Origin of the sequence: Pseudomonas sp. BW16M2 (assembly GCF_014268865.1) — a bacterium.
Lineage (GTDB): Bacteria > Pseudomonadota > Gammaproteobacteria > Pseudomonadales > Pseudomonadaceae > Aquipseudomonas > Aquipseudomonas peradeniyensis.
In genome coordinates this window covers 1-55369 of sequence record NZ_JABWRI010000036.1, presented here as the reverse complement: position 1 = coordinate 55369, position 55369 = coordinate 1, and the positions used below count along the sequence as shown (strand labels likewise).

Sequence of the window (55369 nt, the reverse complement as noted above, 5' to 3'; positions counted from 1 at the left end):
CAGCGCCTGACGCTGCGTCAGCCTTGCCAGGGGGTACGTGCTTACCTGGCGGTGCCGGGCGGGTTCGTGGGCGAGTCGGTGCTGGGGAGTTGTTCCACCGTGGTACGGGAAGAACTAGGTGGAGTAGACGGCCAGGGCCGGGCATTGGTTAAAGGGGAGGTACTGCATGCTGCCGGGGCCATCGCGGGGCAAATCGGGGCGCCGAACCGCCGCTCCCACGTGCCCGAAGCGCTGCGGCCGGTGTATGCCGAGAAACCGGTATTGGACCTGGTGATGGGCGCGCAGATCGGTGACTTCGGCGGCACCAGCCTGTTCGAGGCGTTCAACCGTGACTGGACGCTGGACAGCCGGGCCGATCGCATGGGTATTCGCCTGCTCGGGCCGCAACTGGTCTACCAGGGCGCGCCGATGATCTCCGAGGGAATTCCGCTCGGCGCCGTGCAGGTTCCGCCGGATGGGCAGCCGATCGTGTTGCTCAATGACCGGCAGACCATCGGTGGGTATCCAAGGCTGGGGGCGTTGACGTCGTTGGCGCTGGCGCAGCTGGCGCAGTGCATGCCGGGGACTGCGGTGCGGTTTCGGGCCGTGGTGCAGGATCTGGCATGGACCGAGCTGAAAGCTTATAGCGAGCGCTGGCGGTAATCGCTGAGTTGACAGCGGCAAGGATTACTTGCAGGTAACTGGCAGTTTTGTCAGTTGTCGCTCCCCGGGCCTCTTGTCAGCATTTCCCAATACCACTCAGGTGTGATCGGAACGGGAGGCAGCCGATGGCTGCGCGATGCAAGATTGAGCTGTTAGCTGTCGACAGGTCCCGCTCGATAATGGCTGGCCAGCCAGCAGCTAGGCAGCCTGCATACAGTGCGTACGGCTACTGCGCAGATGCCGGGGAGGCAGCTTTTCTTGCGTTCAATGGAGAGCATTGGGACGCAGATGCCGAGGGTTACCTGCTGGGTAACGGGTACCGTTTGTACAGCCCTTCCTTGTTGCGTTTTTTATCTGCGGATGAGATGAGTCCATTCGGCAAGGGGGGGACCAATGCTTATGCCTATTGTGGTGGGGATCCGATAAATAACGTCGACCCCTCCGGCCGAGGGATTTTGCCAGTGGAGTGGGCTCATGCAATCAATTCAAAGGCGCAAAGAACCCTTTTCGATTCGGGGACATTAACTCCGTTCAGGAATCTGGGTATGGCTGAAACTGTCGATCCGTACCGACTGAAGGGGGACTTCAAGCGAGGTAATGTAGGGCCGGTAGTCAAGCAGGTGGGCATTGGGAATTTTGACTCTTTGATCGATGGCCATCCTGGTCAGGCGCGAAATGTTCTGATCGCCTTGGCCGAAAACGCACTTGCTTTGTTGAAGAATCCCAATATGGCTATCGTGTCGCAGCAAGAGGTTCGTGGTATTGCCGCTTTGGATGCAAAGGTCTTTGTTTGGCTAGCTTCTGGTCAAAACTATGACGCTGGCCAATATCCAACACTTCCACCATTGGCGGCAAATGCAGTTAACGCTCAGGGTTCCGTTGGAACAGTCAAGAGAATCTTAGAGCGAAGAGTGAAGTCTCTTAGGCAGGGTGAATCTATCGCCGCCGACGACTGGTATGCCAGTGATTTCACCTGGCGGCTAAGTTCAGCAAACTCTTGAACTTCATATGGGGGAAGGCTGCAGTCCCTTCCGCGAAAAGCGCAGCCCCCTCCTGAAGTTTACTTGGACAGGTAACGCATCCCGTCTTCCAACCCCTGCAAGGTCAGCGGAAACATCCTGTCCTCGATCAGGTCCCGCAGTAGATGGGTTGAAGCGGTGTACTCCCAGGCCTGCTTCGGATACGGGTTGATCCAGATGATCTTCCTGAATTTCTCCATGAAGCGCTGCATCCACACATACCCGGCCTCTTCGTTCCAGTGCTCGACGCTACCGCCCGGCTGGGTGATCTCGTAGGGCGCCATGGCCGCGTCGCCGACGAACACCACCTTGTAGTCGTCGCCGTACTTGTGCAGCAGGTCGAAGGTGGAGAAGCGCTCCGAGGTGCGGCGCAGGTTGTTCTTCCACACCGACTCGTAGATAAAGTTGTGGAAGTAGTAGTACTCCAGGTGCTTGAACTCGGTCTTGCAGGCCGAGAACAATTCCTCGCACACCTTCACGTGGGCGTCCATCGAACCGCCGATGTCGAACAGCAACAGCAGCTTGACCGTGTTGCGCCGCTCGGGGCGCATCTGGATGTTCAAGAGGCCTGCGTCACGGGCGGTGTGGTCGATGGTGCCGTCGATGTCCAGCTCTTCGGCGGCGCCTTCGCGGGCGAACTTGCGCAGGCGGCGCAGGGCCAGCTTGATGTTGCGCGTACCCAGCTCGACCTGATCGTCGAGGTTCTTGTACTCGCGCTGGTCCCACACCTTCACCGCCTTGCCCTGGCGTTTGCCGGCCTCGCCGACGCGGATGCCCTCGGGGTTGAAGCCGCCGGAGCCGAACGGGCTGGTGCCGCCGGTGCCGATCCACTTGTTGCCGCCGGCGTGGCGCTCCTTCTGCTCTTCGAGGCGTTTCTTGAACTCCTCGATCAGCTTGTCCAGGCCACCCAGGGACTGGATCTGCGCCCGTTCCTCGTCGGTCAGCGAACGCTCGAACTCCTTGCGCAGCCAGTCGTCGGGGATCAGGGCTTCGATATGCCGGTCGAGGTTCTCCAGCCCCTTGAAGTAGGCGGCGAATGCCCGGTCGAACTTGTCGAAATGGCGCTCGTCCTTCACCAGGATGGCCCGGGCCAGGTAGTAGAAGGCGTCCATGTCGGCGAACACCACGCCCTTCTGCAGGGCGTGATGCAGGTCGAGCAGCTCACGCACCGACACCGGTACCTTGGCCGCGCGCATTTCATTGAACAGGTTGAGCAGCATGGCCCGGCTCCTGTCAGCGGTTGCCGCGCCGGCTCATGAAGGCCAGGCGCTCGAGCAACTGCACGTCCTGCTCGTTCTTGACCAGGGCCCCGGCCAGCGGCGGGATGGCCTTGGTCGGGTCGCGTTCGCGCAGCACGGCCTCGCCGATGTTGTCGGCCATCAGCAGCTTGAGCCAGTCGACCAGTTCGGAGGTGGAGGGCTTTTTCTTCAGGCCCGGGACCTTGCGCACGTCGAAGAACACGTCCAACGCCTCGCTGACCAGCGACTGGCTGATGTTGGGATAGTGCACGTCGACGATCTGCTGCAGGGTGGAGCGGTCGGGGAAGGCGATGTAGTGGAAGAAGCAGCGGCGCAGGAAGGCGTCAGGCAGTTCCTTCTCGTTGTTGGAGGTGATGATAATGATCGGGCGCTGCTTGGCCTTGATGGTCTCGTCGATCTCGTAGACGTAGAACTCCATCTTGTCGAGTTCCTGCAACAGGTCATTGGGGAACTCGATGTCGGCCTTGTCGATCTCGTCGATCAGCAGGATCACCCGCTCGTCGGCCTCGAAGGCCTCCCACAGCTTGCCCTTCTTCAGGTAGTTGCGCACGTCGTGGACCTTGTCCACGCCCAACTGCGAGTCGCGCAGGCGGCTGACCGCGTCGTACTCGTACAGGCCCTGGTGGGCCTTGGTGGTGGACTTGATGTGCCAGGTGATCAGGCGGGCGCCGAAGGAGGCGGCGAGCTGCTCGGCAAGCATGGTCTTGCCGGTGCCCGGCTCGCCCTTGACCAGCAGCGGGCGCTCCAGGGTGATGGCCGCGTTGACCGCCAGCTTCAGGTCGTCTGTGGCGACGTAGTCGCGGGTGCCTTCGAACTTCATGAACCGATCCTCTGGGTGGCTGGGCTCGCCTCACTGCGGGGCAGCCAACGCATGTTTATTGATGTGTCAGCGACTATAACCCCGCACCCGCCGCCTGCAAACGCAGACCGGGTATTCAGTCCCTGAATGGTCCGTCACCCCCGGTAACAGAGCGGGCTTTACGCCCCACCCCGGCAGGCTTACCCTTTTAGGTCCACCTGCCAGCCCCTGCATTCAAGGACCCCTGCCATGAGCCGTATCTACGCCGACAACGCACATTCCATCGGCAACACGCCGCTGGTGCAGATCAACCGCATCGCCCCGCGCGGAGTGACCATCCTGGCCAAGATCGAGGGGCGCAACCCGGGTTATTCGGTGAAGTGCCGGATCGGCGCGAGCATGATCTGGGACGCCGAGAGCAGCGGCAAGCTGAAGCCGGGCATGACCATCGTCGAACCCACCTCGGGCAACACCGGCATCGGCCTGGCGTTCGTCGCCGCAGCCCGTGGCTACCGATTGGTGCTGACCATGCCGGACTCGATGAGCCTGGAGCGACGCAAGGTGTTGAAGGCACTGGGCGCCGAACTGGTGCTGACGGACAAGGCCAAGGGCATGAAGGGCGCCATCGAGAAGGCCAACGAGATCGTCGCCTCGGACCCTGCCCAGCACTTCCTGCCGGGTCAGTTCGACAACCCGGCCAACCCGGCCATCCACGAGAAGACCACCGGCCCGGAAATCTGGAACGACACCGACGGCGCGGTCGATGTGCTGGTGGCCGGTGTCGGCACCGGCGGTACCATCACCGGTGTGTCGCGTTATATCAAGCACACCCAGGGCAAATCGATCCTGTCGGTGGCGGTGGAACCGGTGAACTCGCCGCTGATCAGCCAGACCCTGGCCGGCGAGGAACTCAAGCCCACCCCGCACAAGATCCAGGGCATCGGTGCCGGTTTCGTGCCGAAGAACCTCGACCTGTCGATCGTCGACCAGGTCGAGACCGTTACCGAGGACGAGTCCAAGGCCATGGCCATCCGCCTGATGCAGGAGGAGGGCATCCTCTGCGGCATTTCCTGTGGCGCGGCGATGGCGGCGGCGGTGCGCCTGGCCGAGAAACCCGAGATGCAGGGCAAGACCATCGTGGTGATCCTGCCGGACTCGGGCGAGCGCTACCTGTCGAGCATGCTGTTCAGCGACATGTTTACTGAACAGGAAAACCAGCAGTAAGCCAGGGACTTCTGCGCAGCCCATCGCGGCACAAGGCCGCTCCTACAAGGAGGTCGCGATCGCCTGTAGGAGCGGCCTTGTGCCGCGAACGGGGCCCGGGATATCCGGGCCACCGCTGATCCGGCGCAATGTCGGCCTCTTTCGGTTATTGCACAATCCTTAACACTGCGATCCGGCACCGGTTGTTTTTACCCGGCCCGGATGGGTTTATGATGTCCGGCTATCTGGGGATGGCCAGATTTCCCCTCCAAGGAGTGTTGCATGACCTTTTCCTTCGTCGCCAAGGCAGGTGTCCTGCTGGTGTTCTTCGGCAGCGTGCTGTTCGTGCACCTGCGCGGCAAGGCGCGCCTGCCGGTGCTGCGCCAGTTCGTCAACCATTCGGCGCTGTTCGCCCCCTACAACAGCCTGATGTACCTGTTCTCCGGCGTGCCTTCCAAGCCCTACCTGGACCGCCAGCGCTTCCCCGAGCTGGATGTGCTCAAGGACAACTGGGAAGTGATCCGCGAAGAGGCCATGCGCCTGTTCGACGAGGGTTATATTCGCGCTGCCGAGAAAGACAACGACGCAGGCTTCGGGTCGTTCTTCAAGAAGGGCTGGAAGCGTTTCTACCTGAAGTGGTACGACAAGCCGCTGCCCTCGGCCGAGGCGCTGTGCCCGAAGACCGTCGAGCTGGTCAGCGGTATCCCCAACGTCAAGGGCGCGATGTTCGCCCTGTTGCCCGGTGGCAGCCACCTGAACCCGCACCGTGACCCGTTCGCCGGCTCCCTGCGCTACCACCTGGGCCTGTCCACGCCGAACTCGGACAACTGCCGCATCTACGTCGACGGCCAGCCCTACGCCTGGCGTGACGGTGAGGACGTGATGTTCGACGAGACCTTCGTGCACTGGGTCAAGAACGAGACCGATGTCACCCGCGTGATCCTGTTCTGCGACGTCGAGCGTCCGCTCAACAGCCCGCTGATGACCCGCATCAACCGCAAGGTCAGCGCCTTCCTCGGCCGTGCCACCGCGCCGCAGAACACCGATGACGAGCGCGTCGGCGGGATCAACCAGGCCTACGCCTGGAGCAAGCGCTTCAGCAATGTCATCAGCACCCGGGTCAAGCAGTTCAAGCGCGCCAACCCCAAGGCCTACCGCGTGCTGCGGCCGGTGCTGGCGGTTGTCGTCGCCTACGCGCTGTACCGCTGGCTGTTCTGATCCGGTTGTGCAAGCGCGTTCCCGCTCCTGGTGGGAGCGGGCTTGCCCCGCGATGATTCCCCCGCTATATTCCGAAACACTCTCTTCCCAGAAGACCTGCTCATGCCCGCCATCCCTTCCACCACCGCTTACGTTCTCGCGCCTGTCGCGGGCGTGGTCGTGCGTGGCAGCCAGCAGCCGGCCATGATCAGTCACTACCCACCACCTGTCAGTGGCGTCGTAGGCGGCGTAGCTCCGCCTCCTTGCGCAGTCGTGGTGCTGGGCTGATCGGCCGCTGGCCGCTCCCCACCGCACTCGCAACCTACTGAACACGGTCGGCTATCCCCGCAAGACGCGATAGGCCCTCCGTACGGCTCATTTGCCCGTATACAGGTGGCATACATGTCTGTTTTCAACAAAGCATCCGTGGCCTCGGCGGCCACTACCAGCCTGTTCGTCCTGCTGTGGAGCAGCGGGGCGATCGTTTCCAAGCTTGGCCTGGCCCAGGCCAGCCCTTTTGCCTTCCTGCTGCTGCGTTCGGCCCTGGCACTTGTCGGTCTGTTGCTGATCGGTCCGCTGCTCGGCTTGCGCTGGCCACGTACCCGGGGCGGCATTGTTCGCGCCCTGGGGACCGGCTGCGTGCTGCTGGGCGCCTACCAGATCTTCTACCTGCTGGCGCTCAATACCCATGTCACCCCCGGCGTCATGGCCACGGTCATGGGCGTGCAACCGATCCTTACCGTGGTGCTGATGGAACGCCAGCGCTCCTGGAGCCGGCTGTTCGGCCTAGGCCTGGGGCTTGGCGGCCTGGTGATGGTGGTCTATCAGGGCATCAACCTTGGCGGGGTATCCCTGGCGGGCATGCTGTTCGCCTTGCTGGCGCTGGCCAGCATGACCTGCGGCTCGATCCTGCAGAAGCGCATCACCGACAACCCGATGGGCACCTTGCCGCTGCAGTACCTGGCCGGATTTGCCCTGTGCGCGCTGTTCGCGCCGTTCCAGCCGTTGCATGTCGAGTGGAACGCCAGCTTCGTCGGCGCGCTGCTGTGGATGGGGCTGGTGGTTTCGCTGCTGGCCACGCTGCTGCTGTACCGGCTGATCGCCCGTGGCAACCTGGTCAATGTCACCAGCCTGTTCTATTTGGTGCCGGCGGTGACGGCGGTGATGGACTTCGCCATCTTCGGTAACCGCCTGGCGCCGCTCAGCCTGCTGGGAATGGGGTTGATCGTGGTCGGGTTGCTGTTCGTGTTCCGCAAGCCGGCGTTGCGCACGGCCGAGGCCTGAGTAAAGAAACGCTGGGAGCGGGGCAAGCCCGCTCCCACATCACGACCGTGCCGGGCGCAACACCAACCAGAGCGCCGCGGCGATCAGCAGGCCGCCATACAGGTGCGCCATCGACAGCGGCTCATCTAGCAGCCACGCGCCCCACAGCACGCCGAACACCGGGATCAGGAAGGTCACGGTACTGGCCTTGACCGGCCCGATCTCGTTCAGCAGGCGGAAGTACAGGATGTAGGCGAACGCGGTACACAGCAGCCCCAGGCCCAGCAGCGACAGCCACACCTGCCAGCCACCCCAGCTGGCCGGCGGCTGGGTCAATGCGCTCCAGGCGAACAGCGGGCTCAGCAGCAGGGTGGCGCCGAGCATGCTGCCCAGGGCCGACAGACGGCTGTCCAGCGTTCCCACCCAGCGCCGCGCCAGGAAACCCGCGAAGCCGTAGCAGGTGGTCGCCGCCAGGCACGCCAGGGCGCCTTGCACCAGGGCCATGTCCAGCGCCACCGGGCCGGCGCCGCTGAGGATGCCGACGCCGAACAGACCGAGGAAGATCCCGCAGAGCTTGGGCAGGGTCATCGCCTCGCGGAAGAACAAGGTGCCGATCAGCACCCCCATCAGCGGCGTGGTGGCGTTGAAGATGGCCGAGTAGCCCGCCGGCAGCACCTGCGCCGCCACGGAATAGAACGTGGCCGGAATGCCCGAGTTGATCATGCCCAGCACCAGGCAGGCGCCCAGCTTGCCCTCGAAATTCCAGCGCACGCGGGCGGCGGCGAGGATGGCGATCAGCCCCAGGCAGGCGATCGACACGCGGAAAAAGGCGGTCGGCACGGTACCGAGCTCGGGAGCGATGATGCGCATGAACAGGAAGCTGGCACCCCAGACGGCGGCAAGGGTCAACAGACGGGCAAGGGCGATGGGGCTCACGGGTGGTCTCCGGCGGTGGGGCAGGGGCGCGAGTGTACGTCAGTGGGCAAGCGGGATTCTTGTGCTTTCTTGCTGTGTAAGCCTTATCGCGGGGCAAGCCCGCTCCCACGTGTGGAACACTGGCGACGTGGGAGCGGGCTTGCCCCGCGATAAGGTCCACACAGCCTGCGAGCCGCTTACGGACGACTAAGCTGTCTAACTCTACCTGCCATGAGATCCTGCGCATGACCCAACCCTGGCCCGCCGCCGACATCGCCCGGATGATCCTCGATGGCTTCGACGACTACCGCGAGCATTTTCGCCGCATCACCCTCGGTGCCCGCGAGCGCTTCGAGCAGGCGCGCTGGCAGGACATCCAGCGCGCCGCGGCGGCGCGGATCAACCTCTACGAAGAGAAGGTCGCCGAGGTCAGCGGCTGGCTGCGCCAGGGCTTCGAGGCCTCCCAACTGTTGGACGTCGAGCAGTGGCCGCTGGTGAAGAACGCCTATATCCGCCTGATCGACCCGCGGCTGGACGATGAGCTGTCCGAGACCTGGTACAACTCGCTGTTCTGCAGCCTGTTCAGCCATGACCAGATCAGCGACGGCTGCATGTTCATCCACACCACCCGCCCGTCCATGCGCGGCCACGAGCGCGCGGCGCAGACGCGCACTTATGCGCTGGACGACGGACTGAAGGGATTGCTGCGGGCGATCTTCGCCGATTACCGCTTCGATGTGCCCTACGGGGACCTGGAAGGCGACCTGTCGCGGTTGCAGGACCAACTGCGTGAATGCCTGCCCGACTGGGTGTGCAAGGACCCGGCGCTGGCGGTGGAGCTGTTCACCCCGGTGCTCTACCGCAACAAGGGCGCCTACCTGGTCGGGCGCCTGTACACCCCGGATGAGCAGTGGCCGCTGGTGATCCCGCTGCTGCACCGCGAAGGCCATGGCATCGAGGCCGATACGCTGATCACCGACGAGGCGGAGGTGTCGATCATCTTCTCCTTCACCCGTTCGTACTTCATGGTTGATGTGCCGGTGCCGGCAGAGTTCGTCAACTTCCTCAAGCGCATCCTGCCGGGCAAGCACATCGCCGAGCTGTACACCTCGATCGGCTTCTACAAGCACGGCAAGTCGGAGTTCTACCGCGCGCTGATCAACCACCTGGCCAACAGCGATGATCGCTTCATCATGGCGCCGGGGGTGCGGGGGATGGTGATGAGCGTGTTCACCCTGCCGGGCTTCAACACCGTGTTCAAGATCATCAAGGACCGTTTCTCGCCGTCCAAGACCGTCGACCGCGCCACAGTGATCGAGAAGTACCGCCTGGTGAAGAGCGTGGACCGTGTCGGGCGCATGGCCGACACCCAGGAGTTCGCCGATTTTCGCTTCCCCCGCGCCAAGTTCGATCCCGACTGCCTCGCCGAGCTGCTGGAGGTGGCGCCCTCCACCGTGGCGCTGGAGGGGGACACGGTACTCATCCGTCACTGCTGGACCGAGCGGCGCATGACCCCGCTCAACCTTTACCTCGAACAGGCCAGCGAAGCCCAGGTGCTGGAGGCGCTGGAGGACTACGGGCTGGCGATCAAGCAGCTGGCGGCGGCCAACATCTTCCCCGGCGACATGCTGCTGAAGAACTTCGGCGTCACCCGCCATGGCCGGGTGGTGTTCTATGACTACGACGAGATCAGCTTCCTCACCGAGGTCAACTTCCGCCATATTCCGCCGCCGCGCTACCCGGAGGACGAGCTGTCGGGCGAGCCGTGGTACTCGATCGGGCCGCACGATGTGTTCCCCGAGGAGTTTCCGCCGTTCCTGTTCGCCGATATCGGCCAGCGCCGTTTGTTCAGCCGCCTGCATGGCGAGCTGTATGACGCCGATTACTGGAAAGGCCTGCAGGAAGCGATCCGGGCGGGGAAGGTGATCGATGTGTTTCCGTATCGGCGCAAGGGGCGCTGACTGGCGCCCCTACACGGGAAATGCGTATGGCTCGAGCAGTCCGGCCATCTTCAACCTTTCAGGCACTTGAGCTCACTGAAATCCGCCCTCACCTTGCTCAGGCGCTGCTGCAGGAACTGTTTCTGCGCAGGGCTGCTCTGCCTCATCAGATCGACCAGCAGGCTGCGCGCCTGCTGTTCGCTGTTCTCATAGGCCTGGCGGTACTCCGCCGTCCACAGGCTCTCCTTGCGTTGCAGCAGTTGCGCCAGGCGCGCTTCGAAGCCCGGTGTGGCGCGCTGGTCCATTGCCAGCACCAGTTGTTGCTGCCAGTGCGCGCGATTGGCGATCGACTGGCGGTTCTGGTCGCCCAGGGCCTGGGACCAGCTCATCACCCGCAAGCGTTGCTGCGCGCTGAGCTCACCCAGCCAGGGTTCCAGGCGCTTCTGCATGCGCGTGGCGCGCTGTTCGATCTGTTTGGGTAGCGGGGTTTCGTCATAGGTTTTGCGGCGCTTGTCGATGTCGGCGCGAAACGCCTGGCGCATCTCGGCGACCTGGTTGTCGCTCATCCCGCGCAGCAGTTCGGTGGCCGAGGGGGTGATCGCCGTGGCCACCCGGCCGATGGCCTGGCGGGCTTCGAGGGTGCGTTGCTCCAGGGCCTGGTCGGTGACCGCGTCGTCGGCCACCATCAGCCGCACCCGGTCGAGCCAGTCGAGGTAGCCGGGCAGTTGCGTTTTGCAGTGCCAAGCCAGTTGTTGCCTGAGCCGTTCGTCGAGCAGCTGTTTCTGCTCGCGGTTCATGTCCAGGTAATCGCCCAGCGACCAGGGCACCAGGCGGTCGAGGTTGCGGTAGGCCAGGTCGATGCGGCTGCAGGCCGCAAGCGCCAGGGCGAAGCCGATGACGAGCAGCAGGGCGTGGGGCAGGCGTTGGGGCATGAGCGAATCCTTGCACAGGCTGGCCAGGCGGTGGACGCAAGGTGGGCCCGAGGGTTCCGGCGCATGCGCGCTCGGGCGGACGGGCGGGTCAAGTGTTAGAATAGCCGCCTTGTCTTGAGGATCTTCGGAAATGGCTCTGCTTGGGCGTTACAACAGTTTGCAAATCGTGAAACACGTGGAATTCGGCCTGTACCTGGACGGCGGCGCCGACGGCGAGATCCTCCTGCCACGGCGCTACTTCCCCAAGGATGCCGAACTCGAGCTGGACGACTGGCTCAACGTGTTCATCTACCTCGACAGCGAGGACCAGCTGATCGCCACCACCGAAAAGCCGAAGATGCAGGTGGGCGAGTTCGCCAGCCTCAAGGTCAAGGACATCAACGGCGCGGGCATCTTCCTCGACTGGGGCCTGTCCAAGGACCTGCTGATGCCCTATTCGGAGGAGTCCCGGCCACTGAAGATCGGTGACTACTGCGTGGTCCACGCCTACCTGGACAAACGCACCCGGCGCATCACCGCCACCGCCAAGCTGGACCGCTACCTCGACCGCACCCCGGTGGACTACCAGGTCGGCCAGCCGGTCGAGCTGCTGGTGGCCGGCGAGACGCCGATGGGCTTCAAGGCGATCATCAACAACCGCCACTGGGGCCTGATCCACAAGAACGAAGTGTTCAAGTTCCTGCGTTCGGGCATGCACGAGAAGGGCTTCATCAAGGAAGTGCGCGCCGACGGCAAGATCGCCCTGAGCCTGCAGCCGGTGGGCCAGGCCCTGGCCGACGGCTTGCCCGAGCAGATCATGCAGCGCCTGGAGGCCAATGGCGGCGTGCTGGCGGTGTGCGACAAGAGCGATCCGGCGCTGATCAGCCAGATGTTCAATGTCAGCAAGGGCAACTTCAAGAAAGCCATCGGCGCACTGTTCAAGCAGGGCCGGATCGTCATCCATGACGATCGCATCGAGCGGGCCTGATCAGACCTGCACGAAGGTGCTGAAGTCCAGCTGCTCGCCACCCGGGCGGCTGTCGCGCAGCAGCGAGTCGCGGTCGGCGCTCAGGGCCAGGCTGATGGTCGAGCGGCGTTTGCCGGCGTTGCGCACTTCCATCTGCTCCTGGTGAGCGCGCAGGAAGTTGGTCGGCACCTTCAGGTGTTGCAGTTCATCGGTTTCCGGGGTGTGCAGCAGCAGGTTGACCCAGTCGGGCTGGCCTTTGCGCAGCAGCGCCACCGGCACCTCGAACCACCACAGGTTGCGCTTCTTGTCGAGGATGGCGAACAGGGTGTTGTCGCGGTTGAGCACCGGCCGGGTCAACGCTTCGTTACGGCGAGCGATGGCGGTGGGTTTGTCGAGTTTCATGCAGGTTCCTGCGGGTTGACGCTAGATTGGCCTGATATTGTGCGGGTGGGCTCATCGCGGGGCAAGTCGCATCGGCGCGCCGCCGTTCCCACGGGAAAACGCGAGGCCGTTGGGCTGGGACCAGGCAAACTAATTGAAACTCCTGCCGATGGCCGTGGGTCGATCAGGTGTCGACACGATTTCCCGTGTCTTTCCGGCAAGGAGACATCCCATGAGCGGCACCAAGGATAAAGCGAAAGGCCTGGCCAACGAGGCCGTGGGCAACATCAAGCAGGGCGTCGGCAAGGTGACCGGCAACGACAAGCTGCGCGCCGAGGGCAAGGCCCAGGAGTTGAAGGGCGAGGCGCAGCAGGCCGTGGGCAAGGTCAAGGATGCCGTGAAGAAACCTTGATCGCAGTGGCATTGTCGCGGGGCAGTGCGCTCCCACCCGGTGGGAGCGCACTGCCCCGCGATTGCGTTGTGCGTTCGGCAACGCGTCAGCGAACAGCACGCCCGCCGCCTGGTCTATTAGACTGGTTGCATTGCCACCCCGATCAAGCGGCGAAAGGAGACGCTATGATTTTCCCCGACCTGCGCGGCCTGCCCCTGCACCGCGTGCTGGTGCGCACCGTCAAGGAGTTCCTCGACGACGAGATGTCCACCTATGCCTCCGCGCTGGCCTACCAGATGCTGTTCTCGCTGTTCCCGTTCCTGTTGTTCCTGATCGCCCTGATCGGTTTCCTGCATTTGCCGGACTTTTTCTCGTGGCTGCGCCTGCAGTCCGAGCTGGTGCTGCCGCCCCAGGCCCTGGAGCAGGTCAACCCGGTGATCGACCAGTTGCAGCAGTCCAAGGGCGGATTGCTGTCGGTGGGTATCGTGATCGCGCTGTGGACCGCCTCGGCGGGTGTGCGCCTGATGATGAGCGCGATGAACGCCGCCTACGACGTGCCCGAAGGGCGGCCGGTGTGGAAGCGTATTCCGCTGTCGATCATCTACACCGTCGGCGTCGCCGGCATGCTCCTGGCGGCCGCCGCGCTGATGGTGCTGGGGCCGCAGGTCATGGGGTGGATCGCCTCCCAGGTGGGCCTGGAAGAGGCGGTGGTGGTCGTCTGGACCATCCTGCGCTGGCCGGCGATCATTATCCTGATGATGGTGGCGGTGGCGCTGATCTACTACGTGATGCCCGATGTGAAGCAGAAATTCCGTTTCATCACCCCAGGCTCGGTGCTGGCGGTGGTGGTGTGGATCATCGCGTCGCTGGGCTTTGCCTACTACGTGAAGACCTTTGCCGACTACAACGCCATGTATGGCAGTATCGGGGCGATCATCGTGCTGTTGCTGTACTTCTACATCTCCGCCGCCGTGCTGCTGCTGGGGGCCGAGATGAACGCGGTGATCGAGCATATGTCCGCCGAGGGCAAGAACCCCGGCGAGAAGGAATTCGCCCAGGACAATCCGCAACAGACCGTCACCGTGCTCGGCCATGAGCACCCGGTGACACCCGAACCCCAGACCCGCGAGCCGAATACCTGATGATCCGCGACATTCTCAAGATGGGCGACGAACGCCTGCTGCGCATCGCCCCGCCCGTGCCGGAGCACATGCTCGGCAGCCCCGAGCTCAAGCAACTGATCGACGACATGTTCGAGACCATGGCCCATGTCGGTGGCGTCGGCCTGGCCGCGCCGCAGATCGGCATCGACCTGCAACTGGTGATCTTCGGCTTCGATCGCAGCGAGCGCTACCCGGACGCCGAGCCGGTGCCGCGGACCATCCTGCTCAACCCAGTGATCACGCCGCTGGCCACGGAGGTCGAGGACGGCTGGGAAGGCTGCCTGTCGGTGCCGGGCCTGCGCGGCGTGGTGCCGCGCTACAAGCACATCAGCTATTCGGGCATCGACCCGCAGGGCAGCCCGATCAACCGCTTTGCCGATGGTTTTCATGCACGGGTGGTGCAGCATGAGTGCGACCACCTGATCGGCCGGTTGTACCCCTCGCGCATCCAGGACTTCAGCAAGTTCGGCTACACCGATGTGCTGTTCCCGGGGCTTGATGTGGCCGACGACTGATCCCGCACCAGCGCCATCAGGGGCTTGCTGCGCTGGTAACGGGCCAGGCGCGAGGCCAGTGACTCGGGGAGGGTATTGGCCGGGGTGAAGGCCAGGCGCTGGTAGAAGGGCGCCAGGTCCGGATGGCAGAACAGCCAGGTCGGGGTGGTGGCATCGCCCAACGCGGTTTCCAGCAACTGTGAAGCGATCTGCCGGCCACGCCATTGCGGGGCGACGAACAGGCCGGTCAGCCAGTAGCCGCCCTCGACTTGTGACAAGCTCATCCCTCCGACGATTTCACCGCTGCGCGCCACCCACTGTTCGCCATCACCGGCGGCGCGCATGCGCGAGCCATGCTGGCGATAGAACTGCTCCAGCAGGCGGCGCTGGATTGGGGGCAGGCGGGTGCAGGTCAGGGGCGGCATGTGTGGCTCACGCTGTGTGGCTCATTGCGGGGCAAGCCCGCTCCCACAAGGTCGCATGCAATCTGTAGGAGCGGGCTTGTCCCGCGACAGGGCCTGTGCAGGAAAAATGGCTGCGCTTTGTCGCAGATTGTTGCAAATCCGGCAAGGGTGAATAACCGACTTCGGGGTTCAACTATTCTGACTGGGGAGTAGACTTTCACTCATCCCCCCGGCAGTACGATAAAGCGGGATCGGTACTTCGTGTCATCTTCGCAGTCGATGACAACTTCTCCGCGCCATTGACGGCATCAGAAGTCACGCGATCAGCTTGATAGCCATCAAGGTCGTTATCCATGAAAGCCTTACTGATTCTTGCATTGGTCGGTATGTCCTCGCTCGCCTTCGCGGACCAGGTCAAGACCGCAGATACCCAACCCGTGGTCGAGCAGTACGACTATTCCACCAACCTCGACATCAAGCGCGTGATCAGCCTGTCGACGATCCCCAACGTCTGTGAAGTGGTGCCCGCCACCATGACCTACGAAGACCATCAGGGACAGGTGCACACCCTTCAATACCGTGCCCTGGGCGAGGGTTGCCGGCTGAACTGAGCCTGTTGGCCCAGTCAGGGCCAGTGGGAGCGGGCTTGCCCCGCGATGGCGATCAATTGCAATCGCGGGTCAATCCCGCCCCCACAAGCTCCAGCCCCTGCTTCAACTGCGCCCGGCTGTGCGCCGCCGACAGGCTGACCCGCACCGCCCGCACACGCTCCGTGCCCACCGCGAACACGCTGGCCGGCACGATCTCCACCCCTTGCGCCCGACACTGGGCAACCAGCGCCTCGGCCTCCCCGGGCGTGGCCAGCCAGGCATGGGGCGAAGGCACGCCGTCCACCGGCAGTGCATTGCCCAGCCACGCCCGCGCCAGGCGCCAACGCTCGGCCAGTTCCTCCCGCTGCCAGGCCAGTCGCCGTGCGGCGGTCCCGTCCGCAATCCATTGGCAAGCGATGTACAGGTTCAACGGCGACACCGACCAGTGGGTGGCCTGGGCATAAGGATCGATCTGCTCCAGCAACGCTGGCCGAGCCACGATCCAGCCCAGGCGCAGGCCGGCGGCCACGGTCTTGGACAAGCTGCTGATCAACACGCCGCGGCCTTCGAGCAAAGGGTACAGTGGCGGCCGGTCGGTCAAGGCGCCGTACACGTCATCCTCGATCACCAGCAAGTCGTGGCGTTTGGCGACTTCCGCCAGTGCCTGGCGCCGGGCCTCGCCCATGCAGGCCCCGGTCGGGTTGTGCAGGGTCGGGGTGGTCACCAGCACCCGCGCGCCACTGGCCCGCACGACGCGGTCCAGTTCGTCCGGGCGCAAACCCTGTTCATCCAGGGCCACCCCCTGCACCGGCAGGCGCAGTTGGCGACAGGCCGCCTTGATGCCCGGGGCGGTCAGCGCTTCGACCATCACCGGCTCGCCTGCCAGGCACAGCGACTGCAGTACCAGGACCAAGGCCTGTTGGGCGCCACCGCAGAGCAGCACCTCCTCGGGCCTCAGGGTCAGGCCACGATTGGCCAACCAGCGAGTGCCCTGGATCCGCCCCAGCAGCAGTTGCTCCGGCCCCAGGTAATGGTCGAGCAGGGCGGTTTCACCCTGTTCGAGTAACCGGCGCAGGCTGTGCTCGAGGTCAAGATTGTGCGGGTCGGCCACCGGCACGTTGGTCGACAGGTCGATCACCTGATGCTGACGGTCTGGCAACTTGAGGCGAAACAGCGTCGCCTCCTTGCTGCTGGCCAGCACATAGGTGCCACGCCCCACCTCCCCGGACACCAGGTGCCGCGCCGCAGCTTCGCGGTAGGCCTGTTGCGTGGTGCTCGGGTTCAGGCCCAGCGCCCAGGCCAGGCGACGCTGGGGCGGCAGGCGTTCACCGGCTTTCAGCTCACCCTGTTCGATGGCGCCGGCGATGGCCTCGACCAGCGCCAGGTAGCGCGGCTGGTCGTTGTCTGGCAGGGAGGGAATCCACACGAAATTGCTACCCATGCAATATATATTTGGACCCATACAATGGCCGGCGCTTAGGATCGGATCAAGCCCTACCGATGAAGGAAGATCGCCATGTTCGACTTGCCCGCCCTGCGTGAAGCCGCCGCCTTTGTTCACCAGCACGTTCCGCCGACCCCGCAGCATGCCTGGCCGCTGCTGGCCGAGCGGCTGGGTTGCCAGCTCTGGGTCAAGCACGAGAACCATGCCCCCACCGGTGCCTTCAAAGTACGTGGCGGGCTGGTCTACGTGCGTTCCCTGCTGGCCAGTGGCGACGTCCCCCACGGGCTGGTCACCGCAACCCGCGGCAATCATGGCCAGAGCATGGCCCTGGCAGCGCGCCAGGCGGGCTTGCCGCTGGTGATCGTGGTGCCTGAAGGCAACTCGCGAGAGAAGAACGCCGCCATGCGCGCCCTGGGCGCGGAACTGGTGGAGCACGGCGTGGACTTCGACGTTGCCCGTGAAGAGGCCGCGCGCCTGGCCGAGGAACGCGGCTACCAGATGGTCCCATCGTTCCACCCGGAACTGGTGCGTGGCGTGGCCACCTATGCGCTGGAGCTGTTCGAGGCGGTGGCCGACCTGGATTGCGTGTATGTGCCGATCGGCATGGGCTCGGGCATCTGCGGGCTGATCCAGGCGCGCAACCTGCTGGGGCTGGACACCGAGATCGTCGGCGTGGTCTCCAGTGCGGCGGACGCCTATGCCCAGAGCTTCGAGCGGGGGCGCATCGTCACCACCGCCAGCGCTGAGACCTTCGCCGACGGCATGGCTTGTCGCGTGCCGCACCCCGATGCCTTCGCGCTGGTGCGCGAGCATGCCGCACGCATCGTGCGAGTGAGCGACGACGAGATCGCCGAGGCCATGCGCCTCTATCACGAGACCACCCACAACACCGCCGAGGGTGCCGGTGCCGCCGCCCTGGCCGCGCTGATGCAGGAGCGTGGGCGCCAGGCCGGCAAGCGTGTGGCGGTGGTGCTCAGTGGCGCCAACGTGGATCGCGGGCGCTATGCGCAGGTGTTGGCGGGGTCTGTCTGAGCGAGTGAACTTTCTTTCTGTACGGCAAGCGCACCCTCGGGTTCAATGTGCACCCCTGAATACGCCCAGAGTGCGCCATGCCTTTCTCCAACGGTTTTCTGCTCAGTCTGTCCCTTTGCCTGGATATCGGGGTGGCCAATATCGCCATGATCACCCTGGCCATGCAGCGCGGATTCCTCCAGGGGTTCTGGTTGGGCCTGGGTACCTGCGTCGGCGACCTGGTCTATGCAATTGCTGCTCTGGCCGGAATGACCGTGCTGCTGCAGTTCGAAAGCGTGCGCTGGACCCTGTGGCTGGGCGGTTCGGCACTGCTGGTGTGGTTTGCCGTGAAGATGCTGCTGGCGGCTTGGCGTGGCGGACATCTGGAGTCGCGGGGGCAGGTGGTGGTGGAATCGGGCTGGCGCGAGTTCCTGCGCGGGATCTTCCTGGCCATGTCATCGCCCAGCGCGATTCTCTGGTTCGCGGCGGTGGGTGGGGTGCTGATCTCCAGGTCCGGTGGCGGCAGTCTGCTCGACGCAGGACTGTTCCTCGCGGGCTTCTTCGCCGCCGGGTTGGCTTGGTGCGTGTCGCTCTGCGGCATCGCCAGCCATGGTGGGCGCTTGCTTGGTGACCGGCTGCTGACGTGGTCCTACCTGCTGTCGGCGGCCATTTTCTGTTATTTCGCGGTGTATGTGATTCTCTCCGGTTATCGTGAGTTCATCTTGCCTGCACCCGTTTGACGCGCCCCTCGACTGATTTATTTCCAGGTGGCTGTCGATCTGTCGTTTTCCCGTTCGACCAGTGTTGAAAGCGTCACCACCAACCCTGATGAATCTTCGGAGGAAACACCGATGAACACTGCAGCCGAGCATGAACTGAAGCAACTGATCGAGCAGTGGATGCAAGCCGTGCGCGAGCGTGACGTGGACCGTATCGTCGCCCCCTATGCCGACGACATTCTTGCCTTCGACGCCATCCAGGCCCTGCAATTCAAGGGCAAGGCCGCCTACCGCGCCCATTGGGAAATGTGCATGGGCATGTGCACCGGGCCGATGGTGTTCGAACTGGCGCAACTGACCGTGCATGCCGACGGCGACCTGGGCCTGGCCCACTGGCTCAACCGCTGTGGCCCGGGCGACGATGAGAGCCAGTGCGGTTTCATGCGCGCCACTGTCGGCTACCGGCGCAGTGGCGGCCAATGGCAGGTCATCCACGAACACTGGTCGGCGCCGTTCGACATGGAAACGCAAAAAGCGCTGTTCGATCTCAAACCCTGAACGCTCTCGACCGCCTATCGCCACCTTGCCCCGGAGACGATCATGAAATACCTGTGCCTGGTCTATTGTGATGAAGCGCTGTTGCACAGCCTGCCCGACAGCCCCGAGGACGCCGAATGCATGGCCTACGCCGAGTCCATCCAGGGCTCCGGGCGGATGATCGCCGCCGAGGCGCTCAAGCCCGTGCAGACGGCCACCACGGTGCGCGTGCGCGCCGGACGCATGAGCCTGACCGACGGCCCGTTCGCCGAGACCAAGGAGCAGTTGGCCGGTTTCTACCTGGTCGATGCACGCGACCTCAATGAAGCGTTGAACATCGCCAAGGGGATTCCGGCGGCGCGGGTCGGTAGCGTCGAGGTGCGCCCGGTGCGAGAGTTGCAACCCTGACGTGAATGGAGAGCCACGATGACCCAGGTATCGTCGGGCTGATGAACAGCGAAGCGCAAATCCGTGATGAAGTCGCGGCGGTCTACCGCCGCGACTCCCGGCGCATCCTGGCCACCCTGATCCGCCTGCTGGGAGACTTCGACCTGGCCGAGGAGGCCTTGCATGACGCCTTCTTCATTGCCGTCGAGCGCTGGCAGCGCGATGGCATTCCGGACAATCCGCGGGCCTGGCTGGTCTCCGCCGGCCGCTTCAAAGCCATCGACGCCTTGCGCAGGCGTGCCCGCTTCGACCGCTCGCAGGCGGACCTGATCATGCTGCTGGAGGGCGAGACCCAGGACCCGGGCGAGCAGGAGCTGCTGGTCGATGATCGGCTGCGTCTGATCTTCACCTGCTGCCACCCGGCCCTGGCCTTCGATGCCCAGGTGCCGCTGACGCTGCGCGAGGTCTGCGACCTGACCACCGAGCAGATCGCCCGCGCCTTCCTGCAGAGCCCGGCGACCATCGCCCAGCGCATCGTGCGGGCCAAGGCCAAGATTCGCGATGCGAAGATCCCCTACCAGGTACCGGAGCTGGGCGAGTTGCCGGAGCGGTTGGAGAGTGTGCTGCGGGTGATCTACCTGGTGTTCAACGAGGGCTATTCGACGTCTTCGGGCGAGGATGTCACCACGCGCGCGCTGACCGACGAAGCCATCCGCCTGGGCCGCTTGCTGGCGCAGTTGTTGCCGGATGCCGAAGTGCTGGGGCTGCTGGCGCTGATGCTGTTGCAGGCCTCGCGGCAGAACGCGCGCAGCGATGCCCAGGGCGAGCTGGTGTTGCTCGACGAACAGGACCGAGGCCTGTGGGACCGGGCACAGATAGAGGAGGGCAGCCAGTTGGTGCGCCAGGCACTGCGCAGCCGGGAGTTCGGCCCCTACAGCGTGCAGGCGGCAATTGCCGCGCTGCATGCCGAAGCGCCCAGCGCCGAGGCCACCGACTGGGACGAGATCGTCGGCCTGTACGATGTGCTGCAGCGCCACTGGCCGTCACCAGTGGTGGAGCTGAACCGGGCAGCAGCCCTGGCCCGGCGCGATGGCGCGCAGGTCGGGTTGCGGGCGGTCGAGGCGATTCTCGAGCGGGGCGAGCTGGGCGACTACCACCTGGCCCATGCCGCGCGGGCCGAACTGCATCGGCAACTGGGCAACACCGTGCAGGCCCGCGAGGCCTGGCAGCAGGCGCTGACGCTGACCCGGCAGGGGCCGGAGCGCCGGCATATCGAGCGGCGTTTGCGTGAGCTGGGCTAAGCGCCTCACTGTAGGAGCGGCCTCGTGCCGCGAAAGGGCTGCGTAGCAGCCCCGGCGATCTATACATGGACGCTGAAATCCAGGGACTGCTGCGCAGTCCTTTCGCGGCACGAGGCCGCTCCTACAGTGACTGTGAAAGTCGCTGTATCAGCCAGCAACGAACTCCGGCGGGCTCACCAGCTCGACGGTCTGCTGCTTGCGCGGCGCGAGGATCTCGGCTTCGCCGGCGACCACCAGTTCGTCGTTCTGGTTGTAGACGTTGGTGGCGATGCGCACCTTGAACTTGGGCAGCTTCTCGAGGATTTCCAGGCGCACGGTCAGCTCGTCGCCGATCTTCACCGGTTTCTGGAAGCTCATCTGCTGGCCCAGGTAGATGGTGCCCGGGCCGGGAAGGGTGCAGGCCACCGCGGCGCTGATCAGCGCGCCGCTGAACATGCCGTGGGCGATGCGTTCCTTGAACATGCTCTTGGCGGCGAACTCGGCATCCAGGTGCACCGGGTTGTGGTCACCGGACATGGCGGCGAACAGCTGGATGTCGCGTTCTGCCACGGACTTCTTGTATTCAGCTTTCTGGCCGACTTCGAGGGCTTCGTAAGGCGTGTTGGTGACCTGGGTCATCAGGGGCTTCCTTGTGGAGCAGACTAGGCTGCCGATCATTCACTGCGGGCAGGGCGGCCAAGGGCCAGCGCCTGTTCCAGCCAGCCGATGATCTCGGCGGTGACCTCGTCGCGATGGGTTTCGTTGAGCACTTCGTGGCGTGCGCCGGGGTAGATGCGCAACTGTACATGACGGTTGCCGGTCGCGCGCAGGGCGTCGGCCAGATGGGTGAGACGCTTGCCGGCACTCACCGGATCACATTCGCCGCCCAGCACGAAGATCGGCAGGTTCGGATCGATCTGCGCCAGGTTCTTTTTCTGACTGATCTGCGCCAGCCCTTGCAGCAGGTCGAGCCACAGCTGGTTGCTGCAGCGAAAGCCGCACAGCGGATCGGCGATGTACTTGTCCACCTCCGCGGCATCGCGGCTGAGCCAGTCGAAGGCGGTGCGGTTGGGCTTGAACGCCTTGTTGAACGAGCCGAACGACAGCCAGTCGATCAGCGCGCTCTTGCCCAGCGGGCCCTGGCGCCAGGCCTCGAGACGGGCGATCTGGCGCGCCGCGCGGTACAGCGCCACCGGCTGGAAGTTCGAGCCGCTGAGGATCGCGCCCTGCAGGCTGGCGCTGTGGTGCAGCAGGTAGGCCTGGGCGATGTAGCTGCCCATGCTGTGGCCGAACAGGAACAGCGGGGTCCCCGGAAACTGCTGGCCGATGTGCTGGGCCAGTAGGCCCAGGTCGTTGAGTACGGCATTCCAGCCATTTTGCCGGGCGAACAGGCCCAGGCTGCCCAGCTCGGCGGTGCGGCCGTGGCCGCGCAGGTCGGGGGCGAGCAGCCCGTAGCCGGCCGCGTTGAGCGCATGGCCCAGGCGCTGGTAGCGCCCGGCATGCTCGGCCATGCCATGGGCCAGCAGCACCACGGCCTTGACCGGTGTGGCCGGCAGCCATTGGTGGACATAAAGGCTGCAGTGCTCGCTGGCGGGGAGCCAGAAGGCGTCGTGGGGCATGGCGGGTCCTTGCGCGCGGAGGTTGCCCAACAGTGTATGCGCAAAGCCATCGATTGCAGGAAGGGCAGAAAAGAGATTCACAATGTTAATGGCGGCACTTGGCGTATTTGCCACCTTCGACAGAGCTGCTAACGTCGGCTGAACACCTTTTTGCCAGCCGGCGATCAGGTCAGGGATGTCCCGGCAGAGGAACAACAATAAATGCAAGCCGATTTCTGGAACGACAAGCGCCCGGCGGGCGTACCTTCCACCATTGACATGAATGCCTACACATCCGTCGTCGATGTCTTCGAGCGCTGCTGCAAGCGCTTCGCCGACCGCCCGGCGTACAGCAACCTCGGCGTCACCCTGAGCTATGCCGACCTCGAGCGCCATTCGGCGGCCTTCGCCGCCTGGCTGCAGCAGCACACCGAGCTGGTGCCGGGCGACCGCATCGCGGTGCAGATGCCCAATGTCCTGCAATATCCCATCGCGGTGTTCGGCGCCATGCGTGCCGGCCTGATCGTGGTCAACACCAACCCACTGTACACCGAGCGCGAGATGCGTCATCAGTTCAAGGACTCCGGCGCCCGTGCCCTGGTGTACCTGAACATGTTCGGCAAGCGCGTGCAGGAAGTGCTGCCCGACACCGGCATCGAGTACCTGATCGAGGCGAAGATGGGCGACCTGCTGCCGACGGCCAAGGGCTGGCTGGTCAATACCGTGGTCGACAAGCTGAAGAAGATGGTGCCGGCCTACCAGTTGCCCCAGGCCGTTTCGTTCAAGCAGGTGCTGCGCCAGGGGCGCGGGCTTACCCACAAACCGGTGGCGCAGACCCTGGAAAACATTGCGGTGCTGCAGTACACCGGTGGCACCACCGGGCTGGCCAAGGGCGCCATGCTCACCCACGGCAACCTGGTGGCCAACATGCTCCAGGTGCTGGCCTGCTTCGGCCAGCACGGCCCCGATGGCCAGCCACTGATCAAGGAAGGGCAGGAGGTGATGATCGCGCCGCTGCCGCTGTACCACATCTATGCTTTCACCGCGAACTGCATGTGCATGATGGTGACCGGCAACCACAACGTGCTGATCACCAATCCCCGCGATATCCCCGGCTTCATCAAGGAGCTGGGCAAGTGGCGGTTCTCGGCGCTGGTGGGCTTGAACACGCTGTTCGTCGCGCTGATGGACAACCCGGGCTTCAAATCGCTGGATTTCTCCGCGTTGAAGATCACCAATTCCGGCGGCACCGCGCTGGTCAAGGCCACCGCCGAACGCTGGGAGGCCCTCACCGGTTGCCGCATTGTCGAAGGCTACGGCCTGACCGAAACCTCGCCAGCGGCCAGCACCAACCCCTATGGCCAGCTGGCGCGCCTGGGGACCGTGGGGCTCCCGGTGCCCGGCACGGCGTTCAAGGTGATCGACGACGAAGGCCACGAGCAACCGCTGGGCGAGCGTGGCGAGCTGTGCATCAAGGGGCCGCAGGTGATGAAGGGCTACTGGCAGCAGGTAGAGGCCACCACTCAGGTCCTGGATGCCGAAGGCTGGCTGAAGACTGGCGACATCGCTGTCATCGATCCGGACGGTTTCACCCGCATCGTCGACCGCAAGAAGGACATGATCATCGTCTCGGGATTCAACGTGTATCCCAACGAGATCGAGGACGTGGTGATGGGCCATCCGCAGGTGGCCAGCTGCGCGGTGATCGGCGTGCCGGACGAGCGCACCGGCGAGGCGGTGAAGCTGTTCGTGGTGCCGCGCGCGGGTGGGGTGAGCGTCGATGAGCTCAAGGCGTTCTGCAAGACCAACTTCACCGGCTACAAGGTACCCAAGCACATCGTGTTGCGCGAATCGCTGCCGATGACTCCGGTGGGCAAGATCCTGCGTCGGGAGTTGCGCGACATTGCCTGACGGTGGCTAGTCCAATCCTGTGGGAGCGGCGCAACTCCGTTCCCACAGGCCCTCTCTAGGGCAGGGCTTTCAGCCGGATTCGCGGCATTTTGTATAAATACTCTAAAAATGACCTATATTGTTCATTGAGTCATTTTCGTGACCTGTCGGCCTTTTTCGGCCTCTAGGCGACCCCTTGCAAAGCTGTTACTCTCGGCGCGCTTTCAGAGGATCCGGTTTGCAATGAGCCGGCCTCTCATATCAATAATAAGCGCATCGACGCGTACCGAATTCGCTGTTGCTGAAGGAGCGGGCTTCCATGATCGAACATTTTTGGAAGGATAAGTACCCAGCCGGGGTCACGGCGGACATCAATCCTGACGAATTCCCCAATATCCAGGCGGTACTCAAGCAATCCTGCCAACGCTTTGCCGACAAACCTGCCTTTAGCAACCTGGGCAAGACCATCACCTACGGCGAGCTGTACACCCTGTCCGGCGCCTTCGCCGCCTGGCTGCAACAGCACACCGACCTGAAGCCGGGTGATCGCATCGCGGTCCAGCTGCCCAACGTCCTGCAGTACCCAGTCGCTGTGTTCGGTGCCATGCGCGCCGGCCTGATCGTGGTCAACACCAACCCGCTGTACACCGCGCGGGAGCTGGAGCACCAGTTCAACGACTCCGGGGCCAAGGCCCTGGTGTGCCTGGCCAACATGGCGCACCTGGCGGAAAAGGTGGTGCCCAAGACCCAGGTCAAACACGTCATTGTGACCGAAGTGGCCGACCTGTTGCCACCTCTCAAGCGCCTGTTGATCAACAGCGTCATCAAGTACGTGAAGAAAATGGTGCCGGCCTACCACCTGCCGGGCGCCGTGCGCTTCAACGACGCCCTGGCGCTGGGCAAGGGCGGCGCGGTGACCGAGGCCAACCCGCAGTCCGGCGATGTCGCCGTGCTGCAGTACACCGGCGGTACCACCGGCGTGGCCAAGGGCGCGATGCTTACCCACCGCAACCTGGTCGCCAACATGCTGCAGTGCCGCGCGCTGATGGGCTCTAACCTGCACGAAGGCTGCGAGATCCTCATCACCCCGCTGCCGCTGTACCACATCTACGCCTTTACCTTCCATTGCATGGCCATGATGCTCATCGGCAACCACAACGTGCTGATCAGCAACCCGCGCGACCTGCCGGCCATGGTCAAGGAACTGGGCAAGTGGAAGTTCAGCGGCTTCGTCGGCCTCAACACGCTGTTCGTTGCCCTGTGCAACAACGAGACGTTCCGCAACCTCGACTTCTCGGCGCTGAAGATCACCCTGTCCGGCGGCATGGCCTTGCAACAGAGCGTGGCCGAGCGCTGGAAGACTGTGACCGGCTGCGCCATCTGCGAAGGCTACGGCATGACCGAGACCAGCCCGGTGGCGGCGGTCAACCCGACTTCGGCCAACCAGCTGGGGACCATCGGCATCCCGGTGCCGTCCACCCTGTGCAAGATCATCGACGACAACGGCCAGGAGCTGCCCCTGGGCGAGGTGGGCGAGCTGTGCATCAAGGGGCCGCAGGTGATGAAGGGCTACTGGCAGCGTGAAGACGCCACCGCCGAAATCATTGACAGCAATGGCTGGCTGAAGACCGGCGACATCGCCCTGATCCAGCCGGACGGCTACATGCGCATCGTCGACCGCAAGAAGGACATGATCCTGGTGTCCGGCTTCAATGTGTACCCCAACGAGCTCGAAGACGTCCTCGCCGCGCTGCCGGGCGTGCTGCAGTGCGCGGCCATCGGCATCCCGGACGAGAAGTCCGGCGAGGTGATCAAGGTGTTCATCGTGGTCAAACCGGGCATGACCCTGACCAAGGAGCAGGTGATGGAGCACATGCGCGCCAACGTCACCGGCTACAAGGTGCCCAAGGCCATCGAGTTCCGCGACGCGCTGCCGACCACCAACGTTGGCAAGATCCTGCGCCGCGAGCTGCGCGACGAAGAGCTGAAGAAGCAGGGTCTGAAGAAGATCGCCTGATCCCCAGCGTGCTTTGGGATTGAAACGTGGGAGCGGGCTTGCCCCGCGATAGCGTCAGCTCAGGTAACGTTGTTGCCCGAGTCGACGCCATCGCGGGTCAAGCCCGCTCCCACGTTTGCGATACAGGAAACTCAGCGCAGCTTTTCCAGCATCTGGTAGTACCACATCCCCGCCGCCAGCAGCGGATTCCCTAGCAGGTCGCCCATCGGCACCTTGATATGCCGGCACCCGGCAAAGGTATCGAACTTCTCCAGCGTCCCGGTCAGCGCCTCGGCCATGATCTCGCCCATGATGTGGCTGGTGGCGATGCCGTGCCCGGAATACCCCTGGCAATACCAGACGTTGTCCGACAGCTTGCCCAGCTGCGGGATGCGGTTGACCACGATGCCCATGGCGCAGCTCCACTGGAACTCGATCGGCACGCCCTTGAGCGCCGGGAAGGTGCGCTCGATGCACGGGCGCAGCTCGCCTTCGATGTCCCGCGAGTCGCGCCCGGAGTAGTTGGCGCCGCCGCCGAACAGCAGGCGCTTGTCGGCGGTCAGGCGGTAGTAGTCGAGGACGAAACGGCAGTCGTACACCGCCAGGTCCTGCGGGTTGATCTGTTCGGCCAGCTCGCCCAGCGGCGCGGTGGTGACGATACCGCCCATGGCCGGGAAGATCTTGCCCTTGAGCTGGCGCTTTTCCAGCTTGTGATACACATCGCCCGCCAGCATCACCTGGCGTGCCTCGATCCGTCCCTGGGCGGTGACCACCGCCGGGCGCGGGCCGTGGACGATCTCCAGCACCTCGGAGTTTTCGAACACCAGCGCGCCCAGCCCGTGGGCGGCGCGGGCCTCGCCCAGGCACAGGTTGAGCGGGTGCAGGTGCAGGTTGCGACGGTTCTTCAGTGCGCCGAGGTACAACGGGCTCTGCAGGTGGCGTTGCATGGCGCTGCGGTCGAGCAGTTGCACCTGATCGCCCATGCCACGGCGCTGGGCCTCGGCCTCGAAGGCGCGCAGCTCGTTCATGTGCGACGGTTTCATCGCCGCGTGCAGGTGGCCGTGCTTGAGGTCGCACTGGATGCCGTAGCGCTCGACGCGCTGCTCGATGATCTGGTGGCCGCGCCAGCGCAGGTGCCAGATGAAATCGTCCACCTCGGCGCCCAGCCGGTCGCGCATCTGCGTGCGCATGGCCTCGTCGCCCGACAGGCTGCCGGTGACCTGGCCGCCGTTGCGGCCGCTGGCGCCCCAGCCGATGCGGTTGGTTTCGACGATGGCCACCTTCAGGCCACGCTCGGCCAGTTCCACCGCGGTGGCCACGCCGGTGAAGCCGCCGCCGATGATCGCCACGTCGACTTGCACCGTGCCCTTGAGCGTGGGGTATTCGGTCGTGTCGTTGAGGGTGGCGCTGTAATAGGACGGCGCGCGCTGGGCCGGGCCGTTGTTCACTGCTGCGTTCATGCTTGTTCCTTCTTGTAATCTCGTGGGCATCAGGCCTGGTGCAGGTACCAGCGCCAGTCCTGCTCGCCGACCTCGGCCATGAACTGGCGGTACTCGGCGCGCTTGACCTTGAGGTATACGCCGAGGAAGGCCTCGCCCAGCGCCTCCCGGGCCCAGCTCGAATTTTCCAAGGCCTCGAGGACGGTTAGCCAGTCGGTGGGCAGGTGTTCGCTGGCCTGGGCGTAGCCGTTGCCTTCGACTGGGGCGCCGGGATCGAGTTGTTCACGGATGCCCTGGTGGGTGGCGGAGAGGATCGCGGCGGCGGCCAGGTAGGGGTTGGCGTCGGCGCCACAGATGCGGTGCTCGATATGCCGGCTGGCTGCCGGGCCGCCGGGCACGCGCAGGCTGACGGTGCGGTTGTCCACGCCCCAGGTCGGCGCCAGCGGCGCATAGCTGTTGGCCTGGAAGCGGCGGAACGAGTTGGCGTTGGGGCAGAACAGCAGCAGCGATTCGCGCAGGTGACGCAGCATGCCGGCCACCGCATGATGCAGCAGCGGGGTACCGGCCTTGTCCTCGCTGGCGAACAGGTTGTTGCCGGCGGCGTCGGCCAGGCTCAGGTGCATGTGCATGCCGGTGCCGGCCAGCTGGGCGAACGGCTTGGCCATGAAGCAGGCCTGCATGCCGTGGGCGTTGGCGATGCCCTTGACCAGGCGCTTGTAGCGCACGGCCTGGTCCATCGCCTCGAGTGCGTCGCCGTGTTCCAGGGTGATCTCCACCTGGCCGGGCGCGTACTCGGAGATCGCCGTGCGGACCGGGATGCCCTGGGCCTTGCAGGCGGCATAGAGGTCGGCGAGGAAGGGTTCGATCTGCTCCAGCTCGCGCAGGCCATACACCTGGGTCCCGCGTGGACGCCAGCCGTCGCTGTCCAGCGCCGGCTGCGGCCGGCCCTGGGCGTCGCGCTGCTGGTCGAGCAGGTAGAACTCCAGCTCGCAGGCCATCACCGGGTGGAAACCATCGGCCTTGAGCGCGTCGATCACCCGCAGCAGCACATGGCGCGGATCGGCCACGCTGGCCGGCAGGCCTTCGCTGGGGTGCATGCTGACCTGCACGGCGGCGGTCGGCACCCGGCGCCAGGGCAGGCGCACCAGGCTGCCGTCCAGCGGGTAGGCACGGCAGTCGATGTCGCCTACGTCCCAGACCAGGCCGGAGTCTTCGACATCGTCGCCGTTGAGGGTCAGGCCGAGGATGGTGCTGGGCAGCGGGCGACCGCTTTCGAACACCGCCAGCAGCTCCTCGCGGTGCAGCAGCTTGCCGCGGGGGACGCCGTTGGCGTCGAGGATGAACAGCTCGATCAGGTCGATATCGGGGTTGTCGGCCAGGAAACGCCTGGCTTGCTCTGCGGGGGCAAAGTGCATGGTGGATTCGCTCTGGGGCACACGTGACCGCCGCGCAGGCGAGCGGTCAGGCTGAGTCAATCGGCCAGAAGGCGGCCGGGTCGGGTCAGGAGTGCGTGAGCGACGTGTCCGGTGGGCGCGCGTGGCGGCAGTGCCACAGCGCCCAGAACGCCAGGATGATATGGACCAGCGGATTTTCACCGGCACGGGCCCGGGCCTTCGGCAGCGAAGGGTAGGGCAGCGGGCGGGCGATCATCGGGTCGGGAAGCATCCCTGGATACTCACATGGCCTGTAAGGTTGATTAAAGCAGTGAATGGCGACGTTCATTCCGGTGGGAGCTAAACATTGGCAAGGTCTTTCCGCCGCGTCGCAGCAGCTTAGGAAGCTTCCCACAGTTTTATCGGACCTAGGCTAGTTGGCAGGGCCGGGGCCAGAGGTGAAAGTCCCTGTGTTCTGCAGGATAGATAGGCGACAGGGACAGCCATGCAAGCACAACGGACTTACCAGGTAGTTGCACATCACGCGATCGTCTTCGACGTCAGCGAATTCATCATCCAACCTCGAACGTGCTGTCAGTTGAGGCAGCTAGGCTTGCCGTTTGTGCATCGAGGGCACTATCAGGTAGTGGAGAAAGTGGTTGAACTTTACGAGCGGATGCAGGCGGGTGATCGGTCTTGTCAGATGCGGGTGGCCGTTTCTCGACCGCTGACGCGGGAGCAAGGGGACCATCTCAATCAGCAGAGACACATCATTTCCGGGCTTGTAGGGGGGGCAGTCGGCAAACCCTCGGGAGCTGCAGTAGGGTTTTTGGGCGGTAATCCAGCGGGTGTTATGGCTGGCTTCGCGGTCGCTGGGGCAGTGACATGGCTAGCACAGAAAAGCATCCCTACTTTCCATGCCGGGGATATGTTGGTGTCACTGTTTGCCAAGGTCGATGGCGGCATCGGCCCCCAATCCAGCAGCTTGATGTTGATTATCTAAACAAGGAATGGTCATGTCGTGGATTGTCCTCATGCTCATTGCCGTTGTTGTCGGGCTTTTCGTTGATTGGGCGTGTCGCTCAACACGGGTCAGGATTTTTCTGTATGTGATTTGCATGAGTGCTGGCATGACGAGTTGTACGCAGCTGGCCAATCGGCAGTTCTTGCTGCTCGATGGTATTGAGTGGATGATACTTTTTGTCTCTGTTGGTACGCCGCTACTCTATAAACGCTCATCTTATTTCGAGCGTGATAGAGATTGATGATGCGTGGACCTCTCGTGGGTCAAGCCCCCTGCCACAGGCTTTTCGATCTGGCCGTGGGAGCGAGCTGCTCCCGCGACAGGATTGAAGGGTAGCCATGACTGAGATCTTTCTGTTTACCCTTTATGGGCTGGTCGCCGGCCTATTGCTTGACTGGGCATGTCGCTCACCAACGCTCAGATGCTGCGTCTGCGTGGCGTTGATGGCAACTGGCATAACGGCGTGCACACAACTTGGCGAGCGTGAATTCTTGCGGCTGGATGGGATGTACTGGTGGATTCTTTGTGATGCAGTTGCAACGCTGCTGCTTTTCAAGCGCTCCCGCTATTTCGAGCGTGATCGCGACTGAACGGCGGGCACAGGCAGCATCGATTTCGCAAATCTGCGACAATCCCGCCTCTTACGCCTGCCGATCATGAAAAAGCAGCACTCGCCTGCATCATTAAAAAGCCCCATGACAGACCACGCCATCGACCAACTGCTGAAGAACCTTGACCACGCCATGATCGCCGACCGCCATCGGTTGCGCCGGCAATTGCACGAGCTGCGCAAGCGCCCCGACGAGGGCAAGCTCGCGCAGTGGGTGGAAAAGGTCCAGGCCTCCTGCGCCCAGGTCACCGCGCGCCAGCAGAGCGTGCCGAGCATTCGCTACGACGACAACCTGCCCATCGCCGCCAAGCGCGACGAGATCAAGAAGGCCCTGGCCGAGCACCAGGTGTTGGTGATCGCCGGCGAGACCGGTTCCGGCAAGACTACCCAGTTGCCGAAGATCTGCCTGGAGCTGGGCCGGGGCAGCCATGGCCTGATCGCCCACACCCAGCCCCGGCGGATCGCCGCGCGCAGCGTGGCGGCGCGGGTCGCCGAGGAACTGGGCACGCCGTTGGGGGCGCTGGTGGGCTACCAGGTGCGCTTCGAGGACCAGAGCGATTCGAACACCCTGGTCAAGCTGATGACCGACGGTATCCTGCTGGCCGAGACCCAGCACGACCGCTTCCTCGAACGCTACGATACGATCATCGTCGACGAGGCCCATGAGCGCAGCCTGAACATCGACTTCCTGCTCGGCTACCTCAAGACCCTGCTGCACCGCCGCCCGGACCTGAAGTTGATCATCACCTCGGCGACCATCGACCTGGAGCGCTTCTCCAAGCACTTCGACGGCGCGCCGATCATCGAGGTGTCCGGGCGCACCTACCCGGTGGAAACCTGGTACCGGCCGCTGACCAGCGAGCACGACGAGGAGGGCAACCAGGTCGAGGAGGACCTTTCCGTCGACCAGGCGATCCTCGCCAGCCTCGATGAGATCGCCCAGCACGAACGCAGCCAGGGCAAGGGCCCGGGCGATGTGCTGGTGTTCCTGCCCGGCGAGCGCGAGATTCGCGACGCCGCCGAGATCCTGCGCAAGGCGCAGCTGCGCCACACCGAGATCCTGCCGCTGTATGCGCGGCTGTCGCCGGCCGAGCAGCAGCGAATCTTCCAGTCCCATAGCGGCCGGCGCGTGGTGCTGGCGACCAACGTCGCCGAAACCTCGCTGACCGTGCCGGGCATTCGCTACGTGATCGACAGCGGCACCGCGCGCATCAGCCGCTACAGCTACCGCGCCAAGGTCCAGCGCCTGCCCATCGAGGCGGTGTCCCAGGCCAGTGCCAACCAGCGTAAAGGCCGCTGCGGCCGGGTCGAGCCGGGCATCTGCATCCGCCTGTACAGCGAGGACGATTTCAACGGCCGGCCGGCGTTCACCGACCCGGAGATCCTGCGTACCAACCTGGCCGCGGTGATCCTGCAGATGCTGCACCTGCGCCTGGGCGCCATCGACGCCTTCCCGTTCATCGAGCCGCCGGATGGCAAGGCCATCAGCGACGGCTTCAACCTGTTGCAGGAGCTGTCGGCGGTCAACCGCGAGAACCAGCTGACACCCCTGGGCCGCCAGCTGGCGCGTCTGCCGATCGATCCTCGTTTGGGCCGCATGCTGCTCGAAGGCGCCCGCCAGGGCAGCCTGCAGGAAGTGCTGATCGTCGCCAGCGCGCTGTCGGTGCAGGACCCGCGTGAGCGCCCGCCGGAGCGCCAGCAGGCCGCCGACCAGGCGCACGCGCAGTGGAAGGATGTCGATTCCGACTTCGCCGCGCTGGTCAACCTGTGGCGCGGTTTCGAGGAGCAGCGCCAGGCGCTGACCGCCAGCCCGCTGCGCAACTGGTGCCGCAAGAACTTCCTCAATTACCTGCGCCTGCGCGAGTGGCGCGACGCCCACCGCCAGCTGGCGCTGATCTGCCGCGACCTGCAATTGGCGGTGAACAAGGACGCCTGCGACTACCAGCCCCTGCACAAGGCGATTCTCAGCGGCCTGCTCAGCCAGATCGGCCAGAAGACCGAGGAGGGCGACTACCAGGGTGCGCGTCAGCGGCGTTTCTGGGTTCACCCGTCGTCGGGCATCGGCCGCAAGCGCCCGCAGTGGGTGATGGCCGCGGAGCTGGTGGAGACCACCAAGCTGTATGCGCGCATGGTGGCCAAGATCGAGCCGGACTGGATCGAGCCGCTGGCCACCCACCTGATCAAGAAGAACCACTTCGAACCGCACTGGGAGAAGAAGCGCGGCCAGGTGGTGGCCTACGAGCAGATCACCCTCTACGGGCTGATCCTGGTCGGTCGCAGGCCGGTGCATTTCGGCCCGATCGACCCGGGCACTTCCCGCGAGCTGTTTATCCGCGACGGCCTGGTCGGTGGCGAGATCCAGTCCCGGGCCAAGTGCCTGGCGGCCAACAAGCGCCTGCTCGAGCAGCTCGACGAGCTGGAGGCCAAGGCCCGCCGGCGCGATATTCTGGCCGACGAGGAGACGCTGTACGCCTTCTACGAGGCGCGCCTGCCCGAAGAGATTCACCAGACCGCGACCTTCGACAGCTGGTACCGGATGAACAGCCAGAAAGATCCGAACCTGCTGATCATGCGCGAAGAGGACGTGCTCGCCCGCGAGGCCAGCGAGGTCACCTCCGCGCAGTATCCGGACCACCTGCAGGTGGGCGAGCTGCGCCTGTCGCTGAGCTATCACTTCGAGCCGAACCATCCGCGTGACGGCGTGACCGTGCGGGTGCCGGCGCCGCTGTTGCCGAACCTGCCGGGCGAACGCCTGGAATGGTTGGTGCCCGGCCTGCTGGAGGCCAAGTGCATCGCCCTGGTGCGCAATCTGCCCAAGGCCCTGCGCAAGAACTTCGTGCCGGTGCCCGACTTCGTCAAGGCGGCCCTGTCGCGCCTGGCGTTCGGCCAGGGGGCATTGCCGCAAGCGCTGGGCCAGGAGTTGCTGCGCATGACCGGGGCGCGGGTGTCGGACGAGGCCTGGGCGGAGGCGGCCGGGCTGGTGGAAGGCCATCTGCGCATGAACATCGAAGTGGTCGACGCCCAGGGCAAGTTCCTCGGCGAAGGCCGCGACCTCGCCGAGCTGACCGCCCGCTTTGCCGCCGCCAGCCAGGCGGCGCTGGCCCTGCCGCGTAGCGAGAAGGCCGAGCAGCCGGTACAGGCCAAGGCCTTCGCGCAGGTGGCGCAGACCGCCCAGCAGAAGATCGCCGGGCTGTCGATGACGGTCTACCCGGCGCTGGTCGAGGACAATGGCACGGTGCGCGAGGGACGCTTCTCGACCCAGGCCGAAGCCGAGTTCCAGCACCGTCGCGCCTTGCAGCGCCTGTTGCTGCAACAACTGGCGGAACCGGCCAAGTTCCTGCGCGGCAAGCTGCCGGGGCTGACCGAGCTGGGGCTGCTGTACCGTGAACTGGGCCGGGTCGAGGCGCTGGTCGAGGATATCCTCCTGGCCAGCCTCGACAGCTGTGTGCTGGAAGGCGAAGACCCACTGCCGCGCGATGGCGCGGGCCTGGCCTCGCTGGCCGAACGCAAGCGCGGCAACTGGACCGAGCACGCCGAACGCCTGGCCCGCCTGACCCTGGAGGTGCTGAAGCTGTGGCATGGCCTGCAGAAGCGCTTCAAGGGCAAGATCGACCTGAGCCAGGCGGTGGCGCTCAACGACATCAAGCAGCAGCTGGCCAACCTGGTGTACCCGGGCTTCGTGCGGGAAACGCCGGGGGCCTGGTTCAAGGAGTTGCCGCGTTATCTCAAGGCGGTGGAGCTGCGCCTGGAGAAGCTGGGCTCGCAGGTGCAGAAGGACCGGGTGTGGAGCGCCGAGCTGGCCAATTGCTGGGCGCAGTACCAGGCCCGCGCCGACAAGCATGCCCAGGAAGGCAAGCGCGATGAGCAGTTGACCCTGTACCGCTGGCTGCTGGAGGAATACCGGGTGTCGTTGTTTGCCCAGCAACTGGGGACGAAGGTCCCGGTTTCCGACAAGCGACTGAGCAAACAGTGGAGTCAGGTGGAAGCCTAAGCTCCCCAAGTTGTGGCAAACTTGGTGGAATTTGCGGCCGCTGTGCGGCCGATTGCGGCACAAGGCCGCTCCTACAGGCGAACGCCGATGCTGTAGGAGCGGCCTTGTGCCGCGAACGAGGGCGCAGCCCTCGCCTCAAAATTGGTACCAAGGTGCCATTAAGTTGCCCTTATTCCGGCCAGCGCCTTGTGGCGATGGCCCCAGACCAGAGGAACGACCGTGCACAACGTCGTCATCAGCGGCACCGGCCTGTACACCCCGGCCCAAAGCATTTCCAACGAAGAACTGGTGGAGTCCTTCAACGCCTGGGCACAGCGTTTCAACCGTGACAACGCCGCCGCCATCGAGCGTGGCGAGGTCGAGGCGGCGCCGTTGTCCGACGCCGCCTTCATCGAGAAGGCCTCGGGCATCAAGAGCCGCTTCGTCATGGACAAGGCCGGTATTCTCGATCCGCAGCGCATGAAGCCGCGCCTGCCCGAGCGCGGCAACGACGAACAGTCGATCCTCTGCGAAATGGGCGTGGCCGCCGCCCGCCAAGCCCTGGAGCGTGCCGGGCGCACCGCCGCCGATGTCGACGGAGTGATCGTCGCCTGTTCCAACCTGCAGCGCCCATACCCGGCCATCGCCATCGAAGTGCAGCAGGCACTGGGCATCCAGGGCTTCGCCTTCGACATGAACGTGGCCTGCTCGTCGGCCACCTTCGGCATCCAGACCGCCGCCAACAGCGTGCAGCTGGGCCAGTCGCGCGCGGTGCTGGTGGTCAACCCGGAGATCTGCACCGGCCACCTGAACTTCCGTGACCGCGACAGCCACTTCATCTTCGGCGACGCCGCCACCGCCGTGCTGGTCGAGCGTGCCGACCTGGCCACCTCCGAACACCAGTTCGACATCGTCAGCACCAAGCTGCTGACGGCGTTCTCCAACAACATCCGCAACAACTTCGGCTTCCTCAACCGCGCTGCGGAAGAGGGCATCGGTGCCCGCGACAAGCTGTTCGTGCAGGAAGGCCGCAAGGTGTTCAAGGAAGTCTGCCCGATGGTCGCCGAGCTGATCGGCCAGCACCTGGCCGAGAACGATCTGCAGCCGTCGGACGTCAAGCGCTTCTGGTTGCATCAGGCCAACCTGAGCATGAACCACTTGATCGTCAAGAAGCTGCTGGGGCGTGAAGTGGCCGAGGAAGATGCGCCGGTGATCCTGGATCGCTATGCCAACACCAGTTCGGCGGGGTCGGTGATTGCTTTCCACCTGTATCAGGATGACCTGGCCAAGGGTTCGCTGGGGGTGCTGAGTTCGTTTGGTGCGGGGTATTCGATCGGGAGCGTGGTGCTGCGTAAGCGCTGATACCTACTTTTACTTCTCTATCGCTGGGGCCGCAAAGCAGCCCCCAGCTTTCTGGCAGGCAAAAAAAAAGCGGGAAATGCCGGATGGGGTCGGCATTTCCCGCTTCAGCGTGGAGCAAGGGCGCGTAGCGCTTAGAACTTGGCTTCCAGGTCGACCTGCAGGGTGTCGACGTCAGCATTGTTGTTCGGCAACTGCGACAGGTCGGTCTTGGCCATCAGGTAGGCTGCGCCCAGGGAGAAGTTCTTGTCGATCTCGTAGCCGACCTTGAACTTGTGGCCACGCGAACCTGTGAAGCCTGCACCGAAGTCGGAGTCGGTGAACAGGCTGACCACGGCGTTGCGCTGCACGTCGCGGTAGTTGTAGTCCAGGCTCCAGGCGCCCAGCTTGGTCTTGAGACCCGCCAACCAGGCTTTGTCCTCGCCGTCGGTGCTGTCGGTGTTCTTGACGAACTGACCATAGGCCGACAGCGGGATGGCGAAGCCGGTGAAGTCCACCTGGCCAAAGCCTTCGGCCAGGTTGAACTCGGTGGTGGTGTTGCCGAAGCTGCGCAGCACGGCCGACTTCTTGTCGTTGTCGAAGCCGTAGAGGCTGCCGCCGACGGTGACCTTGACGCTGTCAGCCAGGTTGAACTTGGTGCCCAACTGGCCGTGGTACAGCTGCGCGTCGTGCTTGAACTGCACGCCGTCGCCGTCGACGTTGTCCTTGAGGGTGTAGTGGCCGGCGCTGCCGAATACTTCGGCGCCGCCCAGGTTGGTCTTGTAGGTGACGGCCACGCCTTCCGGGTTGATGTCGCTGTCCCAGATAATGTCGCCCATGCTCACCCACGGCTGCAGCATCTTGCCACCGATCAGGTGCAGGTTCGGCACGGCGGTCGGGTGCCAGTCGAGGTAGGCGAGGTCCACCCACAGCGATTTCTTGTCGAAGTAGTTGTCCAGGCTCTGGTTGGTCGAGCGGGCGTCCGAGCTGCTACCGGTGGCCACGCGAATGCCGGCGTCGACCTGCGGGTTGATCTCGCTGTAGAAACCGACGCGGGCACGCACGCGCTCGCGGTCCTGGTTGCCGCTGCGGCTGTTGGGGTTGTCGACGTTGACGTCTTCATAGCGCAGGCGCACGTCACCCTTGATCTGGGTCTTGGCGGCCCATGCCACTTTCTGTTCGAAGGAGCTCAGGCGCTCGGACTGGGCTTTCTGGTCGGCCTTTTCCTTGGTTTCCTTTGCCAGGTCGCCCTGCAGTTCGGTGTACTGCGCCTGGTTGATCGAGCCGTTGGCGCGGAGTATTTCGAGCAGCTTGGCGTCGACAGCAGCACTGGCCGGAGTACTCAGAGCCAGCATCATGCCGGTGAGGCTCACTCCGGTAAGTGTAGAAACAAGACGCATAAGGTTCTCCCTGTTGGAAAAAGTGGGGAGGCTCAAGCGCCCGCCCCCAAGTTGGCATGTCTTCGGAAAGGGCCTGACTAGACAGGTTCTTGGGTTCCGAAAAACAGGCGCAAGTATTGCGAGGGGGAATGACAGAATAATGTCTAAACAGTGGCACTGTTGTTAAGTAAAGCGGCCGTCATTTGAGTGTCACGGTCGACTTGGCAATACTGGCACTCTCTTTTCAGCGAGTTGGAAACGTGATCAGCCTTCACAGCCTTGCCCATCTGCGCGACCTGCCGGCGACCACCTGGGACGCGCTGGTGCCTGACGCCCAGCCGTTCCTGCGCCATGCCTTCCTCACGGCCATGGAAGACAGTGGCAGTGTGGTGCCTGGCACTGGCTGGGCCGCCGAACACCTGGTGCTGGAACGCGACGGTGAGGTGCGGGCGCTGCTGCCTGCGTACCGCAAATGGCATTCGTTCGGCGAGTACGTGTTCGACCATGGCTGGGCCGATGCCTGTGAGCGCGCGGGCATCGCCTACTACCCCAAGCTGCTCGGCGCGGTGCCGTTCAGCCCGGTCGCCGGGCCGCGTCTGCTGGCCGCCGATCCAGCCGATGGCCTGCTGCTGTTGCAGGCGATTCCCGAGTACCTGGGCAAGGGTGGGCTGTCGGGGGCGCACATCAATTTCACCGACAGCGTGCTGGACGCGGCCATTGCCGGCCAGCCGGGCTGGTTGGAGCGCCTGGGTTGCCAGTTCCACTGGCGCAACCGGGGTTACCGGGACTTCCAGGACTTTCTCGACACCCTCAGTTCACGCAAACGCAAGCAGATGCGCAAGGAGCGCGAGCAGGTGGCGGGGCAGGGGATCGATTTCGCCTGGTACTGCGGCGAAGAACTGAGCGAGGCACAGTGGGACTTCGTCTACCGCTGCTATGCCAACACCTATGCCGTGCGGCGACGGGCACCGTACCTGACCCGCGAGTTCTTCAGCCTGGTGGCCGAGCGCATGCCCGAGGCGATTCGCGTGGTGATTGCCCGGCAGCAAGGGCGCGAGGTGGCCATGGCCTTCAGCCTGGTGGGGGGCGACAGCCTGTATGGCCGCTACTGGGGTTGCCTGGACGAATTCGACCGCCTGCATTTCGAGACCTGTTTCTACCAGGGCATGGACTTCGCGATCGGCGAAGGTCTGCAGCGCTTCGATGCCGGTGCCCAGGGCGAGCACAAGCTGATTCGCGGGTTTGAGCCGGTGATCACGCGGTCGTGGCATTACCTGCTGCACCCGGGGTTGCGCCGGGCGGTCGCGGACTTCCTGAGCCAGGAGCGCGAAGGGGTGATGGCCTACGCCGAGGAGGCGCGGGGGATGTTGCCGTATCGTCAGGTTTGAAGTGCCTGGCCACACGCTATCCCTGTAGGAGCGGCCTTGTGCCGCGAAAGGGCCGCAAAGCGGCCCCAGGATTTCAGCGTTGATGCAAAGATCGCCGGGGCCGCGTTGCGGCCCTTTCGCGGCACAAGGCCGCTCCTACAGGGGCCGCGCCTAACTCAGTCGACGCCGACGAACCCTCCGGTCTGGTGATGCCACAACCGCGCATACAACCCGCGCTGTGCCAGCAGTTCGGCATGGCTGCCGCTTTCGACGATATGCCCCTTGTCCAGCACGATCAGCCGGTCCATGCGGGCGATGGTTGACAGGCGGTGGGCGATGGCGATCACCGTCTTGCCCTGCATCAACGTCTCCAGGCTCTCCTGGATCGCCGCCTCGACCTCCGAATCCAGCGCCGAGGTCGCTTCGTCCATGATCAGGATCGGCGCGTTCTTCAGCAGCACCCGGGCGATGGCGATGCGCTGGCGCTGGCCGCCGGAGAGCTTGACGCCACGCTCGCCGACATGGGCGTCGAAGCCGGTGCGGCCCTGGGCATCGGACAGCTGCGGGATGAACTCGTCGGCCCGCGCCCGGCGCACTGCTTCCCAGACCTCCTCGTCGCTGGCCTGCGGCCGGCCGTACAGCAGGTTGTCGCGGATCGAGCGGTGCAGCAGCGAAGTGTCCTGGGTGATCATGCCGATCTGCGCGCGCAGGCTGGCCTGGTTGACCTCGGCGATGTCCTGGCCATCGATGAGGATGCGCCCGCTGTCGATGTCGTACAGGCGCAGCAGCAGGTTGACCAGGGTCGACTTGCCGGCGCCGGACGGGCCGATCAGGCCGATCTTCTCGCCGGGGCGGATGTCCAGGTTCAGCGCGTCGATCACCTTGCCGCCCTTGCCGTAGTGGAAGTCGACATGGTCGAAGCGCACCGCCCCGCGGCTGACCTTGAGTGCCGGGGCGTCGGGCCTGTCGCTGACGGTGACCGGCTGGGCGATGGTCTGCAGGCCGTCCTGGACCATGCCGATGTTCTCGAAGATGCCGTTGACCACCCACATGATCCAGCCGGACATGTTGACGATGCGGATCACCAGGCCCGTGGCCAGGGCGATAGCGCCGACGCTGATCAGCGACTGGCTCCACAGCCACAGGGCAAGGCCGGTGGTGGTGACCACCAGCAGGCCGTTCAGCGAGGTGATGACCACGTCCATGCTGGTGATTACCCGCGAGGCCAGCTGGGTCTTCTCGGTCTGCTCGCTGATCGCCTCGCGGGCGTACTGCTGCTCGTAGTCGGTGTGGGCGAACAGCTTGAGCGTGGCGATGTTGGTGTAGCCATCGACGATGCGCCCCATCAGCTTGGAGCGGGCGTCGGAGGAGATCACCGAGCGCTCTTTAACCCGTGGCACGAAGTAGTACAGCGCACCGATGTAGCAGGCGATCCACACCAGCAGCGGCAGCATCAGCCGCCAGTCGGCCTCGGCGAACAGCACCAGCGCACTGATGGCATAGATCAGCACGTGCCACAGCGCGTCCACCGCCTGCACCGCCGAATCGCGCAGGGAGTTACCCGTTTGCATGATGCGCTGGGCGATGCGCCCGGCGAAGTCGCTCTGGAAGAAGTTCAGGCTCTGCTTGAGCACGTAGGTGTGGTTCTGCCAGCGGATCAGGCTGGTCATGCCCGGGCTGATGGTCTGGTGCACCAGCAGGTCGTGCAGGCCGAAGAACACCGGCCGCAGCACCAGCACCACCACCAGCATCCAGATCAGCTCGCCGCTGTGCTCGCTGAAGAAGTTGGCGTTGGGCGTGCCCTGGGCCAGGTCGATGATCCGGCTCAGGTAGCTGAACAGCGCCACCTCGATCAGCGAGGCGACCAGGCCGACGATCAGCAGGGCGAGGAAACTCGGCCACACCTGGCGCAAGTAATAGAGATAGAAGGGCCAGACCTTGCCGGGAGGCGCCTCGCTGGGCGCCTCGCGGAAGATATCGATCAACTGCTCGAAACGACGGTACAGCATGGGTGACGACACTCCTGTTCGACCCGACTCACGTCCCTGTGTGGCGCGGGATCAATCGATGCGTTTAGCCGACTTGATGTAGACCGGATCCGCCGGCACATCGCGCATGCCTTTCTTGACGGTGGTCGGCGAGTTGACGATCTGGTCGACCACCTCCATGCCCTTGGTGACCTTGCCGAACACCGCGTAGCCACGGTCGCGGCCCGGATTGAGGAAATCGTTGTCGGCGACGTTGATGAAGAACTGGCTGGTGGCCGAGTTCGGGTCGGAGGTGCGGGCCATGGACAGGGTGCCGCGGGTGTTCTGCAGGCCGTTGCTCGCTTCGTTGCGGATCGGATCCTGGGTGCTCTTCTGCACCATCTGGTCGGTGAAGCCACCGCCCTGGACCATGAAGCCCGGGATCACGCGGTGGAAGATGGTGTTGTTGTAGAAGCCGCTGTCCACGTACTGGAGGAAGTTCTTGGTACTGATCGGCGCTTTTTCTGCGTTCAGCTCGATCTCGATCTTGCCGAAGCTGGTGACCAGCTCAACGTGCGGGGTCTTGTCGGAGGCCATGACGCTGGTGGCGAAGGCGACCGAGCAGGCGGTGAGCAGAAGTTTTTTCAGCATGGGCTCAAAGATCCTTGAGAGGTGGAAGCGGCTGCCAGGAACTGCAGCACGGTACGGTTGAAGACTTCAGGTTGATCCAGGGGCGTAGCGTGCCGCGAATCGTCGATGACCGCCAGCCTGGCGTTGGGCATCAGGGCAACGTAACGCTCCTTCAGTTGTATCGGTGTGTAATCGTGGTCGGCGGCGATCACCAGGGTGGGACAGCGAATCTGGCCGATGCGTTCCTGCACGCCCCAGTCGACGATGGCGTCGAAGCTTTTCAAATAGGCACGTTTGTCGTTGCGCGCCCAGCGCTCGGCCATCTTGCGCCGCAGTTCGGCCTGCTCCGGCTTGGGGAACAGCCGCGCGGCCAGGCCCTTGCCGACGGTCTCGACGCTGAGCAGGCGTGCCAGGCCCCAGCGCTTGAGCCACCAGATCCAGTCGCTGCGGGTGCGGCGCTTGACCTCGGGGGCGCTGTTGACGATGCACAGGCTGCGCAGCCAGTCGGGGTGGTCGACGGCAAACTGGAAACCGACCATACCGCCCATGGACAGGCCGACGAAGTGCACCGGGCCGGTGTCCAGATGGCGCAGCAGGGCCAATAGATCCTCGCTGAAGGTCTTTATCTGGTAGCCCTTGCGTGGCTTGGACGATTGCCCGTGGCCGCGGATGTCCATGAGGATCACCCGGTACTGGCGGCTGAGCTCGGGCACCTGCAGTTCCCAGTCCTGGCTGCTCGAGCCCAGCCCGTGCAGCAGCACCAGGGGCTCGCCCTGGCCGTGTTCCTGGTAATGCAGCAGGCATCCGTCGTGTTCGAAACAGGCCATGGGCGCGGTCCTCTCAGGCTTGCGGGGGGGCTGCGAAGGGCACGTCCAGCGGCGCGGTGTCGAAATTGCGCAGCAGTTCGATGAGGATCTGCGTGGCCGGGCCCAGGGTCTTTTCCTTGCTCGAGTAAAGGTAGAACAGCGGATGGCGGCTGCCACCCTGATCCAGCGGCAGGGGCTTGAGCACGCCTTCGCGCAGCTCGCGCTCGATCATGTGCCGGGGCAGCCAGGCGAAGCCCAGGCCGCTGCCGACGAAGGTCGCCGCGGTGCCCAGGCTGCCGACCGTCCAGCGCTGCTCGGCGCCGAGCCAGCCGACATCGCGCGGCTGGGCCCGGCCGGAGTCGCGGATCACTACCTGCAGCTGGCTTTCCAGGTCCTGGAAGGTGATCTCGCGGCCCATGCGGTGCAGGGCGTGCTCGGGGTGGGCGACGGCGATGAACTCTACCGGGCTCAGCTCGGTGCCCAGGTAGCCGCCGATGTTGAAGCTGCTGATGGCAAGGTCGGCGATGCCTTCGTGCAGCACTTCCTCGACCCCGGACAGCACTTCTTCGCGCAGGCGTACCCGGCAGCCGCGGCTCTGCGGCATGAAGGCGGCCAGGGCGCGCACCAGGCGGGCGCTGGGGTAGGCGGCGTCGACCACCAGGCGCACCTCGGCTTCCCAGCCTTGCTCCATGTGGTGAGCCAGGTCTTCCAGCTGGCTGGCCTGCTTGACCAGTTGCCGCGAACGACGCAGCAGCACGCTGCCGGCCTCGGTCAGCACCGCCTTGCGCCCATCGATGCGCAGCAGCGGCACGCCCAGTTGCTCCTGCATCCGCGCCACGGTGTAGCTCACCGACGACTGCGAACGGTGCAGGGCCTCGGCGGCCTGGGCGAACCCGCCGTGGTCGACCACCGCCTGCAGGGTCCGCCACTGATCCAGGGTAACGCGCGGTGCTTTCATCCAGGGCTCCTGTTGTCCTAAGCTGCGCTCTTCCCAAGGAGAGCGCCCGTATGAAGAAATGTTGTGCGGCTTTGCTGTTGTGCCTGCCCCTCGGGGCCATGGCATACCCGATCGACGTGGAAAAGGACCTGACCGGGGTCAAGGTCGACTACACCGCCTACGACACGGCCTACGACATCGGCTCGATCAGCCTCAACAACTATGGGCAGGTGCCGGCGGCGTGCAAGGTCACTTTCCGCAACGGCCCCGAGGCGCCACGGGTGCGCCGGGTCAACGTGCCCGCCGGCAGGAGCGTGGATGTCACCGCCAAGTTCAACCGGCAGATCATCAAGCTGCGCATCGTGCTCGACTGCAAAGCGGAATGAAACAGATAAATCGATAGATTGATCCCACTTTTTACGCTTTTTTATCGATAGGTCAACCACTAATCTCACCTCCATCGAATCGCCACCCTTTACCGCCGATGGAGGCACCCCATGTCCCGCGTACTGATCATCGAAAGCAGCGCCCGCCAGCAGGATTCCGTTTCCCGTCAACTGACCCTGGACTTCATCCAGCAATGGCAAGCGGCGCATCCGGCCGACGAGATCAAGGTGCGCGACCTGGCCGTGAACCCCGTGCCGCACCTGGACGCCAACCTGCTCGGTGGCTGGATGAAGCCCGAGGAGCAGCGCAGCGCCGCCGAGCGTGAGGCGCTGGAGCGTTCCAATGCGCTGACCGACGAACTGCTGGCCGCCGACGTGCTGGTGATGGCCGCGCCGATGTACAACTTCACCATCCCCAGCACTTTGAAATCCTGGCTGGACCACGTGCTGCGCGCCGGCATCACCTTCAAGTACACCCCGACCGGGCCGCAGGGCCTGCTCAACGGCAAGCGCGCCATTGTCCTGACCGCCCGCGGTGGCATCCATGCCGGCGCCAGCAGCGACCACCAGGAACCCTACCTGCGCCAGGTGATGGCCTTCATCGGCATCCACGATGTGGACTTCATCCACGCCGAAGGCCTGAACATGAGCGGCGAGTTCCACGAGAAGGGCCTGAACCAGGCCAAGGCCAGGCTGGCCGCGGTGGCCTGAACCGCCACGAATTCCCAACCCTGACACCTTGTTGCTCCTTTGGGTGTGCCTGCCCGGCCAGTTCATGGCCGGGCTTTTTTATGCACGTAAGAACGACGTGGGAGAACGGCGTGGGAGCGGGCTTGCCCCGCGATAGCGCCAGATCGGTCGATGATGTTTGCCGGGCCTGTGCCATCGCGGGGCAAGCCCGCTCCCACACCTATCCGCCAGGCGAGCGTGCAACCAAGGAGGGCGAAGACCCCAAGCACCCCCACAATCCCCATGGTTGAACTGCCCAGGCCCAACCCGCTAAGGTCCCCGCCTTGATCCACGAGGGCCAACCATGGGCTATCTGATAATCGTCGCGCTGATCCAGGCGTACTCCTTCAACCTGATCGGCGAATACCTGGCCGGCCACGTCGACAGCTACTTCGCCGTGCTGGTCCGGGTGCTGCTGGCCGGGCTGGTGTTCCTGCCGCTGACCCGCTGGCGTCAGGTCGAGCCGCGCTTCATGCGCTCGATGCTGCTGATCGGCGCGCTGCAATACGGCATCACCTATGTCTGCCTGTACCTCAGCTTCCGCGTGCTGACGGTGCCGGAGGTGCTGCTGTTCACCATCCTCACCCCGCTGCATGTCACCTTGATCGAGGATGCCCTGAACCGGCGCTTCAACCCCTGGGCGCTGCTCGCCGCCCTGGTGGCGGTGGCCGGCGCGGCGGTGATCCGCTTCGACACGGTCACTGGTGAGTTCTTCATTGGCTTCCTGCTGCTGCAACTGGCCAACTTCACCTACGCCGCCGGCCAGGTGCTGTACCGCCACCTGGTGGCCCGTCACCCCAGCGACCTGCCGCACTACCGCCGTTTCGGCTATTTCTACCTGGGCGCGTTGCTGGTGGTATTGCCGGCCTTCCTGCTGTTCGGCAATACCCAGCACCTGCCGAGTACCGACACCCAGTGGCTGGTGCTGTTGTTCCTGGGCCTGTGTCCGACGGCGCTGGGGCTGTACTGGTGGAACAAAGGCGCCTGCCTGGTCTCCGGCGGCACCCTGGCGGTGATGAACAACTTGCATGTGCCGGTGGGCTTGCTGCTCAACTTGCTGATCTGGAACCAGGACGAACCGCTCGGACGCCTGGCCATTGGCGGTACGGTGATCCTGGCGTCGGTGTGGTTGAGCCGCTTGGGCGGTCCGCGTGCAGGGATGCCGGGGACTGCCTCGTCGCGCTAGAGGTATCTGCGCAAGACGAAGGCGCCCGCATGGGCGCCTTCGTCATTCACGGGGGCAATACCAAGGCAGGCTTTGCCCGGCCGACGGTGGCAGGCAAGATGGACGCAGGCGGCTCAAGATCGCCCGTTCCGACAATGGATTTGCCTGACACTACAAGGAAGAGACCGTGAACCTTGACCTGACCGACCTGAAACTGTTCATCAAGATCGCCGAGTCCCCCAGCCTGACCCAGGGCGCCAAGCGTGCATGCCTCTCGCCTGGGGCCGCCAGCATGCGCATCAAGTCGATGGAAACCGAGCTTGGCGAGGGGCTTTTTCATCGGCAGCACAAAGGGCTGGTGCTGACCCTGGCAGGTCAGCGGTTGTTGATCCATGCCCGCAAGATCCTGCGCCAGCTGGAAGTGCTCAAGGCCGAATTCGACCACCGCGAAGAGCCTGACGGGGCAAGCATGCGCATGTATGTCGCAGGCTTCAGCGCATTCGAGTCGACCCAGCGCCGGCTGGTGCGCTATCTCGCCGATCACGCCAATGTCGCCATCGACCTGCAGCAACGCACGACCGGGGATATCGTTCGCGGCATTCGCGAGGGCGCCGTCGACATGGGCGTGGTGCTCGGCAGCGACCCTGTGGAGGGTTGCGCCTCGATCGCCCTGCCGGTGCTCAACTATGTGGCGGTGCTGCCCAGGCATCACGCATTGGCCGCCAGCGCCTCATTGCGCCTGGGCGATGTGCTGCGCCACCCGCAGGTCGGGTTGGCGACCGACAGTGCACTGTGCCGTCTGATCGAGCAGCAGGCCGATATCGATGGTCTCGCGGCCCAGTTCAGGATCAAGGTGTCCGGCGCCGAGTCGCTATGTCGGATGATTGCCGAAGGAGTCGGTATCGGTATCGCATCGGATGCGGCGGTGCAGCCATATCTCGATGGCTGTGGCCTGGTGGCCCGACGCCTCGACGAAACCTGGGCGCGCCAGCAGCAAATGATGCTGGTCAGGCATTTCGAGCGCATGCCACGGCATGTCACCGAGCTGGTTTCCTACCTGAGTGCCGCCTGAGCAAACTTGGCAAAGGGGCCGCGCTGCGGCCCCGATGGGGTGGTCATCGTGTGCCGGGCACCAGGCTGAGGATTTCATCGATGGGCATGCAGGCCGGCTCGATCTCATAGGCCCGGTCATGCTCGAGGATGCTGGTGGCGACCTGGCGCATGGCCGAGTAGGCGCCGCGCAGCATGTGGTTGGCGTAGATCACCGCATTGAAACCGGCGTCAGCCAGGCACGAGAAGGTCAGTTGCGGGTAGCTGGTCGGCACGCAGACCAGGGGTGTGCGCGGGTGGGTCTGCTTGAAGCGGCGGGCGAATTCGAGGATCTCCTCACCCGTGCTCTTGCGGCTGTGGATCATGATGCCGTCGGCGCCGGCCTCGGTGTAGGCTCGACAGCGTGCGAGGGCGTCATCCAGGCCTTTTTCCAGGATCAGGCTCTCGCAGCGGGCGAAGATCATCATCGAGCCCTCCAGGCGATGCTGGGTGCCGACCCTGATCTTGTCGCAGAAGAGTTCGACGGTTTCCTGCTCCTGATGCACGCTCAGGCCCAACAGCGAGTTCTTCTTCAGCCCGCATTTGTCTTCGATGACGATCGCCGACACCCCGGCGCGGGCCAGCCACTGCACATGGATGGCGAAATGCTCGATTTTGCCGCCGGTGTCGGCGTCGTAGATCAGCGGCAGGTCGCAGACCGTGAGGATTTCGTTCAGCCGTTCCAGGCGGTCGCTGGGCGAGAGGATCTCGATGTCCGGCAGGCAGCGTTGGGTCGAGTCGGTCAGCGAGCTGGACCAGATGGCATCGTAGCCCAGGCTGGTGTCGCCGGCGCCGAGGCGCACGCTCTTGGCCAGCATGGCCGAGATCGGGCTGTGTGCCTCGAGTACCCGCAGGCAGGCTTTTTCACTGAACAACTGGCGCAGGTCGATGCGTGCGTCACGCTTGATCACGTTCATATGCCTCATCCCTGTTGTGAGGTGTTCGTCAGGCGGCGAGCACCGACTCCATCTTGTTCAGGTGCTCGCAGGCTCTTTTCACGTATTCGCAGGACAGTGCCTCGATGCGTGCGTGGTCCAGTGCCTGGCGGGTGGCGCGGCAGTAGAGTTCGAGGGCGCTGGTGGCATGGAAGAAATGCTGCGCCTCGACCGCGCCGCAATGCACGCTGAGGAACGAAGCGATGCGATGCGCCTCGCCCGGCGTCTTGCCTTGCGCCTCCTTGAGCCAGTCCTTCCACAGGGGCGTCATCACGTTGTATTCCCCGGTATTGAACAGCTCAGTCATCGCCATCATCTCTATGGCCTCAACCAGTTGCGGGGCGAGCGGACGCTTGCTGCCCACCCAGGTGGAGAATTCCTTGGTCACCGGGTTCAGGTAGCGGTCCTGCAGGCGCCAGTCCTCCGAGCCGCAGATGGCGGTGGCCATGCGCGCATACAGCTTGGAGTGGTGCGGGTGGCCGTGCATCTCGCCCAGGCCGATGTCCTCGACGATGATCTCGCCGCAGTGACGGGCGGCGTCCTGCAACAGCAGCCGGGCCTGGGGATCGTCGATGGCCTCGGACTCCTGCAGCAGGCGCACGATGATGCTTGATACCGCATGGGCGGCACCGTCCGGGCTGCGCCAGCCACAGAAGAAGGTGCACAGGCTTTCCCGTGACCAGGGTTTGGCGGTGATGCGCTGGTAGGTATCGAGGTAGTCCTCCAGCAGGTCGGCGTGCACCTCGAAGCCTTTCTTCAGGGCGCTGGCCAGCCGTTTGTCCTGCACATCGGTCAGGGCCTGGTCGACGAATGACAGCATGAAATCCGTTTTCTTCATGTCATATTCTCGCGGGTGGTGGAAAGTCCGGGGTCAGGCAAGCGTTGCGATAAAGTCGGTGAAGCGGCCCAGGCCCTCCTCGAGGTCCTGCGGGCTTACCGAGTAGGACAGCCGCACGGCGCACGGGTCGCCATTGCTGCAGCCGGGCACCAGGGCGATGCGCGCCTCGGTCAGCAACAGCTCGCAGAGGTGACTGGCGTCGCGGATAGCCTCGCCCTGGTAGCGCATGCCGAGCAGGCGGGTGATATCCAGGTAGAGGTAGAACGCGCCCTGGGGTGGCGAAAAACGGATGGACTCAAGCTTGCCGAGCAGCGCCGTGGCGACAGCCAGCTGCCGATCGAGCTGGGCATTGACCTCAGCGCCGAACTGCCGCGCGCCGTCGCCATCCAGGGCGTTGAGCGCCGCGTATTGGGCCAGGCTGCTGGGATTGGAGGTGGTGTGGGCCTGCAGGTTGTGCATGGCCGTGACCACTGCCTTCGGCGCACAGGCATAGCCCAGGCGCCAGCCCGTCACTGCCTGGCTCTTGGAGAACGAGTCGATGATGATGGTCGAGGCCTTGAGCTCGGGCAGCAGCGCGACCAGGTTGTGGTGCTGCTGACCATTGCGCAGCAGGCTGCGATAGCACTCGTCGAAGATCACCCAGAGCTTGTGTTCCAGGGCCAGTTCACCGATGGCGAGCAGTTCCCGCGGGGCATAGACCACCCCGGTGGGGTTGTTGGGGGTGTTGATGATGATCGCCTTGCTGCGCGGCGACAGCGCGGCCTTGACCGCAGCGGCGCGCAGGCTGTGGTTGTCGCCCTTGGTGTCGACGAACACCGGACGGGCACCGGCCAGTTCGACCTGGGTGGGGAAGGTTTCCCAGTAGGGACGCGGGATGAGCACTTCATCACCCGGGTCGAGCAGCACCATGGCGCTGTTGAACAGGGCTTGCTTGGCACCGCTGGACACGGCGATTTCATCGGCGCCGTAGTCGACGCCCAGGCGCTGGCTGACGCTGCAGGCCAGCGCCTGGCGCAGGCGCGGATTGCCCAGGGGCGGGGTGTAGCGGTTCCACTGTTCGTGGACCGCCGCGATGGCGCCGTGGCGCATGTCCGGAGCGGCGTCGCTGGACAGCTCGCCGGCGGCGAAGTTGATGACCTTGATGCCGGCGTCACGCAGGGCGTTGGCCTTGCTGCGCATGCTCGAGGTGCCGGGCGCGCTGACACGCGCGGATCGTTGCGACAGTCCGTTGCTCATGGTTCACGTCCTTGTTGTTCTTGATCTGGAACGATGTTGCGGATCAGCGGCGTAGCAGGCCCTTCATGCCGTTGTAGATCACCAGGCACAGCGGCAAGGTCAGCAGCAGCACGCAGGCCAGCACCACCAGGCCCTCGGTGACGCCGGCCTGGTCGGATATCGCGCCGATCAGCACCGGGGCGAGGGCGCCGCCGCCCACTGTGCCGGTGTAGAACCAGGCGAATACCCGGTCGCGCCGGTCCCGTGGGGCGAAATCCGGAACCAGGCCGCCAAGTACCGACGAGGTGCCGTTCAGCGCCACGCCGATCAGCGGCATCACCAGCATCAGGGCGCCATAGGGCAAAACCAATGCCAGCAGGATCAGCAGCGCGGTCAGCACTTCCGTGCAGATCACCGTGCGCACCGGCCCCAGGCGTGCGCCGAGGTAGCCGCAGAACAGCTTGCCGAAGGCGCCGCCGATGAACAGCAGGGCCAGGGCCAGGCCGATGTGCTCGGTGTTGGCGCCCTTGCTTTGCAGCAGGAACGGCAGGAAGGTCAAAAAGCCCATGCGCACGCCGCTGTCGATGCTGCCGGTGGCGATCAGCGCCATCAGGCCGGCTGGCGTGCCGGTCGCGTCGGCGACCTTGGTCTTCTTGCTGGCGGTTTCGTGGGCCTGGTTCTTCGGCATCAGCCACCACAAGGCGAAGGCGGCGGCGATGCCGAGCACGCCGAGCAGGGTGGCGTTGGTCTGCCAGGAGATGTAGACCAGCACCAGCCCGGTCAGGCCGGGGATGACTGCCTTGCCGATATCCCCGGCGAAGTTGTACTGGGCCAGCGCCTGCTTGACCCGCCCGCTGCCCTCGTAGGCGTCGGACACCAGCGCCGAAGCCAGCGGGTGCTGGGTGCTGGCGCCGAGGCCACCGATCATCAGCGCCAGCAACAGCAGATTGATGTCCGTGGCCTGGGCCGCCAGCAGGTAGGCAAAACCTGCAAGGGCGGTGCCCCTGACAAGCAGGGTTTCGCGCCCCCATTTGCGCGCACCGCGGCTGGCCAGCAACTGGAAACCGGCCATCATCCCGGCGTAGGCGCCGCGCAGCAGGCCGACCTGGGCATAGCTCAGGCCGAAGGCGGCCTGCCAGATAGGCAGCAGCACATAGATAACGTCGGTGAGGCCATCGTGCACGCCATGGGCCAGGCTGCCAGCGGCCAGTGCCTTGCGGCGGTTGGCCGGATCGCTGCGGTCCGGTTCGTCGAGTGGTTTTTCCAGGGAGATGTCCTGACGCATCGCTTGCTCGCAGTCCTTTGGCCGATACCGTGCCGCCTGTCATTGGGGGCGACCTGTTCGCTGCAGGTTAGGAGAAGCGGGGAGAGGCGGGTATTCGTATTTCTCGAAGGCTGGCGTTTAATAATTCTGAAATACTTGTAACTAATTGTTTCTTTGTGCTTTGTGAGAACACAAGGCCATTGTGCACAGCTGAAAAAACTTTCCGTTCGTCAGCGATCCGTGGGAGCGGGCTTGCCCCGCGATGGCAGTGCCAGCCTTTTCACGGGGCAAGCCCGCTCCCACGCATCCCTAAATCAGGCCTCGTCGAACTCCCGCATCGAGGTCACCAAAGGCGGCCTGACCGCCAGCCCCGCGCGCATGTCATTGCCACTCGGCTGCTGGTAAAGGCTCAGCCCGAACTCCGGCAGCACTGCCAGCAGATAGTCGAAGATATCGCCCTGGATGCGCTCGTACTCGGCCCACACCGTGGTGGTGGTGAAGCAGTAGATCTCCAGCGGCACGCCCTCGGCGGTGGTCTGCATCTGGCGGACCATGCAGGTCATGTTCGGGTGCACGTTGGGGTGGTTCTTCAGGTAGGCCAGGGCGAAGGCGCGGAAGGTGCCGATGTTGGTCAGCTGGCGGCGGTTGGCCGAAAGCTCCGCCACCGGGCCCAGGGCCTCGTTCCAGTGATGCAGTTCCTGGCGCTTCTGCGCCAGGTAGTCGCCCAGCAGGCGTACCTGGCCCAGGCGCTGTTCTTCGTCCGGGCTGAGGAAGCGCACGCCGGCGGCGTCGATGAACAGGCTGCGCTTGATCCGCCGCCCGCCGGATTGCTGCATGCCACGATAGTTGCGGAACGACTCGCTCATCAGGCGCCAGGTGGGGATCGAGACGATGGTCTTGTCGAAGTTCTGTACCTTGACCGTGTGCAGGGTGATGTCCACCACGTCGCCGTCGGCGCCGGCCTGGGGCATCTCGATCCAGTCGCCGACGTGCAGCATGTCGTTGCTGGTCAGCTGCACGCTGGCGACGAACGACAGCAGGGTGTCCTTGTACACCAACAGCAGCACCGCCGACATGGCGCCCAGACCCGACAGCAGCAACAGCGGCGAGCGGTCGATCAGGGTGGCGACGATGACGATGGCGGCGAAGATCCACAGCATCATCTTGGCCAGCTGCATGTAGCCCTTGATCGAGCGGGTGCGGGCGTGCTCGCTGCGGGCGTAGATGTCCAGCAGCGCGTCGAGCAGGCAGGACAGGGCACGGGTCATGAACAGCAGGGTCACCGCCAGGGCGACGTTGCCGAGGAAGTGCTGGGTGGTGGCCGACAGCTCCGGCACCAGCTTCAGGCCGAACTGCACCACCAGCGACGGGGTGGTCTGCGCCAGGCGGTGGAACACCTTGTTGTGGCGCAGGTCGTCCAGCCACCTGAGCGCCTGCTGGCGGCCGAGCAGGCGGGTGGAGTGCAGGATCAGGAAGCGTGCGAGGCGGCCGACCAGCAGCGAGACCAGCAGCAGCACGATCAGGCCGAGGGCGGCGTGCAGCAATGGGTGTTGGTCGAGCGTGCCCCAGAGGTCGAGGGCGTCGCGCCAGAAGCGTTGGATGTCCATGGGCGTGGAAGCGGTCTGTGTTGCGGTATGAAGGGGTATTAGAGCGTGGATCGGCGCAAAGTTGCCAAAAGAAATTCGGTTCTGGCCACGGAAAACGTTACCCTATGCAACTGAATTTTTCGCACTTGCCCGAGGTTACCCCGTGTTTTCCCAATTCGCCTTGCACGAACGCCTGCTCAAAGCCGTGGCCGAGCTGAAATTTGTCGAGCCGACGCCGGTGCAGGCAGCGGCCATTCCCCTGGCCCTGCAAGGGCGTGACCTGCGGGTGACGGCGCAGACCGGCAGCGGCAAGACTGCCGCCTTCGTGCTGCCGCTGCTCAACCGCCTGGTCGATCGCAGCGGCCCGAGCGTGGAGATCCGGGCGCTGATCCTGCTGCCGACCCGCGAGCTGGCCCAGCAGACCCTCAAGCAGGTGAAACTGTTCTCGCAGTTCACCTACATCAAGTCGGGGCTGGTCACCGGCGGTGAAGACTTCAAGGAACAGGCCGCTATGCTGCGCAAGGTGCCGGATGTGCTGATCGGCACCCCCGGCCGCCTGCTCGAGCAGCTCAATGCCGGCAACCTGGACCTGTCGCACGTGGAAGTGCTGATCCTCGACGAAGCCGACCGCATGCTCGACATGGGCTTTGCCGAAGACATGGAGCGCCTGTGCAAGGAGTGCGAGAACCGCAAGCAGACCCTGCTGTTCTCGGCCACCACGGGCGGTGCGGCCCTGCGCGATATCATCGGTAAAGTGCTCAAGGACCCTGAGCACCTGATGCTCAACAGTGTCTCGCAACTGGCCGAAGGCACCCGTCAGCAGATCATCACCGCCGACCACGACCAGCACAAAGAACAGATCGTGCAGTGGCTGCTGGCCAACGAGACCTACCAGAAGGCAATCATCTTCACCAACACCCGTGCCCTGGCCGACCGTATCTACGGCCACCTGGTGGCCAAGGAGGTCAAGGCTTTCGTCCTGCACGGCGAGAAGGACCAGAAGGACCGCAAGCTGGCCATCGACCGCTTCAAGGATGGCGGCTCCAAGGTCCTGGTGGCTACCGATGTCGCCGCCCGCGGCCTGGACATCGACGGCCTGGACCTGGTGATCAACTTCGACATGCCACGCAGCGGTGACGAGTACGTGCACCGTATCGGCCGCACCGGCCGTGCCGGTGGCGAAGGCCTGGCGATCTCGCTGATCACCCACAACGACTGGAACCTGATGTCGAGCATCGAGCGCTACCTCAAGCAGCAGTTCGAGCGCCGCGTCATCAAGGAGGTCAAGGGCACCTACAGCGGGCCGAAGAAGGTCAAGGCCTCGGGCAAGGCTGCCGGCAGCAAGAAGAAAAAGGGTGAGAAGAAGGCCGGTGCCGACAAGAAGGGCGCCGTCAAGAAAAAGCCTACCGCCAAGCCTAGGGCCAATGCGCCTCTGGCCAGCTCCGACGGCCTGGCACCGCTGAAAAAGCGCAAGCCTGCGGCTGAGTAAGCACCTGCGGCAATGAGCCCGCCACTGCAACGGTGGCGGGTTGCTTCACCTACTTCCCCAGGGCGCGTAGCCCATTTCCCAAACCCTGTTCCAGCCCGGGCATTTTGTCGCCTACCCGCCACACTCCTCTGGCATGTGCAGCCAAGGAGGAGTAGCGTATGTACAGCTGTAAATACGATTGTCCCGTACGATTTGAATGGGACGAGGACAAGAACCTGCTCAACATCCGCAAGCACGGTATCGACTTCAACGACGTGCCCGAGATGTTCCGCCAGCCGATGCTGGCGTTGCGCGATGAGCGATACGAGTACCCGGAGGCACGCTGGATCGGCATGGGCTGGATCAACGCCTGGGTCAGCGTGGCCGCCTACACCGAACGGCAGGGCGATGTGATCCGCATCATTTCCGCCAGAAGAGCCACACGACGTGAGGTAACGCGCTATGTCGAAACCGTCCAGAAGCTGTGAGCAAGACCAAGCCCCGGTCGATACCTCGGACATCCCCGAGCTCGACGACGACTTCTTCCGCCGCGCCGAGCTGCGGGTGCCGGCCAAGCAAACGGTGACCATCCGCCTGGACGCCGACGTGCTGGCCTGGTTCAAGGAACAGGGCGCCGGCTACCAGACCCGCATCAACCAGTTGCTTCGCCAGTACATGCAGGCCCAGCAGCGACGCTGACACTGGCGCGGTCAGGTTTTCCTTTCCGCTTCTTTAAGTTCCTGGATGCGCTTGTCGATCAACTGGCATTTATCCGGCAGGTCCTTGCTGGCCGTTCCGAGCTCCATGTGCTGGAGCTCGTCGTTGATCTCCTTGGCCTTGCGCGGGTTCTGCTCGGTCAGCTGGCTGACCAGCCCGGCCAGTTCTTCTCTTTTCTGCGTGGCCTCTTCCGGTGTGCAGGCCCAGATGGGCTGTGCACAGAGCAGGGTGGCCGCGCAGATAAGGCATCGCAACGGTTTCATCCCTCGACTCCTTGTTACCAGTGGATTCAGTCCGGTGGAGGCGCCGGGCTGCCTGGAAGTTCAGTCGAGGTGATTGCTGGAAGGGTTCCTTGAAGGTTTCACGGTTTTTTGGCGATATTAATTTGACGCCATGATGGTGGCTAAATAATATCTCGCGCTCTTTTTCCGTGGTCCAGGGACTGGATGATGTCTATGCGTTTTAACCGGGGGCGAGCGTGCATGCTTGCCGCCTTGCTGGCCTGCACGGCCATGGGTACGGCCCGGGCTGCCTCGCCTGGCGACCAGGACCTGATCCGCGACCGCCAGGACCGTCTGCTCGAAGAGCAGCAACGCCGCCTCGAAGAGCTGCGCAACCTGCCCGGCAAGGCCGCCGAACCCGGTGCAGCGCAACCGGCGACCGACAGCCGCTGCTTCACCATCCACACCATCGAGCTCAAGGGCGCCGACAGCCTGTCCGCCGCCGACCGCGACCGC

At 64.4% G+C, this 55369-nt stretch carries 53 protein-coding genes and 1 pseudogene (1 of these 54 cut by a window edge); 32 read left to right on the top strand and 22 right to left on the bottom strand.

Features of this window, described 5'->3' with window-relative positions:
- A protein-coding gene (locus tag HU735_RS23780; protein ID WP_186715761.1) for a biotin-dependent carboxyltransferase family protein crosses the window boundary here: on the top strand, positions 1-642 show its 3' portion. Its footprint begins 297 nt before the window's first position; 642 of the gene's 939 nt are visible here — the last part of the coding sequence; its start codon lies beyond the left edge, outside the window; it ends in the stop codon at positions 640-642.
- 179 nt (positions 643-821) lie between these two features.
- Positions 822-1643, top strand: a complete 822-nt coding sequence (locus tag HU735_RS23775) for an RHS repeat-associated core domain-containing protein (RefSeq protein ID WP_238349891.1) — start codon at positions 822-824, stop codon at positions 1641-1643.
- 59 nt (positions 1644-1702) lie between these two features.
- Here HU735_RS23775 and HU735_RS23770 read toward each other — a convergent pair whose 3' ends face one another.
- Positions 1703-2881, bottom strand: a complete 1179-nt coding sequence (locus HU735_RS23770) for a VWA domain-containing protein (protein WP_186715757.1) — start codon at positions 2879-2881, stop codon at positions 1703-1705.
- 13 nt (positions 2882-2894) lie between these two features.
- A complete protein-coding gene (locus HU735_RS23765; RefSeq protein WP_054883962.1) occupies positions 2895-3740 on the bottom strand; it encodes a MoxR family ATPase in 846 nt (281 codons plus the stop codon).
- Positions 3741-3968: 228 nt separating this feature from the next.
- Between HU735_RS23765 and cysK the strand changes: the two genes are divergently transcribed.
- From cysK to HU735_RS23750, 3 genes are all read left to right on the top strand, one after another.
- On the top strand, positions 3969-4943 hold the full coding sequence (gene cysK, locus HU735_RS23760; RefSeq protein WP_186715755.1) for a cysteine synthase A: 975 nt from the start codon (positions 3969-3971) through the stop codon (positions 4941-4943).
- Between the two features lie 261 nt (positions 4944-5204).
- The gene (locus HU735_RS23755; RefSeq protein ID WP_028693043.1) at positions 5205-6140 is read left to right on the top strand and encodes an aspartyl/asparaginyl beta-hydroxylase domain-containing protein; all 936 of its coding nucleotides are present in this window, start codon (positions 5205-5207) and stop codon (positions 6138-6140) included.
- Positions 6141-6521: 381 nt separating this feature from the next.
- A complete protein-coding gene (locus HU735_RS23750; protein ID WP_186715747.1) occupies positions 6522-7403 on the top strand; it encodes a DMT family transporter in 882 nt (293 codons plus the stop codon).
- A 39-nt stretch (positions 7404-7442) separates the two neighbouring features.
- Here the strand turns inward: HU735_RS23750 and HU735_RS23745 are convergent, their stop codons facing one another.
- Complete coding sequence (locus HU735_RS23745; protein WP_110739181.1) at positions 7443-8318, bottom strand: DMT family transporter; 876 nt, start codon at positions 8316-8318, stop codon at positions 7443-7445.
- A gap of 224 nt (positions 8319-8542) precedes the next feature.
- Here HU735_RS23745 and aceK point away from each other — a divergent pair, with 224 nt between their 5' ends.
- Positions 8543-10258 (top strand): bifunctional isocitrate dehydrogenase kinase/phosphatase, encoded by a 1716-nt coding sequence (aceK, locus tag HU735_RS23740; protein WP_186715745.1) that lies wholly within the window; start codon positions 8543-8545, stop codon positions 10256-10258.
- 50 nt (positions 10259-10308) lie between these two features.
- Here the strand turns inward: aceK and HU735_RS23735 are convergent, their stop codons facing one another.
- Positions 10309-11169, bottom strand: coding sequence for a DUF6279 family lipoprotein (locus tag HU735_RS23735; protein ID WP_186715743.1), 861 nt, complete (start codon positions 11167-11169; stop codon positions 10309-10311).
- A gap of 130 nt (positions 11170-11299) precedes the next feature.
- On the opposite strand from HU735_RS23735, the gene HU735_RS23730 reads away from it, so the two are divergent.
- Complete coding sequence (locus HU735_RS23730; protein WP_028693048.1) at positions 11300-12136, top strand: S1-like domain-containing RNA-binding protein; 837 nt, start codon at positions 11300-11302, stop codon at positions 12134-12136.
- Here HU735_RS23730 and HU735_RS23725 read toward each other — a convergent pair whose 3' ends face one another.
- Positions 12137-12517: a hypothetical protein gene (locus tag HU735_RS23725; RefSeq protein ID WP_186715741.1), complete on the bottom strand. Its 381-nt coding sequence runs from the start codon at positions 12515-12517 to the stop codon at positions 12137-12139.
- A 211-nt stretch (positions 12518-12728) separates the two neighbouring features.
- On the opposite strand from HU735_RS23725, the gene HU735_RS23720 reads away from it, so the two are divergent.
- From HU735_RS23720 to def, 3 genes are all read left to right on the top strand, one after another.
- Positions 12729-12908 (top strand): CsbD family protein, encoded by a 180-nt coding sequence (locus tag HU735_RS23720; protein WP_186661155.1) that lies wholly within the window; start codon positions 12729-12731, stop codon positions 12906-12908.
- A 164-nt stretch (positions 12909-13072) separates the two neighbouring features.
- Positions 13073-14029, top strand: coding sequence for a YihY/virulence factor BrkB family protein (locus HU735_RS23715; RefSeq protein ID WP_186715740.1), 957 nt, complete (start codon positions 13073-13075; stop codon positions 14027-14029).
- On the top strand, positions 14029-14565 hold the full coding sequence (gene def, locus HU735_RS23710) for a peptide deformylase (RefSeq protein ID WP_186715739.1): 537 nt from the start codon (positions 14029-14031) through the stop codon (positions 14563-14565). Before HU735_RS23715 ends, def begins: the two co-directional genes overlap by 1 nt.
- On the opposite strand, the gene HU735_RS23705 is transcribed toward def, so the two are convergent.
- Positions 14520-14969: a GNAT family N-acetyltransferase gene (locus HU735_RS23705; protein WP_186715738.1), complete on the bottom strand. Its 450-nt coding sequence runs from the start codon at positions 14967-14969 to the stop codon at positions 14520-14522. The genes def and HU735_RS23705 overlap by 46 nt on opposite strands.
- 332 nt (positions 14970-15301) lie before the next feature.
- Between HU735_RS23705 and HU735_RS23700 the strand changes: the two genes are divergently transcribed.
- Positions 15302-15559, top strand: a complete 258-nt coding sequence (locus HU735_RS23700) for a DUF2790 domain-containing protein (RefSeq protein WP_028693053.1) — start codon at positions 15302-15304, stop codon at positions 15557-15559.
- A gap of 52 nt (positions 15560-15611) precedes the next feature.
- Here HU735_RS23700 and HU735_RS23695 read toward each other — a convergent pair whose 3' ends face one another.
- Positions 15612-16979 (bottom strand): PLP-dependent aminotransferase family protein, encoded by a 1368-nt coding sequence (locus HU735_RS23695; protein WP_186715737.1) that lies wholly within the window; start codon positions 16977-16979, stop codon positions 15612-15614.
- Between the two features lie 75 nt (positions 16980-17054).
- On the opposite strand from HU735_RS23695, the gene HU735_RS23690 reads away from it, so the two are divergent.
- The 5 genes from HU735_RS23690 to HU735_RS23670 all read left to right on the top strand — a co-directional run bounded on the left by HU735_RS23690 (position 17055) and on the right by HU735_RS23670 (position 20937).
- Positions 17055-18014 carry a threonine dehydratase gene (locus HU735_RS23690; RefSeq protein WP_186715736.1) on the top strand — a complete coding sequence of 320 codons (960 nt, stop codon included), beginning with the start codon at positions 17055-17057 and terminating at the stop codon, positions 18012-18014.
- 77 nt (positions 18015-18091) lie between these two features.
- The gene (locus HU735_RS23685; protein ID WP_186715735.1) at positions 18092-18733 is read left to right on the top strand and encodes a LysE family translocator; all 642 of its coding nucleotides are present in this window, start codon (positions 18092-18094) and stop codon (positions 18731-18733) included.
- A 111-nt stretch (positions 18734-18844) separates the two neighbouring features.
- Entirely contained in the window at positions 18845-19270 is a 426-nt protein-coding gene (locus HU735_RS23680) for a nuclear transport factor 2 family protein (protein ID WP_186715734.1), read from the top strand.
- A 42-nt stretch (positions 19271-19312) separates the two neighbouring features.
- Entirely contained in the window at positions 19313-19657 is a 345-nt protein-coding gene (locus HU735_RS23675) for a YciI family protein (protein ID WP_028693059.1), read from the top strand.
- Positions 19658-19698: 41 nt separating this feature from the next.
- The gene (locus tag HU735_RS23670; RefSeq protein ID WP_186715776.1) at positions 19699-20937 is read left to right on the top strand and encodes an RNA polymerase sigma factor; all 1239 of its coding nucleotides are present in this window, start codon (positions 19699-19701) and stop codon (positions 20935-20937) included.
- 147 nt (positions 20938-21084) lie between these two features.
- Here the strand turns inward: HU735_RS23670 and HU735_RS23665 are convergent, their stop codons facing one another.
- Together HU735_RS23665 and HU735_RS23660 are read right to left on the bottom strand one after the other, a co-directional pair.
- On the bottom strand, positions 21085-21555 hold the full coding sequence (locus HU735_RS23665; RefSeq protein ID WP_062574831.1) for a MaoC family dehydratase: 471 nt from the start codon (positions 21553-21555) through the stop codon (positions 21085-21087).
- 35 nt (positions 21556-21590) lie between these two features.
- Positions 21591-22535 (bottom strand): alpha/beta hydrolase, encoded by a 945-nt coding sequence (locus tag HU735_RS23660; RefSeq protein WP_186715733.1) that lies wholly within the window; start codon positions 22533-22535, stop codon positions 21591-21593.
- A 201-nt stretch (positions 22536-22736) separates the two neighbouring features.
- On the opposite strand from HU735_RS23660, the gene fadD2 reads away from it, so the two are divergent.
- Entirely contained in the window at positions 22737-24425 is a 1689-nt protein-coding gene (gene fadD2, locus HU735_RS23655; RefSeq protein WP_050706811.1) for a long-chain-fatty-acid--CoA ligase FadD2, read from the top strand.
- A gap of 298 nt (positions 24426-24723) precedes the next feature.
- Positions 24724-26421 carry a long-chain-fatty-acid--CoA ligase FadD1 gene (fadD1, locus tag HU735_RS23650; RefSeq protein ID WP_028693064.1) on the top strand — a complete coding sequence of 566 codons (1698 nt, stop codon included), beginning with the start codon at positions 24724-24726 and terminating at the stop codon, positions 26419-26421.
- Between the two features lie 131 nt (positions 26422-26552).
- Here the strand turns inward: fadD1 and HU735_RS23645 are convergent, their stop codons facing one another.
- Positions 26553-27860, bottom strand: coding sequence for an FAD-binding oxidoreductase (locus HU735_RS23645; protein WP_110739163.1), 1308 nt, complete (start codon positions 27858-27860; stop codon positions 26553-26555).
- A gap of 29 nt (positions 27861-27889) precedes the next feature.
- Entirely contained in the window at positions 27890-29254 is a 1365-nt protein-coding gene (locus tag HU735_RS23640) for a glutamine synthetase family protein (protein WP_186715731.1), read from the bottom strand.
- A 463-nt stretch (positions 29255-29717) separates the two neighbouring features.
- Here HU735_RS23640 and HU735_RS23635 point away from each other — a divergent pair, with 463 nt between their 5' ends.
- The 5 genes from HU735_RS23635 to HU735_RS23615 all read left to right on the top strand — a co-directional run bounded on the left by HU735_RS23635 (position 29718) and on the right by HU735_RS23615 (position 36178).
- On the top strand, positions 29718-30215 hold the full coding sequence (locus HU735_RS23635) for a hypothetical protein (protein WP_186715729.1): 498 nt from the start codon (positions 29718-29720) through the stop codon (positions 30213-30215).
- Positions 30216-30228: 13 nt separating this feature from the next.
- Positions 30229-30477, top strand: a complete 249-nt coding sequence (locus HU735_RS23630) for a hypothetical protein (RefSeq protein WP_186715728.1) — start codon at positions 30229-30231, stop codon at positions 30475-30477.
- Positions 30478-30574: 97 nt separating this feature from the next.
- Positions 30575-30826, top strand: a complete 252-nt coding sequence (locus tag HU735_RS23625) for a hypothetical protein (RefSeq protein ID WP_186715727.1) — start codon at positions 30575-30577, stop codon at positions 30824-30826.
- Positions 30827-30931: 105 nt separating this feature from the next.
- Positions 30932-34837, top strand: a complete 3906-nt coding sequence (hrpA, locus tag HU735_RS23620; protein ID WP_186715726.1) for an ATP-dependent RNA helicase HrpA — start codon at positions 30932-30934, stop codon at positions 34835-34837.
- Between the two features lie 219 nt (positions 34838-35056).
- Positions 35057-36178 carry a beta-ketoacyl-ACP synthase III gene (locus HU735_RS23615; protein WP_028693068.1) on the top strand — a complete coding sequence of 374 codons (1122 nt, stop codon included), beginning with the start codon at positions 35057-35059 and terminating at the stop codon, positions 36176-36178.
- 131 nt (positions 36179-36309) lie between these two features.
- Here the strand turns inward: HU735_RS23615 and HU735_RS23610 are convergent, their stop codons facing one another.
- Entirely contained in the window at positions 36310-37554 is a 1245-nt protein-coding gene (locus HU735_RS23610) for a putative porin (RefSeq protein WP_050706803.1), read from the bottom strand.
- 239 nt (positions 37555-37793) lie between these two features.
- Between HU735_RS23610 and HU735_RS23605 the strand changes: the two genes are divergently transcribed.
- Positions 37794-38921: a GNAT family N-acetyltransferase gene (locus HU735_RS23605; protein ID WP_186715725.1), complete on the top strand. Its 1128-nt coding sequence runs from the start codon at positions 37794-37796 to the stop codon at positions 38919-38921.
- A 155-nt stretch (positions 38922-39076) separates the two neighbouring features.
- Here the strand turns inward: HU735_RS23605 and HU735_RS23600 are convergent, their stop codons facing one another.
- The 4 genes from HU735_RS23600 to HU735_RS23585 are packed head-to-tail and all read right to left on the bottom strand — an operon-like array spanning position 39077 to position 43261.
- On the bottom strand, positions 39077-40909 hold the full coding sequence (locus HU735_RS23600; protein ID WP_186715724.1) for an ABC transporter ATP-binding protein: 1833 nt from the start codon (positions 40907-40909) through the stop codon (positions 39077-39079).
- Positions 40910-40960: 51 nt separating this feature from the next.
- On the bottom strand, positions 40961-41518 hold the full coding sequence (locus HU735_RS23595; protein ID WP_050706800.1) for a peptidylprolyl isomerase: 558 nt from the start codon (positions 41516-41518) through the stop codon (positions 40961-40963).
- Positions 41512-42324: an alpha/beta hydrolase gene (locus HU735_RS23590; protein ID WP_186715723.1), complete on the bottom strand. Its 813-nt coding sequence runs from the start codon at positions 42322-42324 to the stop codon at positions 41512-41514. Before HU735_RS23590 ends, HU735_RS23595 begins: the two co-directional genes overlap by 7 nt.
- Positions 42325-42337: 13 nt before the next feature.
- Positions 42338-43261 (bottom strand): LysR family transcriptional regulator, encoded by a 924-nt coding sequence (locus HU735_RS23585; RefSeq protein WP_028693074.1) that lies wholly within the window; start codon positions 43259-43261, stop codon positions 42338-42340.
- A gap of 50 nt (positions 43262-43311) precedes the next feature.
- On the opposite strand from HU735_RS23585, the gene HU735_RS23580 reads away from it, so the two are divergent.
- The 4 genes from HU735_RS23580 to HU735_RS23565 all read left to right on the top strand — a co-directional run bounded on the left by HU735_RS23580 (position 43312) and on the right by HU735_RS23565 (position 46592).
- Positions 43312-43626 (top strand): hypothetical protein, encoded by a 315-nt coding sequence (locus HU735_RS23580; RefSeq protein WP_050706798.1) that lies wholly within the window; start codon positions 43312-43314, stop codon positions 43624-43626.
- A gap of 111 nt (positions 43627-43737) precedes the next feature.
- Complete coding sequence (locus tag HU735_RS23575) at positions 43738-44337, top strand: FMN-dependent NADH-azoreductase (RefSeq protein WP_050706797.1); 600 nt, start codon at positions 43738-43740, stop codon at positions 44335-44337.
- Between the two features lie 322 nt (positions 44338-44659).
- Positions 44660-45541, top strand: coding sequence for a carboxylate/amino acid/amine transporter (locus HU735_RS23570; RefSeq protein WP_186715722.1), 882 nt, complete (start codon positions 44660-44662; stop codon positions 45539-45541).
- 166 nt (positions 45542-45707) lie between these two features.
- Positions 45708-46592: a LysR family transcriptional regulator gene (locus tag HU735_RS23565; RefSeq protein ID WP_186715720.1), complete on the top strand. Its 885-nt coding sequence runs from the start codon at positions 45708-45710 to the stop codon at positions 46590-46592.
- 43 nt (positions 46593-46635) lie between these two features.
- Here the strand turns inward: HU735_RS23565 and aepX are convergent, their stop codons facing one another.
- The 5 genes from aepX to HU735_RS23540 form a co-directional block, all read right to left on the bottom strand.
- Positions 46636-47526: a phosphoenolpyruvate mutase gene (gene aepX / locus HU735_RS23560; RefSeq protein ID WP_186715719.1), complete on the bottom strand. Its 891-nt coding sequence runs from the start codon at positions 47524-47526 to the stop codon at positions 46636-46638.
- Between the two features lie 28 nt (positions 47527-47554).
- Entirely contained in the window at positions 47555-48382 is an 828-nt protein-coding gene (locus HU735_RS23555; protein ID WP_186715715.1) for a hypothetical protein, read from the bottom strand.
- 33 nt (positions 48383-48415) lie between these two features.
- Entirely contained in the window at positions 48416-49618 is a 1203-nt protein-coding gene (locus tag HU735_RS23550) for a pyridoxal phosphate-dependent aminotransferase (protein ID WP_202888880.1), read from the bottom strand.
- A 43-nt stretch (positions 49619-49661) separates the two neighbouring features.
- Complete coding sequence (locus HU735_RS23545; RefSeq protein ID WP_186715713.1) at positions 49662-50882, bottom strand: MFS transporter; 1221 nt, start codon at positions 50880-50882, stop codon at positions 49662-49664.
- Between the two features lie 293 nt (positions 50883-51175).
- Positions 51176-52468, bottom strand: a complete 1293-nt coding sequence (locus HU735_RS23540; protein WP_186715711.1) for a mechanosensitive ion channel family protein — start codon at positions 52466-52468, stop codon at positions 51176-51178.
- Positions 52469-52610: 142 nt separating this feature from the next.
- Here HU735_RS23540 and HU735_RS23535 point away from each other — a divergent pair, with 142 nt between their 5' ends.
- From HU735_RS23535 to HU735_RS23525, 3 genes are all read left to right on the top strand, one after another.
- Entirely contained in the window at positions 52611-53936 is a 1326-nt protein-coding gene (locus HU735_RS23535; RefSeq protein WP_050706789.1) for a DEAD/DEAH box helicase, read from the top strand.
- A 158-nt stretch (positions 53937-54094) separates the two neighbouring features.
- On the top strand, positions 54095-54403 hold the full coding sequence (locus HU735_RS23530) for a BrnT family toxin (protein WP_186715709.1): 309 nt from the start codon (positions 54095-54097) through the stop codon (positions 54401-54403).
- Positions 54378-54614 (top strand): BrnA antitoxin family protein, encoded by a 237-nt coding sequence (locus HU735_RS23525; protein WP_023631177.1) that lies wholly within the window; start codon positions 54378-54380, stop codon positions 54612-54614. Before HU735_RS23530 ends, HU735_RS23525 begins: the two co-directional genes overlap by 26 nt.
- Before the next feature lie 11 nt (positions 54615-54625).
- Here the strand turns inward: HU735_RS23525 and HU735_RS23520 are convergent, their stop codons facing one another.
- Entirely contained in the window at positions 54626-54895 is a 270-nt protein-coding gene (locus tag HU735_RS23520) for a hypothetical protein (protein WP_186715708.1), read from the bottom strand.
- Positions 54896-55114: 219 nt separating this feature from the next.
- Here HU735_RS23520 and HU735_RS23515 point away from each other — a divergent pair.
- Positions 55115-55369 (top strand): annotated as a pseudogene (locus HU735_RS23515) (ShlB/FhaC/HecB family hemolysin secretion/activation protein); the annotation flags it as partial.

What these genes read in the sequence shown, in the direction of transcription:
- HU735_RS23775 (WP_238349891.1), top strand. Translation starts at nt 822, where the DNA reads ATGGCTGGCCAGCCAGCAGCTAGGCAGCCTGCATACAGTGCGTACGGC.
- HU735_RS23770 (WP_186715757.1), bottom strand. Translation starts at nt 2,881, where the DNA reads ATGCTGCTCAACCTGTTCAATGAAATGCGCGCGGCCAAGGTACCGGTG.
- HU735_RS23765 (WP_054883962.1), bottom strand. Translation starts at nt 3,740, where the DNA reads ATGAAGTTCGAAGGCACCCGCGACTACGTCGCCACAGACGACCTGAAG.
- cysK (WP_186715755.1), top strand. Translation starts at nt 3,969, where the DNA reads ATGAGCCGTATCTACGCCGACAACGCACATTCCATCGGCAACACGCCG.
- HU735_RS23755 (WP_028693043.1), top strand. Translation starts at nt 5,205, where the DNA reads ATGACCTTTTCCTTCGTCGCCAAGGCAGGTGTCCTGCTGGTGTTCTTC.
- HU735_RS23750 (WP_186715747.1), top strand. Translation starts at nt 6,522, where the DNA reads ATGTCTGTTTTCAACAAAGCATCCGTGGCCTCGGCGGCCACTACCAGC.
- aceK (WP_186715745.1), top strand. Translation starts at nt 8,543, where the DNA reads ATGACCCAACCCTGGCCCGCCGCCGACATCGCCCGGATGATCCTCGAT.
- HU735_RS23735 (WP_186715743.1), bottom strand. Translation starts at nt 11,169, where the DNA reads ATGCCCCAACGCCTGCCCCACGCCCTGCTGCTCGTCATCGGCTTCGCC.
- HU735_RS23730 (WP_028693048.1), top strand. Translation starts at nt 11,300, where the DNA reads ATGGCTCTGCTTGGGCGTTACAACAGTTTGCAAATCGTGAAACACGTG.
- HU735_RS23725 (WP_186715741.1), bottom strand. Translation starts at nt 12,517, where the DNA reads ATGAAACTCGACAAACCCACCGCCATCGCTCGCCGTAACGAAGCGTTG.
- HU735_RS23720 (WP_186661155.1), top strand. Translation starts at nt 12,729, where the DNA reads ATGAGCGGCACCAAGGATAAAGCGAAAGGCCTGGCCAACGAGGCCGTG.
- HU735_RS23715 (WP_186715740.1), top strand. Translation starts at nt 13,073, where the DNA reads ATGATTTTCCCCGACCTGCGCGGCCTGCCCCTGCACCGCGTGCTGGTG.
- def (WP_186715739.1), top strand. Translation starts at nt 14,029, where the DNA reads ATGATCCGCGACATTCTCAAGATGGGCGACGAACGCCTGCTGCGCATC.
- HU735_RS23705 (WP_186715738.1), bottom strand. Translation starts at nt 14,969, where the DNA reads ATGCCGCCCCTGACCTGCACCCGCCTGCCCCCAATCCAGCGCCGCCTG.
- HU735_RS23700 (WP_028693053.1), top strand. Translation starts at nt 15,302, where the DNA reads ATGAAAGCCTTACTGATTCTTGCATTGGTCGGTATGTCCTCGCTCGCC.
- HU735_RS23695 (WP_186715737.1), bottom strand. Translation starts at nt 16,979, where the DNA reads ATGGGTAGCAATTTCGTGTGGATTCCCTCCCTGCCAGACAACGACCAG.
- HU735_RS23690 (WP_186715736.1), top strand. Translation starts at nt 17,055, where the DNA reads ATGTTCGACTTGCCCGCCCTGCGTGAAGCCGCCGCCTTTGTTCACCAG.
- HU735_RS23685 (WP_186715735.1), top strand. Translation starts at nt 18,092, where the DNA reads ATGCCTTTCTCCAACGGTTTTCTGCTCAGTCTGTCCCTTTGCCTGGAT.
- HU735_RS23680 (WP_186715734.1), top strand. Translation starts at nt 18,845, where the DNA reads ATGAACACTGCAGCCGAGCATGAACTGAAGCAACTGATCGAGCAGTGG.
- HU735_RS23675 (WP_028693059.1), top strand. Translation starts at nt 19,313, where the DNA reads ATGAAATACCTGTGCCTGGTCTATTGTGATGAAGCGCTGTTGCACAGC.
- HU735_RS23670 (WP_186715776.1), top strand. Translation starts at nt 19,699, where the DNA reads ATGAACAGCGAAGCGCAAATCCGTGATGAAGTCGCGGCGGTCTACCGC.
- HU735_RS23665 (WP_062574831.1), bottom strand. Translation starts at nt 21,555, where the DNA reads ATGACCCAGGTCACCAACACGCCTTACGAAGCCCTCGAAGTCGGCCAG.
- HU735_RS23660 (WP_186715733.1), bottom strand. Translation starts at nt 22,535, where the DNA reads ATGCCCCACGACGCCTTCTGGCTCCCCGCCAGCGAGCACTGCAGCCTT.
- fadD2 (WP_050706811.1), top strand. Translation starts at nt 22,737, where the DNA reads ATGCAAGCCGATTTCTGGAACGACAAGCGCCCGGCGGGCGTACCTTCC.
- fadD1 (WP_028693064.1), top strand. Translation starts at nt 24,724, where the DNA reads ATGATCGAACATTTTTGGAAGGATAAGTACCCAGCCGGGGTCACGGCG.
- HU735_RS23645 (WP_110739163.1), bottom strand. Translation starts at nt 27,860, where the DNA reads ATGAACGCAGCAGTGAACAACGGCCCGGCCCAGCGCGCGCCGTCCTAT.
- HU735_RS23640 (WP_186715731.1), bottom strand. Translation starts at nt 29,254, where the DNA reads ATGCACTTTGCCCCCGCAGAGCAAGCCAGGCGTTTCCTGGCCGACAAC.
- HU735_RS23635 (WP_186715729.1), top strand. Translation starts at nt 29,718, where the DNA reads ATGCAAGCACAACGGACTTACCAGGTAGTTGCACATCACGCGATCGTC.
- HU735_RS23630 (WP_186715728.1), top strand. Translation starts at nt 30,229, where the DNA reads ATGTCGTGGATTGTCCTCATGCTCATTGCCGTTGTTGTCGGGCTTTTC.
- HU735_RS23625 (WP_186715727.1), top strand. Translation starts at nt 30,575, where the DNA reads ATGACTGAGATCTTTCTGTTTACCCTTTATGGGCTGGTCGCCGGCCTA.
- hrpA (WP_186715726.1), top strand. Translation starts at nt 30,932, where the DNA reads ATGACAGACCACGCCATCGACCAACTGCTGAAGAACCTTGACCACGCC.
- HU735_RS23610 (WP_050706803.1), bottom strand. Translation starts at nt 37,554, where the DNA reads ATGCGTCTTGTTTCTACACTTACCGGAGTGAGCCTCACCGGCATGATG.
- HU735_RS23600 (WP_186715724.1), bottom strand. Translation starts at nt 40,909, where the DNA reads ATGCTGTACCGTCGTTTCGAGCAGTTGATCGATATCTTCCGCGAGGCG.
- HU735_RS23595 (WP_050706800.1), bottom strand. Translation starts at nt 41,518, where the DNA reads ATGCTGAAAAAACTTCTGCTCACCGCCTGCTCGGTCGCCTTCGCCACC.
- HU735_RS23590 (WP_186715723.1), bottom strand. Translation starts at nt 42,324, where the DNA reads ATGGCCTGTTTCGAACACGACGGATGCCTGCTGCATTACCAGGAACAC.
- HU735_RS23585 (WP_028693074.1), bottom strand. Translation starts at nt 43,261, where the DNA reads ATGAAAGCACCGCGCGTTACCCTGGATCAGTGGCGGACCCTGCAGGCG.
- HU735_RS23580 (WP_050706798.1), top strand. Translation starts at nt 43,312, where the DNA reads ATGAAGAAATGTTGTGCGGCTTTGCTGTTGTGCCTGCCCCTCGGGGCC.
- HU735_RS23575 (WP_050706797.1), top strand. Translation starts at nt 43,738, where the DNA reads ATGTCCCGCGTACTGATCATCGAAAGCAGCGCCCGCCAGCAGGATTCC.
- HU735_RS23570 (WP_186715722.1), top strand. Translation starts at nt 44,660, where the DNA reads ATGGGCTATCTGATAATCGTCGCGCTGATCCAGGCGTACTCCTTCAAC.
- aepX (WP_186715719.1), bottom strand. Translation starts at nt 47,526, where the DNA reads ATGAACGTGATCAAGCGTGACGCACGCATCGACCTGCGCCAGTTGTTC.
- HU735_RS23555 (WP_186715715.1), bottom strand. Translation starts at nt 48,382, where the DNA reads ATGAAGAAAACGGATTTCATGCTGTCATTCGTCGACCAGGCCCTGACC.
- HU735_RS23550 (WP_202888880.1), bottom strand. Translation starts at nt 49,618, where the DNA reads ATGAGCAACGGACTGTCGCAACGATCCGCGCGTGTCAGCGCGCCCGGC.
- HU735_RS23545 (WP_186715713.1), bottom strand. Translation starts at nt 50,882, where the DNA reads ATGCGTCAGGACATCTCCCTGGAAAAACCACTCGACGAACCGGACCGC.
- HU735_RS23540 (WP_186715711.1), bottom strand. Translation starts at nt 52,468, where the DNA reads ATGGACATCCAACGCTTCTGGCGCGACGCCCTCGACCTCTGGGGCACG.
- HU735_RS23530 (WP_186715709.1), top strand. Translation starts at nt 54,095, where the DNA reads ATGTACAGCTGTAAATACGATTGTCCCGTACGATTTGAATGGGACGAG.
- HU735_RS23525 (WP_023631177.1), top strand. Translation starts at nt 54,378, where the DNA reads ATGTCGAAACCGTCCAGAAGCTGTGAGCAAGACCAAGCCCCGGTCGAT.
- HU735_RS23520 (WP_186715708.1), bottom strand. Translation starts at nt 54,895, where the DNA reads ATGAAACCGTTGCGATGCCTTATCTGCGCGGCCACCCTGCTCTGTGCA.